Annotated in this window: 64 protein-coding genes, 1 tRNA gene and 1 pseudogene (1 of these 66 only partly in view); 28 read left to right on the plus strand and 38 right to left on the minus strand. The window is 58.0% G+C overall.

Annotation, left to right across the window (positions count from 1 at the left end):
- Positions 1-189, plus strand: a 189-nt coding sequence (locus AC2FEE_RS16185; RefSeq protein ID WP_496866363.1) for a hypothetical protein, incomplete at its 5' end; no start/stop codon positions are given.
- Between the two features lie 75 nt (positions 190-264).
- Here the strand turns inward: AC2FEE_RS16185 and AC2FEE_RS16190 are convergent.
- Entirely contained in the window at positions 265-498 is a 234-nt protein-coding gene (locus AC2FEE_RS16190; protein WP_496866364.1) for a hypothetical protein, read from the minus strand.
- 546 nt (positions 499-1,044) lie between these two features.
- Between AC2FEE_RS16190 and AC2FEE_RS16195 the strand changes: the two genes are divergently transcribed.
- From AC2FEE_RS16195 to AC2FEE_RS16210, 4 genes and pseudogenes are all read left to right on the plus strand, one after another.
- Positions 1,045-1,551, plus strand: a complete 507-nt coding sequence (locus tag AC2FEE_RS16195) for a hypothetical protein (protein ID WP_496866365.1) — start codon at positions 1,045-1,047, stop codon at positions 1,549-1,551.
- Between the two features lie 117 nt (positions 1,552-1,668).
- A complete protein-coding gene (locus AC2FEE_RS16200; RefSeq protein WP_496866366.1) occupies positions 1,669-3,300 on the plus strand; it encodes a bifunctional aspartate transaminase/aspartate 4-decarboxylase in 1,632 nt (543 codons plus the stop codon).
- 26 nt (positions 3,301-3,326) lie between these two features.
- A complete protein-coding gene (locus AC2FEE_RS16205) occupies positions 3,327-4,598 on the plus strand; it encodes an aspartate-alanine antiporter-like transporter (RefSeq protein WP_496866367.1) in 1,272 nt (423 codons plus the stop codon).
- Positions 4,599-4,613: 15 nt separating this feature from the next.
- Positions 4,614-5,000 (plus strand): annotated as a pseudogene (locus AC2FEE_RS16210) (aspartate-alanine antiporter-like transporter); the annotation flags it as partial.
- Between the two features lies 1 nt (position 5,001).
- Here the strand turns inward: AC2FEE_RS16210 and aspT are convergent.
- A complete protein-coding gene (gene aspT / locus AC2FEE_RS16215; protein WP_496866368.1) occupies positions 5,002-6,702 on the minus strand; it encodes an aspartate-alanine antiporter in 1,701 nt (566 codons plus the stop codon).
- A gap of 307 nt (positions 6,703-7,009) precedes the next feature.
- On the opposite strand from aspT, the gene AC2FEE_RS16220 reads away from it, so the two are divergent.
- The gene (locus tag AC2FEE_RS16220; RefSeq protein ID WP_496866369.1) at positions 7,010-7,558 is read left to right on the plus strand and encodes a hypothetical protein; all 549 of its coding nucleotides are present in this window, start codon (positions 7,010-7,012) and stop codon (positions 7,556-7,558) included.
- Positions 7,559-7,695: 137 nt separating this feature from the next.
- Here AC2FEE_RS16220 and AC2FEE_RS16225 read toward each other — a convergent pair whose 3' ends face one another.
- From AC2FEE_RS16225 to AC2FEE_RS16235, 3 genes are all read right to left on the minus strand, one after another.
- The gene (locus tag AC2FEE_RS16225) at positions 7,696-7,998 is read right to left on the minus strand and encodes an SH3 domain-containing protein (RefSeq protein ID WP_496866483.1); all 303 of its coding nucleotides are present in this window, start codon (positions 7,996-7,998) and stop codon (positions 7,696-7,698) included.
- A gap of 242 nt (positions 7,999-8,240) precedes the next feature.
- Positions 8,241-8,316 (minus strand) — tRNA-Ala (locus AC2FEE_RS16230).
- Between the two features lie 142 nt (positions 8,317-8,458).
- A complete protein-coding gene (locus tag AC2FEE_RS16235) occupies positions 8,459-8,785 on the minus strand; it encodes a TIGR02300 family protein (protein ID WP_496866370.1) in 327 nt (108 codons plus the stop codon).
- Positions 8,786-8,885: 100 nt separating this feature from the next.
- Between AC2FEE_RS16235 and AC2FEE_RS16240 the strand changes: the two genes are divergently transcribed.
- The 3 genes from AC2FEE_RS16240 (at position 8,886) to AC2FEE_RS16250 (ending at position 11,499) form a co-directional block, all read left to right on the plus strand.
- Entirely contained in the window at positions 8,886-9,581 is a 696-nt protein-coding gene (locus tag AC2FEE_RS16240) for a M48 family metallopeptidase (RefSeq protein ID WP_496866371.1), read from the plus strand.
- Between the two features lie 31 nt (positions 9,582-9,612).
- Positions 9,613-10,260, plus strand: a complete 648-nt coding sequence (locus AC2FEE_RS16245; RefSeq protein ID WP_496866372.1) for a GntR family transcriptional regulator — start codon at positions 9,613-9,615, stop codon at positions 10,258-10,260.
- A 111-nt stretch (positions 10,261-10,371) separates the two neighbouring features.
- A complete protein-coding gene (locus AC2FEE_RS16250) occupies positions 10,372-11,499 on the plus strand; it encodes a lytic murein transglycosylase (RefSeq protein ID WP_496866373.1) in 1,128 nt (375 codons plus the stop codon).
- Here the strand turns inward: AC2FEE_RS16250 and AC2FEE_RS16255 are convergent.
- On the minus strand, positions 11,496-12,458 hold the full coding sequence (locus AC2FEE_RS16255; protein ID WP_496866374.1) for an acetyl-CoA carboxylase carboxyltransferase subunit alpha: 963 nt from the start codon (positions 12,456-12,458) through the stop codon (positions 11,496-11,498). The two genes, AC2FEE_RS16250 and AC2FEE_RS16255, sit on opposite strands and share 4 nt — an antisense overlap.
- Before the next feature lie 121 nt (positions 12,459-12,579).
- On the opposite strand from AC2FEE_RS16255, the gene AC2FEE_RS16260 reads away from it, so the two are divergent.
- Entirely contained in the window at positions 12,580-13,413 is an 834-nt protein-coding gene (locus AC2FEE_RS16260) for an AraC family transcriptional regulator (protein ID WP_496866375.1), read from the plus strand.
- A 1-nt stretch (position 13,414) separates the two neighbouring features.
- Here the strand turns inward: AC2FEE_RS16260 and AC2FEE_RS16265 are convergent, their stop codons facing one another.
- Positions 13,415-14,011: a LysE family translocator gene (locus AC2FEE_RS16265; protein ID WP_496866376.1), complete on the minus strand. Its 597-nt coding sequence runs from the start codon at positions 14,009-14,011 to the stop codon at positions 13,415-13,417.
- 73 nt (positions 14,012-14,084) lie between these two features.
- Between AC2FEE_RS16265 and AC2FEE_RS16270 the strand changes: the two genes are divergently transcribed.
- Both AC2FEE_RS16270 and AC2FEE_RS16275 read left to right on the plus strand, forming a co-directional pair.
- Positions 14,085-14,537 (plus strand): Lrp/AsnC family transcriptional regulator, encoded by a 453-nt coding sequence (locus AC2FEE_RS16270; protein WP_496866377.1) that lies wholly within the window; start codon positions 14,085-14,087, stop codon positions 14,535-14,537.
- A gap of 56 nt (positions 14,538-14,593) precedes the next feature.
- A complete protein-coding gene (locus tag AC2FEE_RS16275) occupies positions 14,594-15,211 on the plus strand; it encodes a PA14 domain-containing protein (protein WP_496866378.1) in 618 nt (205 codons plus the stop codon).
- A 39-nt stretch (positions 15,212-15,250) separates the two neighbouring features.
- Here the strand turns inward: AC2FEE_RS16275 and AC2FEE_RS16280 are convergent, their stop codons facing one another.
- Positions 15,251-16,213: an L-malyl-CoA/beta-methylmalyl-CoA lyase gene (locus AC2FEE_RS16280; protein WP_496866379.1), complete on the minus strand. Its 963-nt coding sequence runs from the start codon at positions 16,211-16,213 to the stop codon at positions 15,251-15,253.
- Positions 16,214-16,507: 294 nt separating this feature from the next.
- On the opposite strand from AC2FEE_RS16280, the gene dgcN reads away from it, so the two are divergent.
- The 3 genes from dgcN (at position 16,508) to AC2FEE_RS16295 (ending at position 19,416) form a co-directional block, all read left to right on the plus strand.
- A complete protein-coding gene (gene dgcN / locus AC2FEE_RS16285) occupies positions 16,508-17,509 on the plus strand; it encodes an N-acetyltransferase DgcN (RefSeq protein WP_496866380.1) in 1,002 nt (333 codons plus the stop codon).
- A 69-nt stretch (positions 17,510-17,578) separates the two neighbouring features.
- On the plus strand, positions 17,579-18,544 hold the full coding sequence (dgcA, locus tag AC2FEE_RS16290; protein ID WP_496866381.1) for an N-acetyl-D-Glu racemase DgcA: 966 nt from the start codon (positions 17,579-17,581) through the stop codon (positions 18,542-18,544).
- A gap of 11 nt (positions 18,545-18,555) precedes the next feature.
- Complete coding sequence (locus tag AC2FEE_RS16295) at positions 18,556-19,416, plus strand: D-amino-acid transaminase (RefSeq protein ID WP_496866382.1); 861 nt, start codon at positions 18,556-18,558, stop codon at positions 19,414-19,416.
- 43 nt (positions 19,417-19,459) lie between these two features.
- Here AC2FEE_RS16295 and AC2FEE_RS16300 read toward each other — a convergent pair whose 3' ends face one another.
- The 3 genes from AC2FEE_RS16300 to AC2FEE_RS16310 form a co-directional block, all read right to left on the minus strand.
- The gene (locus tag AC2FEE_RS16300) at positions 19,460-19,774 is read right to left on the minus strand and encodes a DUF1244 domain-containing protein (protein ID WP_496866383.1); all 315 of its coding nucleotides are present in this window, start codon (positions 19,772-19,774) and stop codon (positions 19,460-19,462) included.
- A gap of 73 nt (positions 19,775-19,847) precedes the next feature.
- Positions 19,848-20,087 (minus strand): DUF6868 family protein, encoded by a 240-nt coding sequence (locus AC2FEE_RS16305; RefSeq protein WP_496866384.1) that lies wholly within the window; start codon positions 20,085-20,087, stop codon positions 19,848-19,850.
- Positions 20,088-20,147: 60 nt separating this feature from the next.
- Positions 20,148-20,885 (minus strand): N-formylglutamate amidohydrolase, encoded by a 738-nt coding sequence (locus tag AC2FEE_RS16310; protein ID WP_496866385.1) that lies wholly within the window; start codon positions 20,883-20,885, stop codon positions 20,148-20,150.
- A 133-nt stretch (positions 20,886-21,018) separates the two neighbouring features.
- Here AC2FEE_RS16310 and pyk point away from each other — a divergent pair, with 133 nt between their 5' ends.
- A complete protein-coding gene (pyk, locus tag AC2FEE_RS16315) occupies positions 21,019-22,464 on the plus strand; it encodes a pyruvate kinase (protein WP_496866386.1) in 1,446 nt (481 codons plus the stop codon).
- A gap of 48 nt (positions 22,465-22,512) precedes the next feature.
- On the opposite strand, the gene AC2FEE_RS16320 is transcribed toward pyk, so the two are convergent.
- The gene (locus tag AC2FEE_RS16320; RefSeq protein ID WP_480642816.1) at positions 22,513-22,956 is read right to left on the minus strand and encodes an Lrp/AsnC ligand binding domain-containing protein; all 444 of its coding nucleotides are present in this window, start codon (positions 22,954-22,956) and stop codon (positions 22,513-22,515) included.
- Between the two features lie 190 nt (positions 22,957-23,146).
- Here AC2FEE_RS16320 and AC2FEE_RS16325 point away from each other — a divergent pair, with 190 nt between their 5' ends.
- The 4 genes from AC2FEE_RS16325 to rplT all read left to right on the plus strand — a co-directional run bounded on the left by AC2FEE_RS16325 (position 23,147) and on the right by rplT (position 25,910).
- The gene (locus tag AC2FEE_RS16325) at positions 23,147-23,584 is read left to right on the plus strand and encodes a universal stress protein (RefSeq protein WP_496866387.1); all 438 of its coding nucleotides are present in this window, start codon (positions 23,147-23,149) and stop codon (positions 23,582-23,584) included.
- A gap of 13 nt (positions 23,585-23,597) precedes the next feature.
- Complete coding sequence (locus tag AC2FEE_RS16330) at positions 23,598-25,148, plus strand: alanine/glycine:cation symporter family protein (protein WP_496866388.1); 1,551 nt, start codon at positions 23,598-23,600, stop codon at positions 25,146-25,148.
- A gap of 181 nt (positions 25,149-25,329) precedes the next feature.
- Positions 25,330-25,530 (plus strand): 50S ribosomal protein L35, encoded by a 201-nt coding sequence (gene rpmI / locus AC2FEE_RS16335; RefSeq protein WP_010443552.1) that lies wholly within the window; start codon positions 25,330-25,332, stop codon positions 25,528-25,530.
- Between the two features lie 14 nt (positions 25,531-25,544).
- The gene (gene rplT / locus AC2FEE_RS16340) at positions 25,545-25,910 is read left to right on the plus strand and encodes a 50S ribosomal protein L20 (RefSeq protein WP_298849411.1); all 366 of its coding nucleotides are present in this window, start codon (positions 25,545-25,547) and stop codon (positions 25,908-25,910) included.
- Positions 25,911-26,030: 120 nt separating this feature from the next.
- Here the strand turns inward: rplT and AC2FEE_RS16345 are convergent, their stop codons facing one another.
- From AC2FEE_RS16345 to AC2FEE_RS16355, 3 genes are all read right to left on the minus strand, one after another.
- The gene (locus tag AC2FEE_RS16345) at positions 26,031-26,666 is read right to left on the minus strand and encodes a C39 family peptidase (RefSeq protein ID WP_496866389.1); all 636 of its coding nucleotides are present in this window, start codon (positions 26,664-26,666) and stop codon (positions 26,031-26,033) included.
- Positions 26,667-26,895: 229 nt separating this feature from the next.
- Positions 26,896-27,357, minus strand: a complete 462-nt coding sequence (locus AC2FEE_RS16350; RefSeq protein ID WP_496866390.1) for a hypothetical protein — start codon at positions 27,355-27,357, stop codon at positions 26,896-26,898.
- 122 nt (positions 27,358-27,479) lie between these two features.
- A complete protein-coding gene (locus AC2FEE_RS16355) occupies positions 27,480-28,871 on the minus strand; it encodes an aminotransferase family protein (RefSeq protein ID WP_496866391.1) in 1,392 nt (463 codons plus the stop codon).
- A gap of 223 nt (positions 28,872-29,094) precedes the next feature.
- On the opposite strand from AC2FEE_RS16355, the gene AC2FEE_RS16360 reads away from it, so the two are divergent.
- Positions 29,095-30,723 (plus strand): acyl-CoA synthetase, encoded by a 1,629-nt coding sequence (locus AC2FEE_RS16360; RefSeq protein ID WP_496866392.1) that lies wholly within the window; start codon positions 29,095-29,097, stop codon positions 30,721-30,723.
- On the opposite strand, the gene AC2FEE_RS16365 is transcribed toward AC2FEE_RS16360, so the two are convergent.
- The 8 genes from AC2FEE_RS16365 to hmgA all read right to left on the minus strand — a co-directional run bounded on the left by AC2FEE_RS16365 (position 30,702) and on the right by hmgA (position 37,238).
- Entirely contained in the window at positions 30,702-31,061 is a 360-nt protein-coding gene (locus AC2FEE_RS16365; RefSeq protein ID WP_496866393.1) for a DOPA 4,5-dioxygenase family protein, read from the minus strand. The two genes, AC2FEE_RS16360 and AC2FEE_RS16365, sit on opposite strands and share 22 nt — an antisense overlap.
- 87 nt (positions 31,062-31,148) lie before the next feature.
- Positions 31,149-31,781: a maleylacetoacetate isomerase gene (maiA, locus tag AC2FEE_RS16370; RefSeq protein ID WP_496866394.1), complete on the minus strand. Its 633-nt coding sequence runs from the start codon at positions 31,779-31,781 to the stop codon at positions 31,149-31,151.
- Positions 31,782-31,785: 4 nt separating this feature from the next.
- Positions 31,786-31,983 (minus strand): DUF2783 domain-containing protein, encoded by a 198-nt coding sequence (locus AC2FEE_RS16375; protein WP_496866395.1) that lies wholly within the window; start codon positions 31,981-31,983, stop codon positions 31,786-31,788.
- A gap of 5 nt (positions 31,984-31,988) precedes the next feature.
- Complete coding sequence (locus tag AC2FEE_RS16380) at positions 31,989-33,599, minus strand: FAD-dependent oxidoreductase (protein WP_496866396.1); 1,611 nt, start codon at positions 33,597-33,599, stop codon at positions 31,989-31,991.
- A 276-nt stretch (positions 33,600-33,875) separates the two neighbouring features.
- Positions 33,876-34,256 (minus strand): DUF2059 domain-containing protein, encoded by a 381-nt coding sequence (locus tag AC2FEE_RS16385; protein ID WP_496866397.1) that lies wholly within the window; start codon positions 34,254-34,256, stop codon positions 33,876-33,878.
- A 124-nt stretch (positions 34,257-34,380) separates the two neighbouring features.
- The gene (gene fahA / locus AC2FEE_RS16390; RefSeq protein ID WP_496866398.1) at positions 34,381-35,637 is read right to left on the minus strand and encodes a fumarylacetoacetase; all 1,257 of its coding nucleotides are present in this window, start codon (positions 35,635-35,637) and stop codon (positions 34,381-34,383) included.
- Between the two features lie 78 nt (positions 35,638-35,715).
- A complete protein-coding gene (locus AC2FEE_RS16395) occupies positions 35,716-35,883 on the minus strand; it encodes a hypothetical protein (RefSeq protein WP_496866399.1) in 168 nt (55 codons plus the stop codon).
- Positions 35,883-37,238: a homogentisate 1,2-dioxygenase gene (gene hmgA, locus AC2FEE_RS16400; protein WP_496866400.1), complete on the minus strand. Its 1,356-nt coding sequence runs from the start codon at positions 37,236-37,238 to the stop codon at positions 35,883-35,885. The genes AC2FEE_RS16395 and hmgA overlap by 1 nt, the downstream gene beginning before the upstream one ends.
- A 57-nt stretch (positions 37,239-37,295) precedes the next feature.
- On the opposite strand from hmgA, the gene AC2FEE_RS16405 reads away from it, so the two are divergent.
- From AC2FEE_RS16405 to AC2FEE_RS16415, 3 genes are all read left to right on the plus strand, one after another.
- Positions 37,296-37,748 carry a MarR family winged helix-turn-helix transcriptional regulator gene (locus AC2FEE_RS16405; protein ID WP_496866401.1) on the plus strand — a complete coding sequence of 151 codons (453 nt, stop codon included), beginning with the start codon at positions 37,296-37,298 and terminating at the stop codon, positions 37,746-37,748.
- Positions 37,749-37,813: 65 nt separating this feature from the next.
- Positions 37,814-39,052 carry an adenylate/guanylate cyclase domain-containing protein gene (locus AC2FEE_RS16410; protein ID WP_496866402.1) on the plus strand — a complete coding sequence of 413 codons (1,239 nt, stop codon included), beginning with the start codon at positions 37,814-37,816 and terminating at the stop codon, positions 39,050-39,052.
- A gap of 91 nt (positions 39,053-39,143) precedes the next feature.
- A complete protein-coding gene (locus AC2FEE_RS16415) occupies positions 39,144-39,659 on the plus strand; it encodes a hypothetical protein (protein WP_496866403.1) in 516 nt (171 codons plus the stop codon).
- Positions 39,660-39,738: 79 nt separating this feature from the next.
- Here AC2FEE_RS16415 and AC2FEE_RS16420 read toward each other — a convergent pair whose 3' ends face one another.
- Positions 39,739-40,557: a DUF2189 domain-containing protein gene (locus AC2FEE_RS16420; protein ID WP_496866404.1), complete on the minus strand. Its 819-nt coding sequence runs from the start codon at positions 40,555-40,557 to the stop codon at positions 39,739-39,741.
- Between the two features lie 166 nt (positions 40,558-40,723).
- Positions 40,724-41,533 carry a division plane positioning ATPase MipZ gene (locus tag AC2FEE_RS16425; RefSeq protein ID WP_170328373.1) on the minus strand — a complete coding sequence of 270 codons (810 nt, stop codon included), beginning with the start codon at positions 41,531-41,533 and terminating at the stop codon, positions 40,724-40,726.
- Positions 41,534-41,740: 207 nt separating this feature from the next.
- Between AC2FEE_RS16425 and AC2FEE_RS16430 the strand changes: the two genes are divergently transcribed.
- Both AC2FEE_RS16430 and AC2FEE_RS16435 read left to right on the plus strand, forming a co-directional pair.
- Entirely contained in the window at positions 41,741-42,628 is an 888-nt protein-coding gene (locus AC2FEE_RS16430; RefSeq protein WP_496866405.1) for an AEC family transporter, read from the plus strand.
- A gap of 80 nt (positions 42,629-42,708) precedes the next feature.
- Positions 42,709-44,304, plus strand: coding sequence for an MFS transporter (locus tag AC2FEE_RS16435; RefSeq protein ID WP_496866406.1), 1,596 nt, complete (start codon positions 42,709-42,711; stop codon positions 44,302-44,304).
- A 10-nt stretch (positions 44,305-44,314) separates the two neighbouring features.
- Here the strand turns inward: AC2FEE_RS16435 and AC2FEE_RS16440 are convergent, their stop codons facing one another.
- The gene (locus AC2FEE_RS16440) at positions 44,315-44,542 is read right to left on the minus strand and encodes a hypothetical protein (RefSeq protein ID WP_496866407.1); all 228 of its coding nucleotides are present in this window, start codon (positions 44,540-44,542) and stop codon (positions 44,315-44,317) included.
- Between the two features lie 301 nt (positions 44,543-44,843).
- On the opposite strand from AC2FEE_RS16440, the gene AC2FEE_RS16445 reads away from it, so the two are divergent.
- Positions 44,844-45,404, plus strand: coding sequence for a hypothetical protein (locus AC2FEE_RS16445; RefSeq protein WP_496866408.1), 561 nt, complete (start codon positions 44,844-44,846; stop codon positions 45,402-45,404).
- A gap of 93 nt (positions 45,405-45,497) precedes the next feature.
- Here AC2FEE_RS16445 and rpmE read toward each other — a convergent pair whose 3' ends face one another.
- Positions 45,498-45,719 (minus strand): 50S ribosomal protein L31, encoded by a 222-nt coding sequence (gene rpmE, locus AC2FEE_RS16450; protein WP_496866409.1) that lies wholly within the window; start codon positions 45,717-45,719, stop codon positions 45,498-45,500.
- A gap of 11 nt (positions 45,720-45,730) precedes the next feature.
- Positions 45,731-46,114, minus strand: coding sequence for a 50S ribosomal protein L19 (gene rplS, locus AC2FEE_RS16455; RefSeq protein ID WP_170328369.1), 384 nt, complete (start codon positions 46,112-46,114; stop codon positions 45,731-45,733).
- A 382-nt stretch (positions 46,115-46,496) separates the two neighbouring features.
- On the opposite strand from rplS, the gene AC2FEE_RS16460 reads away from it, so the two are divergent.
- A complete protein-coding gene (locus AC2FEE_RS16460; RefSeq protein ID WP_496866410.1) occupies positions 46,497-47,297 on the plus strand; it encodes a glycoside hydrolase family 25 protein in 801 nt (266 codons plus the stop codon).
- On the opposite strand, the gene trmD is transcribed toward AC2FEE_RS16460, so the two are convergent.
- The 10 genes from trmD to AC2FEE_RS16510 form a co-directional block, all read right to left on the minus strand.
- Positions 47,294-48,091, minus strand: coding sequence for a tRNA (guanosine(37)-N1)-methyltransferase TrmD (gene trmD / locus AC2FEE_RS16465; protein WP_496866411.1), 798 nt, complete (start codon positions 48,089-48,091; stop codon positions 47,294-47,296). The two genes, AC2FEE_RS16460 and trmD, sit on opposite strands and share 4 nt — an antisense overlap.
- Entirely contained in the window at positions 48,088-48,903 is an 816-nt protein-coding gene (locus AC2FEE_RS16470) for a hypothetical protein (RefSeq protein ID WP_496866412.1), read from the minus strand. Before AC2FEE_RS16470 ends, trmD begins: the two co-directional genes overlap by 4 nt.
- On the minus strand, positions 48,903-49,406 hold the full coding sequence (gene rimM / locus AC2FEE_RS16475) for a ribosome maturation factor RimM (RefSeq protein WP_496866413.1): 504 nt from the start codon (positions 49,404-49,406) through the stop codon (positions 48,903-48,905). Before rimM ends, AC2FEE_RS16470 begins: the two co-directional genes overlap by 1 nt.
- Positions 49,399-49,548, minus strand: coding sequence for a hypothetical protein (locus AC2FEE_RS16480; RefSeq protein ID WP_496866414.1), 150 nt, complete (start codon positions 49,546-49,548; stop codon positions 49,399-49,401). The genes rimM and AC2FEE_RS16480 overlap by 8 nt, the downstream gene beginning before the upstream one ends.
- A 4-nt stretch (positions 49,549-49,552) precedes the next feature.
- Positions 49,553-50,188, minus strand: coding sequence for a 5,6-dimethylbenzimidazole synthase (gene bluB / locus AC2FEE_RS16485; protein ID WP_496866415.1), 636 nt, complete (start codon positions 50,186-50,188; stop codon positions 49,553-49,555).
- 12 nt (positions 50,189-50,200) lie between these two features.
- Positions 50,201-50,581 carry a 30S ribosomal protein S16 gene (gene rpsP, locus AC2FEE_RS16490; protein WP_496866416.1) on the minus strand — a complete coding sequence of 127 codons (381 nt, stop codon included), beginning with the start codon at positions 50,579-50,581 and terminating at the stop codon, positions 50,201-50,203.
- 42 nt (positions 50,582-50,623) lie between these two features.
- Positions 50,624-50,920, minus strand: a complete 297-nt coding sequence (locus AC2FEE_RS16495) for a chorismate mutase (protein ID WP_480594517.1) — start codon at positions 50,918-50,920, stop codon at positions 50,624-50,626.
- 34 nt (positions 50,921-50,954) lie between these two features.
- The gene (locus AC2FEE_RS16500) at positions 50,955-51,509 is read right to left on the minus strand and encodes a GNAT family N-acetyltransferase (protein WP_496866417.1); all 555 of its coding nucleotides are present in this window, start codon (positions 51,507-51,509) and stop codon (positions 50,955-50,957) included.
- 2 nt (positions 51,510-51,511) lie between these two features.
- Positions 51,512-53,020, minus strand: coding sequence for a signal recognition particle protein (gene ffh / locus AC2FEE_RS16505; protein ID WP_496866418.1), 1,509 nt, complete (start codon positions 53,018-53,020; stop codon positions 51,512-51,514).
- Between the two features lie 162 nt (positions 53,021-53,182).
- Positions 53,183-53,364: the final stretch of a hypothetical protein gene (locus AC2FEE_RS16510; RefSeq protein ID WP_496866419.1), read on the minus strand. It continues 337 nt past the right edge of the window; only the last 182 of its 519 coding nucleotides appear in the window; its start codon lies off the right edge, out of view; its stop codon occupies positions 53,183-53,185.

Genomic DNA, 53,364 nt, shown 5'->3' on the forward strand with positions numbered 1-53,364 from the left:
CTTGAGCGCTCCAACCTGAACACACGTCGCATTCTTCGCCGCCAACTGCAAAACAGCACCATAAATCATCGGGGCCGGTTCAGGATCGAGATCAACAGTTGCCGGGTCAGTTCGGTTTTGCGGGATTTGGCATCGTCTCTCATCAGTCCCCTCCTCGGACGTGCGGCGCGAATCGCGGCGTGGCTGTGATGAGTTGCTTGTATTCCAATAAAATACAATATGTATACAAAAATATCATGCGTCATGCCCTTCGATTGCGCCAATCTAATCGGGGGATTCGATGAGCCAGTCGGACACATCACTTTCATTCTGGTCGAAGTTGGCTTCTGAAAAGCAGGCATCGACCACTGCGCAAGCCGCGACGCGTTTCTGAAGGCAGTCCGCTAAGTAAACTCTGTGTTCAGCAACTTTGTGGCCGACGTGACGCCGAATCTGATCGGTAGAGCCCAGCGTTAAGGACGAACCATCGGTGTCGCTCAGCTGGCTGGGGCGATCCACATTATGCAGAATTGGTTCAATGCTCCGGTGTTGCCGCTTCGGATCGCCATGGGCTGGGCGTCCGAAAGCCCCAGCATCTTTCGTAGATGTCCCGGTTTTAGCGCTACGCCACGTGCTCAGAAAGGCAAAATGGATTGAGTATCAGCGGCGGGGGGAGCTGCTCTGTCCGTTGGCGAGCCCAGTTGGTCAGGCGCTCACCCCCTGATCCCGCTCGTACCCCCTCGTTAAATTCAAACTCGTAAACTGATCAGCAGGATTGAGTTTTGATATGTGTGAAAATGGGCATAACTATTACGAGATCGTGTCAGATCTATGTGTTTTGCAGCCCAAATCACAGCGCGTGCCCCAATTCGCACTACGCGAAAAAACCGCAAAGGGGCAAATGTTGGCCACCTGCGATCACTTATGTTTGCGTTAGAACTGGCTTTATGTCATTTTTATTTAGCCAAGAATGGGACAATTTCTGTAAATAATGGCGTTAAATCGCAACCGAATTTGTTCGAGAGTTTCCAAGTCCTCATCAGGAGTTAACTTTGGAGGACTGATATGAATTTGGAATCCCACCACGCCGCAGTGGAACTTGCGCCGCGTATCATTTCTATTGCCAAGCGCGAGCAGCAGATTTGTCAGGCGTCCAAAGCAGCCGAGGCCGCGTTCCAACGTATTACAAACGCGGCCAATGATGGTGTTGCAGTGCAAAGTGAATTGCAGAACCGGGTGTTTTCCATCTTCCGCTGGTATTTCCTGTCCGCTTTTTGCACGCGCCTGCTGACGGATGCTGCGCATCGGTTGGAGCATCAGACCCTGCAGGTGTCTGTGGATATATTTAGCGCGGTTAAAATGGTCCTGACGGAAAGTGAGATTGAACGCTCGATGGCGCTGGTAAGTGTCGAGCGCACGTCTCCAACGGTGGTCCGCGCCAATGACATCGGCAGTCGCGGGCACACGGTGGGTTGGGTCGCCGCAGGGCTTCATGAAGAAGGTCAGAAGTTTCCGGCCGAGATTCAGAACGCCCTGGCTGGAGCGTTAGCGGCGTCGGCCAGGATCAACTGATCCCCGGCAGTGGTTGCCCCTACGTCAGAGCCTGACTGCGTAGTTTACACATGCACAAATCCTTGCGTACGATCCGGTTAAATTCTTCCGATTGTTTTAACGCAAAGGATTGAAGCCGTGTCAGAAACACTAGACCTTCATAAGTTCGAAAACCTAAGTCCTTTTCAAATCAAAGACGAACTCATCAAGTTGGCCGAGAAAGAATCGCGCCAGATGGCCTTGCCTTATCTGAACGCAGGACGCGGCAATCCCAACTGGATCGCCACCAAGGCGCGCGAGGCGTTTTTCCTGCTGGGCCAGTTTGCAATGACCGAGGCTCAACGCCACCGCGATGAACCGCAGGTCGGGCTGGCCGGGATGCCGCAGGGGCCGGGCTGCTATGACCGGCTCAAGGCGTATTGCGCGGACTCAGTTGACAAGAACGGCCCTCAGGGCGCGGACACACTGGCCGCCGTGGTGGATTTTGCGATTGAGAAATTCGGCTTCATTCCGGACGATTTCGTGCTGGAACTGACCGACGGTATCGTCGGCGACCACTATCCGATGCCGGATCGCTGCATGAAGCACAATGAGGCGATCGTCCATGAGTACGTGATGTGGGCGATGTGTGCAGGGCATCGGCCCGACGCAAAGTTCGACATCTACGCAGTTGAAGGTGGCACTGCGGCGATGTGCTATATTTTCAAAGCGCTCAAGAACCAGCGACTGCTGAACGCAGGTGACACCATCGCCTTAGGCACGCCGATCTTCACGCCCTATCTGGAAATGCCGGTACTGGAGGACTATGGGCTGAACGTGGTGGATGTGTCCTCGGAAGAGGAAGACCATTTCCAGCTGACCGATGACGATCTTGAGCAACTGGCCGACCCTAAGGTCAAAGCGCTGTTCCTGGTCAACCCGGGTAACCCGTCCTCGGTTGCTATCAGCCCTGAAGTCATGATCCGGCTGGTCGAGTTCGTCAAAACCCGGCGCCCGGACCTGATTATCCTAACCGACGACGTCTATGGCACCTTCATTCCGAACTTCCAGTCGGTGATGGGGCACCTGCCCGAGAACACGATCGGGGTTTATTCCTACTCCAAGTATTTCGGCTGCACCGGCTGGCGTCTGGGCGCGATACTGGTGGCCGAGAACAACATCTTCGACAAGATGATCGCCGAAGCACCGGACGAGACCAAAGCCGTGGTCAACGCACGATACGAGACGCTGACCCCGGACCCGTCCTCGTTCAAGTTCATCGACCGGATCGTCGCGGATAGCCGCGATGTGGCGCTGAACCACACCGCAGGCCTGTCGCTGCCGCAGCAAGTGATGATGACGCTGTTTTCTCTGGTCGAACTGATGGACGAGAACAAAGCCTACCAGAAATTCTGCTGGGGTATCCTGAAACACCGCTTTGATGAACTGGTCAAAGGCATGGGCATCGAAGTGCCCGACAACCCACTGTTCGACCGGTATTATGGCATCATCGATTTTGAGTTCTGGCTGCGCAAATATGTAGGCGAAGAGGTGGTCGAGTGGATCAAGGAAAACGTTCATCCGCTGGATATCTCGTTCAAACTGGCGCAGGACCACGGGATCGTTCTGCTGAACGGGTCGGGCTTTGACGCCCCGAACTGGTCCGCACGGGTATCCTTCGCCAATCTCGATGACAGCGCCTATCGTCAGATTGGCCGCGCGGTACGGGCGGTGGCCGTGGGCTATGTGCAGGCCTATCGCGCCTCGAAAGGGTTGCCGTTGCACGGCTGAATAAAGGCGCAGGGGGAGGGGCCGAAATGGAATTGATCGGGTCAATCTTTGGTCACCATCCTGCCCTTGCTTTGTTCTGTAGCCTCGCCCTTGGCTATGCGTTGGGCAAGATTTCCATCGGCTCGTTTACCGTGGGGTCGGTGGCGGGCTGTCTGCTGGCCGGTGTGCTGGTTGGCCAGACCGGAGTGGTGGTATCGGATGACTTGAAACAGGCGTTTTTTCTGCTGTTCCTGTTCTCGATCGGGTACCGGACCGGGCCGCAGTTCTTCCGATCCCTGAACCTGCACGCCTTGCCGCAGATCGCCGTCACAGTGCTGCTGTGTGTCGTGGCGTTGGTTGTTGCCGCGGTGTTGGCCCCGCTGATGGGGCTTTCGGTGGGGATTGCCGCGGGTCTTTTGGCGGGCGGTGTGACCGAAAGCGCAACGCTGGGCGTGGCTATCGATACCTTTGCCAAAACCGGGGCAGACGAAGCCGCGCAACAGATTTTCGATGGTGAGATCGCCACTGGTTTCGCCGTGGCCTATTTTGTTGGCGTGATCGCCACGATCTTTTTCCACACGCAACTGGCCCCGCGGTTTTATGGCCGGTCATTGAAAGAAGCCTGCGCGGAACATGAGGCCGAGCTGGACGATAACGGTGCCCCAATGGTGTCTGAACACCGCGATTTCGAGGCCCGAGCCTATCGCATCAATCCCGAATTCGCGGGCCGTCGAATATCAGAGCTTGAGGCCCGCGTTCCTGACCATGTCCGCGCCTTTTTCGACCGGGTGCGGCGTGGGGACAAGATTCTGCCAACTACGCGCGATATGATCCTGCAAGAGGGCGACATCGCCGCTATCGCCGGCGTGCGGTCTTATCTGATCGACCACACTGCCATGTTGGGGGAAGAAGTCGAAGACCCCGAACTTCTTGATCTTCCAGTGCAAACCAACGATATCGTCGTGACCAATAAAGAGGTTGTCAATCAAACCCTGGCCGAACTGTCAGCCCGCCCCGAGGCTCGTACCATTTACCTGCGCGGTATCATGCGCAGCGGCGATCCGCTGCCGATCTTTCGCGGCGTGATCCTGCATAAGGGCGACGTGCTGACCGTATCCGGCACCCGAAACCATATCGAAGATGCCGCCGCCAGACTGGGCTATCTGGACCGCGAGACCAACAAGACGGATATGATCTTTGTCGCATTTTTCATCCTGCTGGGCGGGCTGATCGGCATCCCGGCGTTGAAATATGGCGCGATTGAGCTGGGTCTGGGCACTTCGGTTGGAGTGTTGCTGGGCGGATTGGTGGCGGGGTGATTACGCTCGGTTCACCGGACGTTCGGTTTTGTGCCCGAGGCAACGCTGTGGATATTCGACTCTTTGGGGTTGTGTGTATTCGTGGCCTGCGTGGGCATCACCTCGGGTTCCAGTTTTGTAACCGGAGTAATGGAAAGCGGCCCGTCACTGATCTTTGGGTCGGTGGCCATTGTGCTGCTGGCCCACGGGTCTGCGGTCTTTGTCGGCCGCAAAGTCTTTGGCATAAACGAGGGTGTACTGGCGGGCACCTGTTGCGGGGCAGGGACGTCGGCGCCCGGCCTGGCCGCCGTGCAGGAAGCTGCACAGAGCCAGGTTCCGACGCTGGGCTATGGCCTCGGCTATGCCGTGGGCAATGTGCTGCTGGCCCTGTGGGGCTCTGTCATCGTGATCCTGCTGATGTAGCTTACGGCACGAAGGCCACGACCAGCGGACCCCACAGGGTTAAGAAGATATTCGCCACCGCATAGGTCATGGTGAAGGCAGGCGTCGGGGTTGCGTTCCCGGTCTTTTCCAACAGCGTCGCAAAGCCTGGATTGCCGGACCGTGACCCGGTCACCACCGCGCAGGCCTCGACCGGGTTTTTGATGCGCAGGACAAAATAATTGATAGGGAACTGAACGATCATCGGCATCAGCGTGACGACGACCCCCAGAAGCAATAGGATTATGCCGTACTCCTGAATTGCCTCCAGCGCGGGCTTGCCCGCGTTCAGGCCGACGACCCCGACAAATACAGCAAGCCCGAAGCTCTGCAGGAAATTCGCGGCACCCCGGTTAATGCCGCCAATCTTGGGTCGACGGATACGCAAGTATCCGATGATCAACCCGGTCACGAGGCATCCAAGACCGGACCCCAGCGCCACCTTGGTGCCCGCGATGACAAAGCTGATTTCACCGATCAAATAGCCGACGGCCACGCCGATCCCTAGCGCGATAAAATTCGTGACCGAGGCTGATGGCGGCACATAGCCCGCCACCTTGGATACCCGGTTCAGATCGTCCTTGTGGCCGACGATTGATACCTCGTCACCCGCGTGAATTTCGGTATTGTGCAGGACAGGCACATCGTGGCCCATGCGGGTGATCTTGGAGATATGAACCCCGCGCCGCTGATCCGCCGTCAGTGCTTCGCGGAGTTCCGACAGGGTCTTGCCTGCCAGTTTGCGGTTGGTGATGACGACGTTGCGGCGCTCTTCTACAACGGTCAACTCGGGCGGGTATTCACCGATCTCACCACTTGCGGTACCCTCGAACTGAGTCAGGGTCGCAACCAGCGCCGACACGACGATGATATCCCCCGCGCCGATGACAGTATCAGGCGTCGGGTCCACTGGGGCACCTTCGTGCAGCAACTTCTCGACGATCAGGTCTCCGGCATAGGCGCCCTCGATGGTTTTCACAGTTTGGCCCACAATTGTGGCGTCGGCATTTACCTGATAGGCGCGGGCGTCGAAGCGGTTCATAGGAAAGAACTCACCTTCCTCTAGCTTGCGCCCGCCACCGCTGAGTTTCTGAGCCAGCTTGATTGCCTCTTGCCGCAGGTCGACGCGCATTATGATCGGGATGACGCTGACGGCCAGGATCGGGCCGATCGAGCCAAAGATGTAAGTGACTGAATACCCCACAGCGATGTTGGTCTTGAGCTTTTCAGCCTCATCCGCAGCCAGCCCCAGCAGGTCGATGGCATTGCCAGCGGTGCCGATGATGGCGGATTGTGTCAGCCCTCCGGCGGCCAGCCCGGCCGCCAACCCCTTGTCCAGCCCGGCCAGTCTGGCAACGACGATGACAAAGAACAGCCCCCAGAGGGTCATCATGAACGCGGCCAGCAGCTTGGTCAGGGCGGTTCGGTTCAAGGCCGCAAAGAACTGTGGTCCGCCATTGTAGCCGACCATGAAGATGAACAGCGAGAAAAAGACGTTCTGAACATCAGTGCTCAGGTTGATGCCGCCGATCTGGCCCACGAAGACCGCCACCAGCAGGGTTCCGGCGATACCGCCCAGTTCGAACTTGCCGACCCGGAACTTGCCGGCGCCGTAGCCGAGGCCCAGACAAAGAAACAGCGCCATGATCGGATAGGCGCGAAGCTGTTCTGTGATCAATTCCATCTCAAACTCTCCAAGTTTCAAATCCGGTCGTAACAACGCCGTGAAAGACGCCTCAGAGCGCTGATAAATCTTGGAAATTCAGATTACCCGTGTCGCGCTGCGCTCAGGTAAGCATCGACTTTGTGTTCTGTCAAATTGTCCCCCAAGACCCGGTGTCGCGAAGACGGTCGAGACATATGTGTTGCATCCCGGCCTTCGCATCGATGTCTGCTTGTAAACTCTGTGGATATGCGGTTGGGTCGGCTGATCCTGCGAATGAGCTTTTGTCTGTGGCAGTCAATTTGGTGCAGGCGTGATGGCATAAGATTTGCCGATTTTGATTTCGGGTACGCGCCCGCAGCTTGTGCTGCATCTGGCGGAACTGCTAACACGGGCCGGCCACCTGGTGACCTTGGGCGATCACCTGAAACACCCTGTTGCTGCGGCCAGCCGATTGGACGTCGGGTATCAGCGCATCCCTAATTTCACGATCAAGCCCCAAACAGCGCGTGCGTTGCTGCCTGAGACCATTTCGTCCAAGGGCATTAAACTTGTTGTACCCACCTGTGAGGAAGCGCTGCATGTGGGCGCAGAACCACATGGGTGCCGAGTTGTTACGCTTGCGGACTATCGGGGATTGGTGCGTGCCGGGCCGGGGCGTGAACCTGCCGAAGCGGAGATCGTCCGGCCGTCTGTGGAGTGCTTAGTCCGCGTGACCGGATGGACGGGTCAGGTATCATTCGACCTGATGCAGACTGAGGATGGTCGGATATTCGTGTGTGACGCAAAGACGGTCCGCTTTCCACCCGACCGGCGGATTAGATTTGTTCGCTTTGGATGCAAGCGGTCCAATGCACTCGAAGCACCAAGATTCTAAGTGAACGTCCGGTAAGGGCACTTCGCGGCCCGTTGCCCGATTACGTCTCCAAATGAAGAGTGCGTTAGAACTTAAAGGAAGTTTCCAATGGGTATTTTTTTGGTGCCGTCAATACAACGGTGCTACACACTTTATAATCAAATTTTTCGCAAATATGCCCAGGAGACATATCCCTTTAGCCCACGCGCGCGCTGCAAGGACACGCTGCACCAACGGGTTCCGCCGGTCTGCTCACACCTGTGAACTCTTAAAGCGGTTCCATTTGGAAGACCCACGATCACATTGAAACCTATTCCAGGCCCTGCACGCAATTTCAGCATATCTCCGTCTTCAACGCCAAAAACCTCGTATTGTCCAAGCGAAGCCGCCGCTGCAGATTTCGCTTCGACAATAGCGCCCAGGAAAAACGCTGCCAGAGGTAAGAAGATTACACTACGCATCACTTTAGCCTGCCTGTTGCCCCAACCACAATCGTAACGGCTTAGATCATCAAGTGGAACTACCTGACAGCAGAATGCACAATTCTTTATCTGCCATTGAAGCAAAATTATCAGCTGCGCTGGAGGTCTGGGGTGAACTCATTTTCGTCTTCTACGATCTGCAAAAAGAACCGATGCGGACCTAAAGGAAGTCTCTTCTGCCAAAAAGTAAGAACTTTAGAGGCCGTATCAACAATGGATACTGGTGGAGCCTAGGGGAGTCGAACCCCTGACCTCTTGCATGCCATGCAAGCGCTCTCCCAACTGAGCTAAGGCCCCTGCCAAGTACTGCCGAAGCAGTGGACGGACGTTTATGAGACGGCGACGACGAGTGCAAGTCCAAAAAATGGAATTTTCCAAAAAGTTCCGACCCGCGCCCGGGGGTGGGCATGAGGCGGCAGGGGGCCGCCTCTGACCGGTTTTAGTTTTCGTCTTCCGACGACATGTCGGTGATATCGTCCAGCGAGACGTTATCACTGTCGTCGTCATCATCGTCCAGCAGATCATCTTCCAGATCGACATCGACATTGTCGTCGTCATCCAGAACAAGATCCTCTTCCGGCGCGTCTTTGCGCGCTTTGGCCGAGGCTGCATCTTCCGCATCCGCAGCGATCATCCGGCTCTTGCCGGTCTCAAGCTCCACGATCTCGCCGGTGTAGGGGCTGATGATCGGGTTCTTGTTCAGGTCGTAAAACCGCTTACCGGTTGTTGGGCAAACGCGCTTTACGCCCCATTCTTCCTTGGGCATGTCAAATCCCCTTGATATCAGGTGAGTCGTATCAACGATTCAGGTCACGTGCCACATGCAGCGGGCACTGTCAAAGCCTTTGCGCAGGAGAAACAGGCATATGGGAGATCACGCACTGCCCGGGACACCTCCGGTCCCGCTGACGTTGCGCAAATCGGCGCGGGCGCGACGGATCAGCCTGCGGATTTCCCAACTGGATGGGCGGGTTACGCTAACCTACCCGCAGGGCGTGCCCGAGACAGAAGCGCTAAGCTTTGCGCGCACCAAGGAAGAGTGGATACGCCAGCATTTGCAGGATCGCCCTGACCCGGCACTTGTTCAGTTCGGCCAGACCATCCCCATCGAGGGCGTTGAGAGGCGAATCGTGCCGACAAGGGGCCGTCGTGTTCTGTTTCAAGGTGATGAGATTGCCGTGCCGGTGGGGGCGGAGGCTCGGCGTTTGGCGCGGTTTCTCAAGGAACTGGCGCGGGATCGCCTGACAGGGGCCTGCGACGATTACGCGGCGATGCTGGGACGGTCATATTCCAGCCTGACCATCCGCGACACGCGTTCGCGGTGGGGGTCGTGCAGCTCTGCCGGAGGTCTGATGTTTTCCTGGCGGTTGATCCTGGCGCCGTCTGAGATTCTGCACTACGTCGCCGCACATGAGGTGGCGCATCTGGTCGAAATGAACCACTCCACAGCATTCTGGGCGCAAGTCGAGCGGATCTTCGGTGACTATCGCGAACAAAGGCGCTGGTTGCGCGACAACGGGGCGCAGCTGCACCAGTACAGATTTGATGTTCCGGTGAGTTGACCTTGCGCCTGTTTGTGATCACAAATTGGGAATGTTGACCACACGCTCCTCTGAATCCCATAGCGCGACACATGACCGGGTGTATCGCACATTGCGCTCACGTATCATGCATGGCGAGATGGCGCCGGGACAGGCGCTGACCCTGCGCGGGATTGGTAAGGAATTCGGTGTATCGATGACCCCGGCGCGGGAAGCCGTGCGGCGGCTGGCGGCAGAAGGTGCGCTGTTTCTATCAACCTCGGGCCGTGTTTCGACGCCCGAGTTAACCAATGACCGGATCGAGGAACTGGCCGCCCTGCGCGCGCTGCTTGAGGTCGAGTTGGCCAGCCGCGCCCTGCCGCGCGCGCATATGGCGCTGATCGACAGGCTGCAAAGCATCAACATGAACGTGGCAGAGATGGTGACCAAGCGTGACGCCGTTGGGTATATCCGCACCAATCTGGAGTTTCACCGCACGCTCTATCTTCGGGCGCAGGCTCCGGCGATGCTGGCGATTGCTGAAACCGTGTGGTTGCAGCTTGGCCCAACCATGCGTGCGCTTTACGGTAGGTTGCGGCGGACCGACCCACCGCATAACCACAAGCTGATCATCGCGGCGCTGCAAGCCGGAGACGAGCCCGGGTTGCGACTGGCGGTCCGGACGGATGTGACACAGGGTCTGAGGTTGCTGGTCAGCTAAGCGACTTGTTGCCGAAGGCCTGAAATTGCCCCTGAGGGGCTTCGTCGTTGTGGCTTGAAGATTGGGTCTGGGTTACTCTGGCCCAAATCACAACAAGAGCAGATTTTAGTCATGATCAATCGACGGATATTTTCACTGGGTCTCGGGGCGGCCCTGCTGACCGCTTGTTCCACCGGCGCTCCGACCAACACGCCCGCGTCGCGGATGCGACCGGTGCCAAATTCAGGATGGGATGCCTGGGTCGCGAGCTTCAAGGGTCGGGCAGCGGCGCAGGGGATTTCGCAATCGACCCTTAACAGTGCCTTTCGGGGGGCAGGTTATTTGCCCGATGTGATCGAGCGCGACCGCAATCAGGTTGAATTCAAGCGCTCGCTTGAGGACTACTTGGCGATTGCAGCCTCGGACGAGCGGATCGCCACCGGAAAGCAGATGCTGGTGCGGCATGCCGGAACCCTGTCGCAGATCGAAGCAAAATACGGCGTCGACAAAGAGGTTGTCGTGGCTGTTTGGGGGTTGGAGAGCCGATATGGCGCGCGGCGCGGGGATGTGCCGGTGATTTCGGCAGTGTCCACGCTGGCCTATGACGGTCGGCGCGGCGCGTTTTTTGAAAAGCAACTGGTGGCGGCCCTGAAGATCATTCAGGAAGGCGACACAAGCCCTGCCAACATGACCGGCAGCTGGGCCGGGGCGATGGGGCATACGCAGTTCATCCCAACGTCCTACCTGGCCTATGCGGTGGATTTCACCGGTGACGGGCGGCGGGATATCTGGTCCGAGGATCCGGCGGATTCACTGGCTTCTACCGCCGCCTATCTGGCGCGCGCCGGTTGGGTTCGCGGACAGCCTTGGGGTGGTGAGGCTGGCACGGTTTCGGGTACGCCTGTTGCGGTGCTGCAGCCGCAAAAACCGGGGCCGCGCATTGCAGTGTTCCGCAATTTTCAGGTGATCAAACGCTATAACAACTCGGACAGCTATGCGATCGGTGTTGGCCATCTGTCAGACCGGATCGCGGGTGGCGCGCCGTTTAAGGCCTCGTTCGGGCCCGACGCGATGGGACTGACGCTGGAAAACCGCAAGGAGCTTCAACGCCGGTTGACGTCGGCTGGGTATGACACACAGGGCGCGGACGGGGTGATTGGCAAGAATACCGAAGCCGCGATCAGCGCGTACCAACGTGCCAATGGGCTGGCCGCTACCGGCAAACCCTCTGTCGAGTTGCTGCGGCGGTTGGGCGGTTAGGCTGCCAACCCTTTCGAGCCGATATCCAGGAACTTCTGACGGCGATCCTTGATCAGGGCCGTCGCATCCTTGCCGTCCAGCTCTTGTAGCATGGCGGCAATTGCAGCGCGAACTGATTCAACAGTAGCGTTGCGGTCCCGGTGGGCACCGCCCTTGGGCTCGGTGATGATCCGGTCGCAGACGCCCAGCTTATGCAGGTCCTGCGCGGTCAAGCGCAGCGCCTCGGCGGCTTCGCGCATCTTCTCGGCATCCTTCCACAGGATCGAGGCGCAACCCTCGGGCGAGATCACCGAATAAACCGAGTGCTCCAGCATCGCGACGCGGTTCGCCGTGGCAAAGGCCACAGCCCCGCCGGAGCCGCCCTCGCCGATGATTACCGACACCAGCGGCACACCGATCTTCAGGCACATCTCGGTCGAGCGTGCGATGGCTTCGGATTGCCCACGTTCCTCGGCGCCCTTGCCAGGGTAGGCGCCCGCCGTGTCGATCAGAGTGATCACGGGCAGGCCAAACCGGCCGGCCATCTCCATCAGGCGCACAGCCTTGCGATATCCTTCGGGGCGCGCCATGCCAAAGTTGCGTTCGATCCGCGATTTGGTGTCCGAACCTTTTTCGTGGCCGATCACCATCACCGGTTGATCGTTGAACCGCGCCAGACCGCCGATTACCGCCAGATCGTCAGCAAAGTTCCGGTCGCCGGCCAGTGGAGTGAATTCGGTGAACAGGGCATCGACATAATCATTGCAGTGCGGGCGTTCCGGGTGACGCGCCACCTGGCATTTCCGCCAAGGGGTCAGATCATCATAAAGCTCTTCCAGCAGCTTGGCCGCCTTGGCGTCCAGCGCAGCGGCCTCTTCGGCCACGTCCATCTCTTCGTTGGCGCGCGCCAGCGCGCGTAACTCCTCGGCCTTGCCTTCGATCTCGGCCAGGGGTTTTTCGAAATCCAGATACTGGGTCATGACGCCTCTCAACGCGGAATTTCCCTGCTATATGACCTGTGGTTGCGCGGGATGCAACTCAGCAAGATTTGTGGATGCAGGATATGCGACCACGGTTGGGCAAAGAGAAGGAAGGACGCAAATGCCAACCAGCTATGAAAACCGCATTTTGCGTGTACTGGCTTACATTCACGATCACCCCGCCGGGGACCTGTCGCTGGATGAGCTGGCCGATGTAGCGGCGATGTCCCGGTTTCACTGGCACAGAGTGTTCCGCGCTCTGACCGGCGAGACCTGCGCGCAGGCGGTGCGTCGTATCCGGCTGCACCGTGCGGCGGTTGGGCTGGTTCGGTCTGACAAGCCGGTGACGCAGATCGCATCAGAGGTGGGCTATCCCAACCTGAACTCCTTTGCGCGGGCCTTTTCCGAGGCCTACGGCAGCAGCCCTGCCGCATTTCGCAAGGCCGGGCAGTTCTTGCCCGCCCATCCACATTTCAGAACCGGAGAATATCCAATGTATCCTGTCACTACCCGAACCGAATCCGCCCGCCGCGTTGTCGGCCTGCCGCACAGAGGCGCCTATGCCGAGATCGGCAAGAGCTTTGCGGCCTTCGGCGCCTTGTGCGAATCCCGCCAGTTGTGGCCGCAGGTCGGGCCGGTGATCGGCATCTATCTCGATAGCCCTGACGCTGTGCCCGTTGACGATCTGCGCAGTTATGCTGGAGCCGAATTCTGCGGCGATGACACGCCCGAAGGCATGGAGGCTGTGCAAATCCCTGGCGGCAAGACGGCTGTTCTGACGTTCAAGGGTCCTTATTCCGGGCTTGAGGCCGCCTATCACAGCCTGTTCGGCAACTGGCTGCCGGAATCGGGCGAGGAACCTGCGGACCAACCTTGTTATGAAATCTATCTGAACGATCCGCGCGATACAGCGCCCGAAGAACTGCTGACGGAAATCTGTCTGCCGTTGAAGTGATTCAGTTCGGCCACAGGACCGGGTAAAGCGATGCGACCAGCAGCGCAGCCATGGTCCAGTTGAATGCCACCAAACGGCGCGGGTTGGTTAGGATCCGCGCCATTTGCTGTCCCAGCACGGTCCATGTGCTGACCGAAGGCAGGTTTACCGCGCCAAAGATCAGCGCCACGATCACGATAGCCTGCAGCGTATGATCCGGCGTGTAGGCGGTAGTCGCCGTCAGAGCCATGGCCCAGGCCTTGGGATTGACCCATTGAAAGGCGGCGGCCTGTAGGAAGGTCATAGGATCGCCTTTCGTGACCCCGGCCTTGGTCGGTGCTGCATGCGCAATCTTCCACGCCAGATATAGCAGGTAGACCACTGAGACGAGCTTCAAGATCGTGTAGCTGACCGGGTACCGGTCAAAAACCTGCACCAGCCCGGCACCCACCAGCAGGACCATAAGGGTGAACCCCAGCCCGATTCCCAACATGTGGGGAATAGTGCGGCGAAAGCCGAAATTAGCACCAGACGCCATAAGCATCAGGTTGTTCGGTCCCGGCGTGATCGACGAGACGAAAGCAAAGGCGATCAGGGCCAGAAGAACGTCATAGGGCATCGCGCACATAATCACTGATCAGCGGGCAAATGAAATTGCGTTATAGTGTGTGACTACTGTAGTTTTGCAATCAATGACGAAGTTTGATCACATAAACCAACAAATATTGCGCGAACTGTCCCGCGATGGTCGCGTTAGCAACCTTGAACTGGCGGATCGCGTTGGCCTGTCGCCCTCGGCCTGTCTGCGCCGGGTGCAGGAGCTTGAGCGCGCGGGCGTGATCTCGGGCTATCGCGCGGTGTTGAGCCCCGCGGCGCTGGGCGTGGGGTTTGTGGCCTATATTGGTGTCGGTCTGGGAGAGCATACCAAGGCCGCGCAGGAAGGGTTCGAACGTGCCCTCCAACGCGCGCCGGAGGTGGTGGAATGCCATAACATCACGGGCACCATCGAATACCTGCTGCGCGTGGAATGCGCCGATCTTGCGACGTACAAGACCTTCCACACCGAAGTATTGGGAACCCTGCCACATGTCACGTCGATCACCTCCTATGTGGTAATGGATTCCCCTAAAGATATGCGAGCGTGAACCGCGAAGCTCAATGGCGCATCATTCCGTCCAGCCACGATAGTTGACTTCAATACATGCCCATGTTTCGCTGCCGAGAACAACATATTCGTCAGGGGGTACTCATGTTGAAAACACACGCGTTGACGTTTGCGGTCGCAGCTATTGCAAGTTCGATAGGAATTTCTGCAAAAGCAACCGAGCTGACCTCTCCGCTGCCAATTGTAAAGCCAGGCTTAAATGTCACCTATGCCGAAGCCCCCAAAAAAATTAAGAGCCTCGAACAGGCGCGCGAACTGATTGATACCATCGGTGTACCAGCTGATCCGGTTCCGGCATTCGACTTTCGTGACACAGAAGATGGTGATCCCGTAATGACCGCGTCGCAACCCCATAATGTAGCGGCCGAGATTACCGGGTTTATTCGGATAGACGAACCGGGCTCTTACCAGTTCGAAGTGTATTCGAATGATGGTGTCGAAACAAAGTTGGGTGGACAGACAATCGGCTTTTTCGACGGTGTGCAGGGCTGTGAAGGCAATGGCGTGACTGAGATCGAAATACCCGAGGCGGGCTGGTACGAACTCACCACCTTGTATTTTCAGAAAGGCGGCAGTTCCTGTTTGATGATGAAATGGGGCAAGGATGGTCAGGATCTGGAATGGGTCCCAAACGATATTTTTGGCCACCAGTAAGGGAAATCAAGGCCCCTTTGGGGGCCGTGAAATCCTGTCTCATACGCCAGCTGAAATCAGCTCCGCCTGTGCCACAATAACTTCGGCCTGTTTGATCGAAGCGATGTCGACCAGACGCCCTTTGTAGACAGTGGCACCTTCGCCATTGGCCTTGGCTTGCTCCATTGCGGCCAGAATCTCGCGTGCTTCGGATACGGCCTCGTCCGACGGGGTGAAGACCTGATTGGCCAGCGCGATCTGTTTCGGGTGGATCGCCCATTTGCCGACCATACCCAGCGTGGACGAGCGTTTGGCCTGTGCAATATAACCCTCATCATCCGAGAAATCACCAAACGGCCCGTCCACCGGCAGCACGCCGTGGGTGCGGCAGGCAGCGACGATGGCGGCCTGTGCCCAGTGCCACGGATCGGACCAGTGTTTTTCGCTCTCACGCAGCATGTAGTAGTTTTCCTGCGTGCCGCCGATGCCGGTGGTCTGCATCCCCATCGAGGCCGCAAAGTCCGCAGCGCCCAGGCTCATCGCCTGCATACGGGGCGATGAGGCCGCGATCTCTTCGACATGGGCAATACCTGCGGCGGACTCGATGATGACCTCAAAGCTGACCGGCTTGGTGCGGCCCTTGGCGCGCTCGATAGCGGTGACCAGCGCGTCAACAGCATAGACATCCGCTGCGCAGCCGACCTTGGGAATCATGATCTGGTCCAGACGGTCACCTGCCTGTTCCATCAGATCGACCACATCGCGATACCAATAGGGCGTGTCCAGCCCGTTGATCCGCACGGACATGTACTTGTTGCCCCAATCGACCGTGTTCAGCGCCTCGATCACATTGGCGCGCGCGACGTCCTTGTCAGAAGGAGCGACCGAGTCCTCGAGGTCGAGGTTGATCACATCCGCTGCAGACGCCGCCATTTTCGGGAACAGCTTAGTGTTCGATCCCGGCCCGAACAGTTGACAACGGTTGGGGCGCGCGGGGGCGGCGGGTTGAATGCGAAAGCTCATCTGGACCTCGTGCAAGAAAGGAAATTACGATTTTCTTGCTGTATGGGGTATTAAATTGCGCGAGGCTTCGCAAGCGTCTTTGTGCAGCTGCGGCAATGCAATCGCAGCATCTGCCGCCGGTTGGAGGCTGCGTAGTGATTAAAGATTAATCAATGTGAAAACTTGGGAGATCTTTGCGCATTTTACTCTCAATGCGCAAGAATTTCCCTCTCTGGTAATCGAACCCGAATGAAAACGCGAAACACTCGTAAGGCACGTCCCTTAGCCTGCGTCGGAATCAAAGGAGTGACCGCAATGATCGAGACACCGTACCTGCTGTTTTTGGGCGATGCGCCCGACCAATTGGCGGCCAAAGTGGCAGTTGGAATTAAGGACTGGCGTCCCGAAAACGCCGTGGGCCAGTACCGGATGGAGGGCTGCAAGGCCGATCTGGGCCTGACAGACATGACCCTGACCGAGGCGAAAGAAGCCGGGGCCAAGACCCTCGTCATCGGTGTTGCCAACCGTGGTGGCGTGATCAGTCAGGAGTGGAAAAAGGTTCTGGTGATGGCGCTGGAGGAAGGCTTTGATCTCGCCTCGGGCCTGCACAACCTGCTGAGCGACGAACCTGACCTGGTTGCCGTTGCCGAGGCGACCGGCCAGAAACTGCACGACGTGCGTGTGCCCGAAGTCGACTATCCGATCGCCAATGGCATCAAGCGCAAGGGCAAGCGGTGTCTGGCCGTGGGCACCGATTGCTCGGTCGGCAAGATGTACACGGCGCTGGCAATGGACGCAGAGATGCGCGAGCGTGGTATGAAATCCACCTTCCGCGCCACTGGTCAGACCGGCATTCTGATTACCGGTGACGGTGTGCCGCTGGACGCGGTGATTGCCGACTTCATGGCCGGATCGGTTGAATGGTTGACGCCCGACAATGACGACGACCACTGGGACCTGATCGAAGGGCAGGGGTCGCTGTTCCACGTGTCCTATTCGGGTGTGACCATGGCGCTGATCCATGGCGGTCAACCGGATGCGCTGATCCTGTCCCATGAGCCGACCCGCGAGCACATGCGCGGCCTGCCTACTTATCAGCTACCGACGCTGGAGACCCTGCGCGACACCGCGCTGGCACTGGCCAAGGTGGCCAACCCGGATTGTCAGGTCGTTGGCGTTTCGGTCAACACGCAGCACATGTCCGAGGAAGACGCATCGGCCTACCTGGCCAAGATCGAAGCCGATATGGGCCTGCCCGCGACGGACCCGTTCCGCTTTGGCTCGGGCAAGCTGGTGGACGCGCTGGCCGCTGTGTGATCTGAACGACGCGCCGGTGGTGGGGATTTCCGCCCCCGGCGAAATTGGAAAAGATGAAGGAATGTTTGCGTGCAGATAGAGGTCTCTCGTGACGTGTTTCGACTGGCGCAGGTGTTCACCATCTCGCGCGGGTCGCGGACCGAGGCAAAGGTGCTGACCGTCCGGATTTCAGACGGAACCCATCAGGGCTGGGGCGAGTGCGTTCCTTATGCGCGCTATGATGAAACGCTCGAGTCGGTTGAGGCTGAAATCGCGGGCCTGCCTGCCGAGTTCACCCGTCAGTCGCTGATGGATTTGTTGCCTGCGGGTGCTGCCCGGAACGCCGTGGATTGTGCGTTGTGGGATCTGGAATGCAAACGCGCGGGCAAGCGGGCTTGGGAATTGGCCGGTCTGCCGGTTCCGGGTCCGGAGATCACTGCATACACATTGTCGTTGGCGACACCCGAAGCGATGCAGGCGCAAGCCGCTGAAAATGCGCATCGGCCGCTGTTGAAGATCAAACTGGGCACCCCGGATGACATGCCTCGGCTGGAGGCTGTGCGTGCCGGTGCGCCAAAATCAAAAATCATTGTGGATGCAAACGAGGGTTGGTCGGCTGAAGTTTATGCCGATCTGGCTCCACACCTGGTGCGCCTTGGTGTCGAACTGGTCGAGCAGCCTCTGCCCGCCGCAGATGACGAGGCCCTGATCGGGATGGAGCGCCCGGTGCCGGTCTGCGCAGACGAATCCTGTCACGACCGTACAAGCCTGTCCGCTTTGAAGGGCAAATATGATGTTGTGAACATCAAGCTTGATAAAACCGGCGGCCTGACCGAGGCGTTGGCATTGCGTGAAACTGCGTTGGCAGAAGGCTACAAAGTCATGGTCGGTTGCATGGTCGGAAGTTCTCTGGCTATGGCCCCCGCGACACTGTTGGCGCAGGGTGCGATGGTTACAGACCTTGACGGCCCGCTTCTGTTGGCCGAAGACCGCGACAACCCGCTGATTTTTGATGATGCCGGAGTGCACCCGCCTGTGGCGGAACTTTGGGGCTGAGGAGACAAGACATGACCCGCACCGTTTATGTGAATGGCGAATACCTGCCCGAGACCGAGGCCAAGGTGTCCATCTTTGACCGCGGTTTCCTGTTCGCAGACGCCGTTTACGAAGTCACCAGTGTTCTGGACGGCAAGCTGATCGATTTCGAAGGCCACGCGGTGCGCCTCAAACGGTCGCTGGACGAACTGGAGATGGCCGAGCCTTGCACCAAGGAAGAGCTACTGGAGATTCACCGCAAGCTAGTGGATCTGAACGGCATCGAAGAGGGCCTGATCTATCTGCAGGTGAGCCGGGGTTCGGATGGCGACCGGGATTTCGTGTTCCCGTCCGACGATACCAAACCCAGCCTCGTGCTGTTCACTCAGAACAAACCGGGTCTGGCCGACAGCCCTGCGGCCAAAAAAGGCGCCAAGATCATCTCGATCGAAGATATCCGCTGGGGCCGCCGCGACATCAAGACCGTGCAGTTGCTCTATCCGTCGATGGGCAAGATGATGGCCAAAAAAGCGGGCTGCGACGATGCGTGGCTGGTCGAGGATGGCTTTGTCACCGAGGGCACCAGCAACAACGCATACTTCGTGAAGAACGGCAAAATCGTCACGCGTCCGCTGTCCAAAGACATTCTGCACGGTATCACCCGTAAGGCCGTGCTGCGTATGGCGGCGGAGGCGCAGATGGAAGTCGAAGAGCGTCTGTTCACCATTGATGAGGCGAAAGAGGCGGATGAGGCCTTCACCACCTCGGCCAGCGCATTTGTCATGCCAGTGGTTGAGATTGACGGCGTGGCGCTGGGCGACGGTTCGCCGGGCCCGATTTCGAAACGCCTGCGCGAGATTTATCTGGACGAAAGCCGCAAGGCGGCAGTTTAAAGCAAAGGCCCGCCAAATCGGCGGGCCTTTCTCGTATTCGGCGTCAGCCCTTTTTCGTCACGTTTTCCTCGAAGGCGATTTTGAAGGTAGCCTGTTTTTCGGGGCTGGCTTCGGTCTGGTAGTTGGCCTTCCACTCATCCATGGTCATGCCATAGAAAACCTCGCGGGCTTCGTCCTTGCCCATCTCGATGCCTTTTTCATTGGCGGCCTCCTGATACCAGCGCGACAGGCAGTTGCGGCAGAACCCGGCCAGATTCATCATGTCGATGTTCTGAACGTCAGTGCGATCTTCCATTAGGTGTTTTTGCAACCGACGGAACGCGGCGGCCTGAAGTTCGATTTCGGTTTGTTTGTCCATGGTCCGGCTCCGGATGACAGTATCGTTGTCTCTGACCTAGCGGTGCGGAGGCGATGTTTCAATAAACAGCGTCTCAGGCCAGTTTCAAAGCCAGCCAGGGGACGATGGAGAAGATCAGGGTCAGGATTTTGTAATTTGCCAGATACCGGAAATACGCCCGCTTCACGTCCGGGCGCTCCATCTGGAACATCCGGCCATGAACGCCCGCGATCCAATCCTGCAACAGCACGATCATCAGCGTTGTAAAAAGCAGAACCGCGATGTTGAGTGCCGCCATCCAGCCAAAGACAGAGGTCAGAAACTCCTGAGTCATGGTCGCCTCCTTTTCCCGTGATATATGGGGATCAGCGGCTGGCCTCACAATGAGGTGTGATCAAAGGCCGCTGTTCGCCAGGGCATCCTGCAGCACCACGGCCATTCGCTCGGCCCAGGCGCGTTGTCCGGCGTGATCGGCGATCAGGTCGTTGCGCAGCTCGATCAGGACGTTCGGGCGACCATGTGCAGTGCAGTGGCGGTCAATCGCATCACCGGGTAGGACGCCGGTATAGGGTTCGTTGACGCCGACACACAGATCGCCCTCGGCCTCAAGCCGGTTGATCAGGGGGCGTGAGAACCGTTCGTCCGGCGTGTGCAGAACCCCCACATGCCACGGGCGCGGCGCACGACCGCGCAATTGCCGGGTGAAGGAATGCATCGACACGATGACCGCGTGCGGCAGGCCCGCCATGCGCTCCAGCGCCTCGTGATACGGGCGGTAGCACATGTTCAGGCGCCGTTCGCGTTCGGCCGCGTCAGCTTGACGATTGCCGGGGATGATGGAGCCGTCATAAAGTTTCATCAGAAGGGTCGGGTCATCTTCACCCCGGTTTGGGTCGATCACAAGACGCGAGAAATTGGCGGCGATCACCGGCGCGTTCAGGACGTCGCCCAGATGTTTTGATACCTCATAGGCACCGACGTCATAAGCGATGTGACGCTCCATATCTTCCCGCGGCAAGCCAAGGTCGCCGTAGTTGATTTCGGGCGGCACCGTGTTGGTTGCGTGGTCACATGTGATCAGCCAGCGCGATGGGCGATCAGCGCCGTGGATAAAGAACGGAGAATACGTCATAAGCCTGTCATCTAGTTTGTCGCAGGTGTAGGGCAGTTGCTTTGAAAAGGGAATTGCGCAATAAGCAGCGTGAGGCAATGTTTGCGGTAACATTTGTGCGGAACCAAGAGATGACGTTAGGAGAACACCACCAATGCGACGCCTGAGAAAAGTGAAAATCGTGGCGACGCTGGGGCCGGCGTCCAATGACTATGACATGATCCGCGCGCTGCACGAGGCCGGTGCAGATGTGTTCCGCCTGAACATGAGCCACGGCAGCCATGACGAGATCCGCGAACGGCACCGGATCATTCGACAGGTGGAAAAGGACCTGGACAGCCCGATTGCCATTCTGGCTGATCTTCAGGGGCCAAAATTGCGTGTTGGTGTTTTCGCCAATGAAGCCGAGGAACTGGAGGAGGGTGCAGCCTTCCGGCTGGATCTTGACCCGGCACCGGGCGATGCGGGCCGCGTGTGCCTGCCGCATCCCGAGATTTTCGCCGCGCTTGAGCCAGGCGCGCGTCTGCTGGTCAATGACGGTAAAATCCGCCTGATCGTTCAGAAGTGCGGTCAGGATTTCGCCAATTGCACGGTCGAGGTCGGCGGAACCATCTCGAACCGAAAGGGTGTCAACGTGCCCGACGTCGTGCTGCCACTGGCGGCGCTGTCGGCCAAGGACCGGGATGATCTGGAGTTCGTTTGCCAGCTGGGTGTCGACTGGCTGGCACTGAGCTTTGTTCAGCGCGCCAAGGACGTGTTCGAAGCCCGCGCGCTGGCCGATGGCCGTGCCTCGATCCTGTCCAAGATCGAAAAGCCTGCGGCAGTTGAAGCGTTTGACGACATTCTTGATGCTTCGGACGGGATAATGGTCGCCCGCGGTGACCTGGGGGTTGAACTACCGGTTTCTGCAGTGCCACCGATCCAGAAACGCTTGGTAAGACGATGCCGCGCGGCAGCCAAGCCGGTTATCGTGGCCACCCAGATGCTGGAAAGCATGATCGAAAGCCCCATGCCCACGCGGGCCGAAGTCTCGGACGTGGCCACCGCCATTTATGAGGGCACCGACGCCATTATGCTCAGCGCAGAATCTGCGGCGGGCTCATACCCGATCGAAGCCGTGCAAACCATGAACAAGGTCGCCATCGAGGTCGAGGCCGATCCGACCTATACGCAAATCATCTCGGCGTCGCGCACTGCAAAGGGCACGACAATTGCCGACGGAATCGTGGCCGCCGCGCGCGAGATTGCCGAAAAGACCGACATCAAGGCCATCTGCTGCTTTACCCAAAGCGGCACAACGGCACTTTTGACCGCGCGGGAACGTCCCGGTGTACCGATCATCGCCATGACCCCCGCCACCGGAACCGCGCGGCGCCTGTGCCTGAGTTGGGGTTGCCATTGCGTGATGACGCCCGAGCTTGAGCGTTTCAAGGGGGCCGTTGTCAATGCTGCCCGCGCTGCTCGTGCCGGCGGGTTTGCGACCGAGTCCGATCAGATTGTGGTAACGGCCGGTGTGCCGTTCAACGTGCCCGGAACCACTAATATCCTGCGTATCGCGCCCTGTGACGAACGTCTGATTTACAACACAGATCCCGGTTGACGTACTTGTCGCAAGGTTCAATCCCTCGCGTGGCCGAAAAACAACCTGTCAGGAGACAGGGATTTTCACGATCTCCATTACTGTAAATGAGCTGGTCTGGTGAATTCCAGGCAGCTTGTTTATTTTCTCGCCGAGGATGTCGCGGAAGTGTGAGATATCTCGAGTGCGAACGGTTAGGAGATAATCAAAAGAACCTGCAACCATTAGGCAGCTTTCAATCTCTGGAATGTTGCGGACAGCATCATTGAATCTGCTGAGAGATTGCTCAGCTGTAGCGGCGAGTGAAACCTGCACCACCGTCAGTAAGGCCAGCCCCATTCGTTCTTTATCGACAATGGCGCAATAGCCTTTGATGTACCCGTTTTTTTCCAACCGCTTGACCCGCTCGGAACAGGGAGTATTGGTCAGATTAACGCGTGCCGCAAGATCGACAATCGACAACCTTCCGTTGATTTCCAACTCTTGCAGGATGCGTTGGTCAATTTTATCCAATTCTCTATCGATCAGTAAAAATCCCTGAATTCTTAGCGTAAGACGACATTTTTCACTGAATATAGACTAAAATAATCCCCATTTCCTAGTGATTTTTCCTAATACTTGTCTGAAGGCAGCTGTGTTCCAAGTTTGGCTGTCTTGTCGAGGGCACGGGCCTCGACTCAATGAAAAAAATTGGAGGAACGTCATGACAACAAAAATTGTCATTGGACTGGACGGGACAGAAACCGGGGAGCGCGCGATCGCCTTTGCCAAGGATTTGGCTGGGCGCATCAACTCATGTGAGTTGCTTGTGGTTTATGTGATCGAATGGTCCCCATTCACTTTTCAGACACCGGAAGAAAATGCGCTGCGACACAAGCGGCGTGAAGAAGAGGTCGAATTGGCCTCGACTCGGGTCGTCACCCCTGCGGTGGACGCGTTGAACGCCGCCGGTTTCACGGCGCACGGCATTGTGCGCCACGGTGACGTGGCCGAAACGCTGAACGCGATCACGGTCGAAAACGGCGGCACTCAGATCGTCGTCGGGCGGGCCTCGGCGGACGGATTCAAGAAACGGCTCTTTGGCAGCTCGACCCAGAATCTGGTCATGCATGCCGATGTACCGGTCACCGTTGTGAACTGAGGGGAGGGACAAAATGAATATGTTTAAACAACTAGGCTTAGCAACTGCGTCCGCCCTGTTTGCCAGCCCCGCACTCGCGCAAGAGGCGGTCAGCCTGGACCAAAAGATCAATCAGTCTTTTGCCGAGTTGACGGGCCCTTTCGTCAGCTTCATATTTGCGCCGCTCCCCGGAACCAGCTTCCCGTGGATCGTGCTATGGCTTGTGGTCGCGGCATCGGTTTTCACACTGTACTTCGCGTTTGTGCAGGCGCGTTTTTTTGGTCACGCAATCAGCTTGGTCAAAGGCGACTACTCCGATCCCAACGACGCGGGTGAGGTCAGCCACTTTCAGGCACTGGCCACAGCGCTTTCCGGGACAGTGGGTCTGGGCAACATCGCCGGTGTGGCGGTGGCTGTCGGCATTGGCGGCCCTGGCGCGACCTTCTGGATGATTTTGGCCGGCCTGCTGGGTATGGCGTCGAAATTCACCGAATGCACGTTGGGCGTGAAATACCGCAATGAATACGAGGACGGCACCGTTTCGGGTGGTCCAATGTATTACATGTCCAAGGGCTTTGACGAGCTTGGATTGCCGGGCGGCAAGATCCTAGCGGTTGTGTTCTCGATCTTCTGTATTCTGGGCGCGCTGGGCGGTGGAAACATGTTCCAGGCCAATCAGGCCCATCAACAGATCGCGGGGATAGTCGGTGATTATCCGGGCTGGATGACCGGTGTAGTCTTTGCAATCGTGGTGTTCCTGGTGATCGTGGGCGGTTTGAAATCCATTGCGCGTGTGACAGAAAAGGTCGTGCCGTTCATGGGTGTCATGTACGTCCTGACCGCGTTGGTGATCATCCTGATGAACGCGGATATGATCGGCTGGGCCTTTGGCCAGATCTTTGCCGGGGCCTTTACCGGTCTGGGTGTTGCTGGCGGTATGGTCGGTGCGCTTATCCAGGGCTTCAAACGCGCGGCGTTTTCGAACGAGGCGGGCGTTGGTTCCGCTGCCATCGCCCACTCGGCGGTTCGGACGAAAGAACCGATCACCGAGGGCTTTGTTTCTCTACTAGAGCCGTTCATCGACACCGTGGTGATCTGTACCATGACAGCGCTGGTGATCATCATCACCCAGCAGCTGATCATCGATCCGGATACCGGCAACTACATGCTAAACGAAGCAGGCAGCGCCATTGCCACGGTTGATGGCAACTCGGGCGTCAGCCTGACCTCGGCCGCCTTTGGCAGCGCGTTTAGCTGGTTCCCCTATATCCTCGCGATTGCGGTGATCCTGTTTGCCTTCTCAACAATGATCAGCTGGTCCTACTATGGTCTTAAGGCCTGGACCTATCTGTTCGGCGAGGGCCACACCAAGGAACTGGTGTTCAAGGTGATCTTCTGCATCTTCGTTGTCATCGGTGCTGCGGCCAACCTTGGCCCGGTCATTGACTTCTCTGACGCGGCGATCTTTGCGATGGCGGTCGTGAACGTCTTTGCGCTCTACTTCCTGATGAAGGTGGTGCGCGAGGAACTGGCGTCCTACGCAGCACGATTGAAGACCGGCGAAATCCGCAAGTTCGAACATTAAGCCAAACCACCGGGGCGGCGATGTCGCCCCGGTGCCTGATCAGCCTGCGAAAAGCGCAGATTTTGATCGAATCCCCCTTGCCAGTATGACCGAACTTGCGTAAACGGCGCTTCTGATCGCGTGACCGGCCGAGATGGCATGCCGAGTCGCGTCTGAAACCGAACCCCGAAAGGAGACGGAAATGCCTAAGATGAAGACAAAGTCGAGCGCCAAAAAGCGCTTCAAGGTGACTGCGACCGGTAAGGTCCTTGCTGGCCAGGCCGGCAAACGGCACGGCATGATCAAGCGGACCAAGAAGTTCATCCGCGACGCCCGTGGCAACACCACCCTGTCCGCCCCCGACGCAAAGATCGTCAAGGGCTACATGCCCTACGATCGCTAAGAGGAGATTAAGAGATGTCCCGCGTTAAAGGTGGAACCGTAACTCACGCCCGTCACAAGAAGGTTATCAAGGCCGCCAAAGGTTACTATGGCCGCCGCAAGAGCACCTTCAAGGTTGCCCGTCAGGCCGTCGACAAGGCCAACCAGTATGCAACCCGCGACCGCAAGAACCGCAAGCGCAACTTCCGCGCGCTGTGGATCCAGCGTATCAACGCTGCTGTCCGTTCGCATGACGAGGCTCTGACATATTCCCGCTTCATCAACGGCCTGAACCTGGCCGGTATCGAAGTGGACCGCAAAGTTCTGGCCGATCTGGCCGTGCACGAACCGGAAGCGTTCGGCGCGATCGTCGCCCAAGCTCAGGCAGCTCTGGCCGCCTGATACTCTTTCGAGAGAGACAGTGAATGAAGGGCCGCCCCGAAGGGGCGGCCTTTTTTGCAAGCCCACACAAGTGCAATACTTACTTGGAACACAAAACGCGCAGCTTTGAAATTCTCCTCGCTATTTCTTCGGATAGGCAAAAAATGCACTGCGTGAATGTCCAAATCGGTGATTGTGCCAGTTTTCGCGCAACGAAGCGTAGCTTATAATGCGAGATTGGTTTCGCGGCAGATTGGGGTCGCGAACAAAGACGACCTGTTTCGCGTCGTCAAAGCCTATCAAAACAAAGGTATGGCCCGCGTCTTGATGAACATCTATCAATACTGGCAATCCCTTCTTCAAGTTTCTTTTAATCTGCTTGAGCCCAGACGCAAAACCCGAGTTAGTTTTGGGATAATCGCGTATTTTCCAATTATACCCTAATCTTTGAAGTGCATGGTTCATGTCACGCCAATAGGTAAAGTCCGCATTTCTTCGACTTTCTGGCTTGTAACCCTCAGCTAAAGCTTTGAGTTCTCTTGGGTCAGCGGCGTTGCCAAAGTAACTCATAACCATAGCGGCAGAAGTCGGTACACAAAGATTGTGCCCCTGACGGATATGGGGAACATCCAAACGGACAAGGGACTTCGAAATCTGTGGCGGAGGAAGTTTATTGTGAGAAACCGCCCCATACTTCCAACTTATTTCCGCGCTGAGGCACGTGGCCCAAAATAGATAAGCAAAAGCAATTAACAACGACGTTCTTTTCATAGCCATCTCGATTAACCATTTGTCAAAATACAACGAAGGCTAATCTAAAAGCCGTCAATTTGGCAAATTCAGCAATGAAAGAGTCGAAGCTGTCGGGTATCGCGCAAGTGGCCGCTTTGTCTCGTATGGCACGCAATTTGGGTTTTGAACCCCAGAAGGCCCAAGGCGTTCAACGATGGTCTCAGATTTTTGGTGCTACATGGCGATATGCGGGGCCATCGCAAATAAGCATCACCTAATTGTTGCTATCCTTCTTCACCAATTGCGCTGCAAAGGCCACTCCGGTTCCCGGCCCCGCATAGATGACCATGATCACATCATCCAGATAGACACCGTTGAATATCCCTGCGGATACGTCGTCGCCGGATATCCCGGCCTCGGCCAGAACAAAGCGGGTGGGGTCATCCAGGCTGAAGGTGCCCATCGCCTCCTCCACGATCCATTCGGTGTCACCGATGCGCCGCCAGCGGTTGGTGGCGGTGATCAGGTTGCCGTCCAGCTTGGTGATCTCCAACTCCATCTCGGTTTTCAGCAGGCCCTTTTCGTGGTTTGGGTTCGATTTGGCGAAACCCACCAAGTAGGTTCCGTGCCACGTGCCGACGATCTGAGGAAAGCCGCTGCCGTCTTCGGCGCTGGATGGTACGGCGATGGATAGTGCAAGAACCGTGACCAAGCTGCGAAGCAAATTGAATGTCATGGGTGTATCTCCTGAATAGAATGGTCACAGGCTACCCGAGTTCAGGAGTTTGGCAAAACATAGCCCGACAACAAAAAAAACCGGCGCCGTGAGCGCCGGTTTTGCATGGTCGATAATGTGCCTTAGCCGAATACGCGGCCTAGCGCGCCATCGACCGCATCGGTGATCTGGTCGATATCGTCCGCCGTGGCAATCAGCGCGGGTGAGAAGCACAGGGTGTTGTTGCGACCGGGGACCGAGCGGTTGGTGACGCCGATGATCACGCCTTGTGCCATACAATCCGCCACAACCGCCTGCGCCAGCTTTTCGTCCGCGGGCTCTTTGCTGCTGCGATCTGCAACCAGTTCAGCACCCAGGAACAGTCCCTTGCCGCGCACATCGCCGATGACCTTGTGCTTTTCCATCAGCGCCTGCAGGTTGCCCATCATGCGATCACCCATGGTTACGCAATTGCCCAGCAGGTCCTCGTCTTCGATAATGCGCATGTTTTCGATCGCTGCCGCCGGACCGGCGGTGCAGCCGCCAAAGGTCGAGATATCGCGGAAATAGTTCAGCGGGTCGGCCGCGTCGTCCTTGAACATCTCAAAGACTTCCTCGGTGGTAACCATGCAGGCAATCGCCGCATAGCCCGAGGCAACGCCTTTGGCCATCGTCACGAAATCCGGCTTGATGCCGTATTGCTGGTAGCCGAACCACGTGCCGGTGCGGCCAACGCCACAGACGACCTCGTCAATATGCAGCAGCACGTCGTATTTCTTGCAGATCTCCTGCACACGCTGCCAGTAGCCCTCGGGCGCTTCGATCACGCCGCCACCTGCGGTTACAGGCTCGAGGCACAGCGCGCCAACGGTGTCTGGACCTTCACGCAGGATAACCTCTTCGATCTGATCCGCCGCCCATTCGCCGAAGTTCTCGACCGGTGCGCCGTCCAGCTCGTGCTTGCGGTACTCCATGCAATGCGGCACACGCACGAAATCGGGCGCGAAGGGGCCGTATTGCGCGTTGCGCTCATCCTGACCACCTGCCGACATGGTCGCCAGGGTCGAGCCGTGATAGTCTCGCTCGCGGTACAGGATCTTGGTTTTCTTGCCGCCATATTTCTTGTGCGCGATCTGGCGGATCATTTTGAACGCCTTCTCGTTCGCCTCAGAGCCCGAGTTGGTGTAGTAGACGCGGCTCATGCCCGGCATCTTCTCGATCAGCTTTTCGGCGAAGATTGCCCCGGGGATCGAGCCTGCCGAGTTGGCGAAGTAGCACAGCTTCATCAGCTGGTCGTATACGGCCTTACAGATCGATTCGCGGCCATAGCCCACGTTGACGGTCCATACGCCGCCCGAAACTGCATCCAGATGCTCTTTGCCGTTCTGGTCCCAGACGCGCATGCCCTTACCTTCGACGATGATGCGGGGATCATTGGTTTCAAAGGGTTTATGCTGGATTAGATGGTGCCAGATATGGGCGCGGTCGGCCTCGACCACGCGGGAAAGATCGTTTTCGTTGAACGTGCCGTCCATGACATGTCCTTTCAAAAGTATTGGCTGTGCATGTTGCGGGAACGATGCCGCCCCGGCTCGGAATTCTTGATGGCCCAGATCACCGCGAAAGACCCTCTGTAAGTAGGGCCAGATTGCACCATCCCTTATTGCCAGTCCATGGCTTCGGCGTATTTCTACGGGTTTACCTAGCGCGGTATTTTGTGATCAAGTCGCGCAATATCTGAACTGGGAGGATCAGCAAATGGCAGCGGCCAATATTTACGAGCGTCATTTGGACAAGAGCCGCGCGAACTATACGCCCTTGTCGCCGCTGAGTTTCATCGAACGCACCGCAAAGATTTACCCGGACTACCCGTCGGTGGTGTACGGCGAGCGGCGTTTTAGTTGGGTGGAAACTTATGCCCGCTGCCGCCGTCTGGCGGGGGCGTTATCGGCGCGGGGGATCGGCAAGGGCGACACGGTCTCGATCATCGCCGCCAACATTCCCGAGATGTATGAGGCCCATTTTGGCGTGCCAATGGCGGGCGGAGTGCTTAACACGATCAACACGAGGCTGGATGCGCCGATCATCGCTTTCATCCTGAACCACGCCGAAGCCAAGGTGCTGCTGGTAGATCCCGAGTTCTCGGGCGTCGTGAAAGAAGCTATGACACAGGTCGATCACGACATTCTGGTCATCGACATCGAAGACCCCAGCTTTGATGGCGGTGAAAAGCTGGGCAGTCTGACCTACGACGCGCTCTTGGCCGAGGGCGACCCGGAATTTGCGTGGTCTCTACCCGAGGACGAATGGGATGCGATCACGCTGAACTATACCTCGGGCACCACGGGCAACCCGAAAGGGGTTGTGTATCACCACCGGGGCGCGACGCTGAACGCCCAGTCGGACCTGCTTGACTGGGATATGCCGAAACACTCGGTCTATCTGTGGACTCTGCCGATGTTCCACTGCAACGGTTGGTGTTTCCCTTGGGCGATGGCGGCAAATGCGGGTGTTTCCGTCTGTTTGCGGTCGGTGCGGGACGAGCCGATCTATGCTGCCTTCCGCGATGAGAAGGTCACTCATTTTTGCGGTGCGCCGATTGTTTTGAACATGTTGGCCAACGCGCCGGATCACCTCAAGGATTTCGATCATGAGATCAAGGTGATGACCGCAGGTGCCCCGCCGCCGGCCGCCGTGATCGAAAAGATGGAGGGCATGGGCATCGAAGTAACCCATGTGTACGGCTTGACCGAAACCTATGGCCCCTCGGTGGTGTGCGCCTGGAAAGACGAGTGGAACAGCAAAGGGGCCGAGGAGCGCGCCGCGCTCAAGGTTCGGCAGGGGGTTCCCTATACGGCCCTGTCGGGGCTGATGGTGGCTGACCCGGAAACGCTTGAGCCTGTACCCGCAGATGGCGAGACGATGGGTGAGATATTCATGCAGGGCAATGTCGTCATGAAAGGCTACCTGAAAAACGCCGAGGCCACGGACAAGGCCTTCCGCGGCGGCTGGTTTGCGTCGGGCGATCTGGGGGTCATGCACCCGGACGGCTATATCGCGTTGAAGGATCGGTCGAAGGACATCATCATCTCGGGCGGTGAGAATATCTCGTCGGTTGAGGTCGAAGATATCCTGTACAAACACCCCGCCGTGATGGAGGCCGCCGTTGTCGCCCGTCCGGATGAGAAATGGGGTGAAACGCCCTGCGCCTTTGTCGAGCTTAAGCCGGAAACGCAGGCGAGTGAGGCGGATATCATTGCCTTCTGCCGTGACAACATGGCCCATTTCAAAGCCCCCAAGACGGTGGTGTTCGGGGCGTTGCCGAAGACCTCGACCGGCAAGATACAGAAGTTCAAACTGCGGGATCAGGCGCGCGCTTTGACCTGAGTGCCCATCTTGTCAAAGATCGACAGGTCAAGCGCCAGTATTTCACCCATCCACGCCGCTCGGTCCCGGTGATCTGTCAGATGGTCACCGGTTTCCGGATGGGTGAAGACGGTCAGGCCCTGTTGGTTCAGCATCAGCCATGGAACCACCTGGTCGAACGCGTCCGGCGCAAATCCCAGTTGGCAGCTCCAACGCGGATGCGGGCCAACATTCTTGGCATGCACCCGGCCCATCTTAACCGGGAACAGGCGCGCGGCCTCTTGGCAAACCTGTTGCGCAACGTCCTGCGTATCGGCGTCGAAATAGACATGGGCGTGGTAACCGGTGATCTCGGGCATTGGGGCCTCCTCCATCCGTTTGTATCAGGATGCATAAGGCAGGCCGTACTTCCACCCTATGCCAGCACACAGGGCCTGTGCGCCAGATCAGGCCATGGCCTCGGGGTGGGCGGCCATGAATGCAGGGTGGTCGGCGCAGGCGGTCTCGACCGCCAGGCTGCGTGGCAGGCGGGATAGGTCCACTTTCCATCGGCGCGCGTTGTACAATTGCGGGATCAGGCACAGATCGGCCAGACCGGGCTGAGCCCCCACGCAATAGGGGGCCTGTTCAAACTCGGCCAACAGGTCCTCGAATGCCAACAGGCCGGGACGGATAAAGTGGTGCATCCAGTCGCTCGGCATCCCATCGGCCCCGCCGCCCAGCGCGGCGGCGTGCTGCGCAACCGACAGGTTGCAAACTGGATGGACATCCACGGCAATGGACTGCGCAAGAGCTGCCACTTTCGCCCGGTGCGCAGGCTCGGCGGGTAACAACGCCAGACCCCGGGTCTGATCCAGATAGTCGATGATCGCCAGCGACTGCGTCAGCCGCAGCCCGTCAATCTCAAGCACCGGAACCAGCCCCTGCGGGTTGCGCGCCAGATGGGTCTGCGACTTCTGCACCCCCTCCCTTAGATCAACGGAAACAGCGCGATAAGCGATCCCGGCCAGGTTAAGAGCGATGCGTACCCGATAACTGGCCGATGACTGCCCATAGTCATAGAGGACCGCCCGGCTCATCCCGTCAGCCGTTTTTCAGCGCGGCGGCTTCCAAGGCTTGCGCCAGCACATCCGCGTTTCCAATGTGGTTGGCCAGCACCAGAACAAGCCGCGCGTTCAGCGCATCGCTTTCGGACTTTCTCAACTCGTCATGGGCGGCCAGAAGACTGGCATAGAAATCGTCGCCATTGTCGAGGTTCGGTGTGAGGATCAGATCGGCCATCTTACTTACTCCTTGCCGGTGGCCCGGCGGATCGCTTGCCGGAATGCGTTTTCTTCGAACGTATCACGCCGCGCGGCGACGTGCTGATCCGGGCGGATCAGGTAGACTGCGCTGTTGGCATCGCCCAAGTAACGGCGCTTGAGCTCCAGTGTCAGGTCATCCTTGACCGAAAGCGCCAGCCGGGTGGCTTCGATACCGTCTTCCTCGATACGGTCAGGGGCATCGGCGTCGATGGTCAGCAGGGTGAACTTGCCGGCCAGCTTTGGCAACAGAAAGCCGTCACCCAAGGGCGCATCCGGGCAGGCTGCGCCCGGGCGCGTGATGTCTGGTCCGTTCAAGGCATCCGCCGAACTCAGAGAAGACCCCTTATAGGTGCAGGGGGTGCTCAGTCGGCCGGAATTGACCAGTGGCCGGGCAAACTCGAAATGCTCGCTAAGGTCCAGAACTGCATCCCTCAGCAGGCGCGACATGTCGGACTTCGGCGTGATGAAATCGGTCGAGCGCGTGGACATGCGGATATTTTCATCCGCGGCCTGCACCCGCTCACGATTGTAGCTGTCCAGCAGAATCTCGGGCGCTTTGCCGTCGATGACCAGTTTCAGCTTCCAGCACAGGTTATCTGCATCCTGCATGCCAGAGTTCGCGCCGCGCGCCCCAAACGGGCTGACCTGGTGCGCACTGTCCCCGGCAAACAAGACACGGCCATAACGGAACCGCTCCATCCGTCGACATTGGAAGGTGTAGATCGATACCCAGTCCAGTTCGAACTTCACATCCGCACCCAGCATCGCCTTGAGCCTTGGAATGACATTCTCGGGGCGTTGTTCGTGTTCCTTGTCGATGTCCCACCCCAGTTGCAGGTCGATGCGCCAGACATTGTCGGGCTGTTTGTGCAACAAAGCGGACTGCCCGCGATTGAAGGGTGGATCGAACCAGAACCAGCGCTCGGTCGGGAAATCGGCTTCCATCACCACATCGGCGATCAGGAAGTTGTCTTCGAAAACACGGCCTTCGAAATCCAGTCCCAGCATTCGTCGCGTCGGTGAATGCGCCCCGTCACAAGCGATCAGCCACTCGGCCTCAATGTTATAGGGGCCTTCGGGGGTTTCGACCTCTAGCGTAACGTGGGTTTCATGAGTACCGATAGCCTCGACCTTGTTGCGGCCGCGGATTTCGATAGGAGCACTCTCGGCCTGCAATTCGCGCACCCGGTCGACAAGGGCGTTTTCAAAGTAATACTGCTGCAGGTTGATGAAGGCGGGATTTGCATAGCCTGCGTCGGGCTGCAGGTTGAATTCATAAACCTGGCGATTGTCGAAATAGACCTTGCCCGCGTTCCACAGTACCCCTTTTTCCGCCATTGGACGCCCCGCGCCCAGGCGGTCGGCAATATCAAGCGTGCGCTGCGAAAAGCAGATGGCGCGGCTGCCGAAACTGACCTTGTCATTGTCGTCCAGCACCACGACCTCAACCCCTTGCTGGGCCAGATCGATGGCTGTGGCCAGCCCGATTGGTCCCGCGCCGATCACGATCACCTTGTGCCGGGCAGGCGTGGCTGCATCCTGGTCCGGGCTGCGTTCATAGGCGTAAAGCGGGACTTCGAAAATCTTGTTCATGGGCTCTCCCCCGATGTCTGGCGCTGCTTTCGCGCAAGATTTCGCTCTCCGGACCTGCGGTGCCGAAGACTTGAGCCAATGGTTTCACCGAAAACTCTGCCGTAAAACGATCTGGATCAAATGGGGCGGGAATTCCTTAACCCTGCGGCGCCTCCAATATCTCAAGGTTGCGTTGGGCCATTAAGGTTTGGTTCGCCATCGGCGGTAAGGGCAAACAGACCCTCGGCGAACGGAGATTCTCTTTTCCGAGATACACTTACGCGGAGGCTTTTAGCGCTAGTTTCCTTCGCGTAGAATTTTGGTTAGCTCAGGCGTGAACCGCTGCGTGGCTTGTTGCATGTCACCGGCAACACCGGACATGGTGCTTTGCATAAATGGCTGCATTTTTGCCATGATCGCACCGCCATGTTCCGAGCCGCAAAACTCAATCAATGCGCTTAGTTCCTCGGCTGAGAAGACTTCGGCACTGCTGTTGATCATTTGCTGTTCCAACTTCGGACGCAGGTCTTGCATAGCCCCGGACATCAGAACACCGATACGTTGCAAATGGTCTTCTGTCAGGGTTGTGTCAGGCGGAAGAGAGGTTGCGATCTGGGCCGCCATACTTTCTGGTGAGAACATGTTGTCCATCATCAATTGCACATCCGGGAGGCCCACATATTGTTCGGCCAGGGCCTGGGTATCTGCGGCAAATGCTGAATGGTTGAATCAAATGGTCAGTACCAGAGAGGCAGCGAGAGTTTTAAGTGTCACGTTTGGTCCAATCAAAATCGAGCCCGCTTTATTGCGCGAAAGGGGTGCCTAACGCGGGTAAAACGGTGCCGATACAACTGCCGAAGCCAATCGTGTAGCCGTCGCCCTTGGCCGCGCCTTGCAGCTCTAGCGTGTCGCCATCTTCGATGAAACTGCGCGTCTCGCCGCTATCCAGCGTCAACGGTTCCTTCCCGCCCCAGCTGAGTTCCAACAGCGAGCCGCGTTCAGGTTTCGTCGGGCCTGATATGGTGCCGGACCCCAGCAGGTCACCGGTATTCATCGGGCAGCCCGAGGTCGAATGGTGCGCCAGTTGCTGCGCGGCAGAGTAATACATTTCCTTGTAATTCGTCCGGGCAATCGTGGTGGGTTCTTGGCCTGCGGGTGCCATCGTCACAGACAGGTCGACGTCATACAGCATCGGGCCGCAGTCCTTCAGGTGGTCCAGCAATGGAACCTCGCGCGCAGGTGTGTCACAGCGGAACGGCTCCAATGCGGCCTTGGTCACGATCCACGGGCTGATCGAGGTTGCAGTGGCCTTGGCCTGAAACGGGCCAAGCGGCTGGTATTCCCACGCCTGAATGTCCCGTGCTGACCAGTCGTTCAGCAGGACGTATCCGAAGATGTGGTCATCCGCTTCCTGAACTGTGATCGGCCCCTCCGAGGGTGTGCCGACGATGGCCCCCATCTCGAGCTCAATGTCAAAGCGGCGGCTGGGCAGGAAAGCGGGTTTCTCTTGGTCCGGTGATTTCAACTGTCCCCAGGGACGGCGGATATCGGTGCCCGAGACGACAACCGAGGATGCCCGGCCATTATACCCGATAGGAATATGCAGCCAGTTTGGCGGCAAGGCATTTTCCGGCCCGCGGAACATGGTGCCGACGTTTTGAGCGTGATGACGGCCCGCATAAAAGTCGGTGTATTCGCTAACGGCAAAGGGCATGTGCAGTTCGGCGTCGTTCTGCGAAACCAACAAAGGTTCGACTTTCTCCTGCTCTTCCGATCCTTCGGCCAGCAGAGCCGTCAGCCGCGCGCGCAACGCGGCCCAGACTGCAGGCCCTTGCTCCATTAGCGGATTCCAGAAGGGCAGGTCAAACAACGGCTCGTCATCCAGATTGATCAACCCTTCGGCTTCGGCTGCGCTGACGTCCAGGATCATGTCGCCGATTGCGACGCCGCAGTTCGGATCGGACCCGTCTACAGAAAAGACGCCATAAGGAAGGTTGTTCAGCGGAAACGGGTGGTCGGCGTCATTGGCCGAGGTCACCCAGGATTTAGAAAGGGTCATAGGTGTTCCTTGTTGTCTTTGTCATTGTTGCGAAAGTGGCACCGGAAAGGGAGTGCCGCATGTTCCTGTTTCCGCCTTTCAGTCGCCGCCGGGATAGGCCCCACCGGAAGAACCCTCCTGGCGATGGCCGGGCATTGGATTGTGCCTGTAGTGGTTGCGCTTGCCGTTCCAACGCCCGCGCAGTGACCATATCGACATGCCGATGATGCCTAAGAACACGGCGATGACTATGTAGCCGGTATCCATCACTTCTTGCCCGGCGTTCCGTCGAATTTTTTCTCAAGCGAGGTCCAGCAGTCAATGTAATCGTCCTGCAAAGGGGCCTCGTTGGCGGCAAATGGCGTCAGATGCTGCGGGAACCGGGTTTCGAACATGAAGGACATGGTGTTGTCCAGCTTGTCCGGCCCGAGGTTGGCATTTGATGCCTTTTCGAACGCCTCGCGGTCTGGGCCGTGCGGCAGCATCATGTTGTGCAGGCTCATCCCACCCGGAACAAAGCCCTGCGGTTTGGCGTCATACTGGCCGTAGATGTTGCCCATCAGCTCGGACATGATGTTCTTGTGGTACCAGGGTGGGCGGAACGTATCCTCGGCCACCATCCAGCGCTCGCGGAACAGGACAAAGTCGATATTGGCGGTGCCCGGCTGCCCCGACGGCGCGGTCAGCACAGTAAAGATCGACGGGTCGGGATGGTCGAACAGGATTGCACCGACCGGGCAGTAGGTGCGCAGGTCGTATTTGTAGGGCGCATAGTTGCCATGCCATGCCACCACATCCAGCGGGCTTTGACCGATCTTGGTGGTGTGAAACTGCCCGCACCATTTGACGGTCACGCTCGAGGGCACTTCACGATCCTCGAACGCTGCGACAGGGGCTTTGAAGTCCCGCGGGTTTGCCATGCAGTTAGCGCCGATCGGGCCGCGGCCCGGCAGTTCGAATTTCTGGCCATAGTTTTCACAGACGAAGCCGCGTGCCGGACCTTCCAGAACTTCAACCCTGTACACCAGCCCACGCGGGAGTATTGCGATCTCCTTGGGTTCCAGGTCGATGATCCCCAGTTCGGTCGCAAAGCGTAGGCGGCCTTCCTGCGGCACCACCAACAGCTCGGAATCAGCCGAGTAGAAATAGGTATCCACCATCGACTCGGTGGCCAGATAGATGTGGCTGGCCATGCCGACCTGCGTGTTCACATCCCCTGCCGTGGTCATCGTGCGCATCCCAGTCAGCCAGGTCAGACCCTCATCCGAATGCGGCGGCGCATACCAGCGGTACTGACCCAGGCTGATCACGTCCGGATCAACAAAAGGTGCTGATTTCCAATAGGGCAGGTCGATTTTTTCATAGCGATGCGAGTGCTTTACCGAAGGCCGGATGCGATAGCACCATGTCCGTTCCGGTGGGTTGGCGGTGAACGCGGTGCCGCTTAGTTGCTCACCATAGAGGCCATAGTTGCAGCGCTGTGGGCTGTTCATCCCCTGCGGCAAGGCGCCGGGCAGAGCCTCGGTTTCAAAGTCGTTGCCAAAGCCGGGCATATAGCCGAAATGGGTGCCGACCGGCGTGCTGGCCTGTGTCATTTCATGTGGATCGGTCGGATGGTTCATCCTGAGTTCCTCCGCTTATTGCTTGAGGGATAGTAGTTGATTTTGTAACTAACAAGCATGACTCAGGACGATTCCCCTAAAAATGATGACTTTTATTTGCAGGATTTCCTGCCCTACCTCTTGTACCGGGCAGCCGAAGAAAGCTCTTTGGAGTTTCAGAGGGTCTACAAGGACAGATTTGGGATGCTGCGCAATGAATGGCGGGTCTTGTTCCATCTGGGCAATTATGGAGAAATGACCGCGAAAGAGATCGGCGAACGCGCCCGGCTTCACAAAACCAAGATCAGCCGGGCCGTGCACAGGCTGGAGGAAAGCCGGTATCTGGTGCGCTGCCGCAGTGAAACGGATCGCAGGGTGGAACACCTGACGCTGACGGCTATGGGTCAATCTGTCTATCGCGAGCTTTGTGGTATCGCCGGGCAGTATGACGCAAAGCTGGCTGCAGAGTTCAATGCGGACGAGGTGGCCCTGTTGCGCAAAATGCTGCGCCAGTTGGCGCATATGGGTTGAACACTGGTAATTCCAACCTCAGGCCCCCAGATGACATCCAGAGCGGACACTGGAATAAAAACAAAATGACGACCCTGAACGCCGATGCGGCGAAATCAACTGATCTCATTCAATGGATTGTGACCCGCGGCCTCGAAGGGGCCGCGAAAGAAGAGCTGTTAGACGGCTACTGCAAAAAGTTGTTAGAACTGGGCGTGCCCCTGATGCGCTTTCATGCGGCGCAGTCGGCGCTGCATCCTGTCTATGGCGGAACCGGGTTCAGCTGGTATGAGGGGCAGGGCGGTGAGTCCGAGACCTTTGGATACACCGAAGAGCCCAGCGAACAGTGGAGGCAAAGTCCTCTCTACGCCATTCTGAATAATGAGATGGATGAAATTCGTGAGCGTCTGGTCGATCAGAATGAGGTGAGCCGCTTTCCCCTGCTGAATGATCTGCGCCAGATCGGAGCCACCGATTATTATGCCACCGGAGTCAGCTTTGACGTGCCGACCCAGAGCGTGACAGGAGACACCAAAAAGGCCGTGGACGGAGTTCTGTTGTCCTGGACCTCGAACGCGCCGGAAGGATTCCGGGACTGTGATCTGGACCTGATCAACACGGCGTTGCCGCATCTGGGGCTGGCATTGAAATCCGCGTCGAGCGCCCGGATTTCAAAGGACCTGATGCGGGTGTATCTGGGACGCGATGCGGGGCGCCGCGTGTTGTCGGGAGAAATCCGGCGCGGCTCGTTGCAGCAGATCGATGCGGTGATCTGGAACTTTGACCTTGAGGGCTTCACCAGTCTGTCCGAAGAGCTGCCGGGCAACGAGATCATTGACATGCTGAACGATTATCTGGCCGTGGCCGTAGGAGTGGTGCACGACAACCGCGGCAATATCCTGAAATTCATGGGGGACGGCCTGATGGCGATGTTCGACGTCGGTGAAATCGACGAAGACGCGCGTGCGGCGCTGAAAGCCGTACCGATGCTGCAGCAACGGATGGAGACCCTGAACGCCCGCCGCAAGGCCGATGGCTTGCCGGTCGCCAGCTTCACCCTTGCTCTGCACGCAGGTGAGATTCTGTATGGAAACATCGGGTCCGAGACGCGTCTGGACTTTACCGTGATTGGCCCGGCCGTGAACCAGACCGCGCGGATCGCCGGAATGCACCGGTCGCTGGGGCAGCGTATTCTGATCTCGGATGACGTTGCACGCGCGGCGCAGCCTTGCGGTCAGAACCTTGTGTCTGTCGGGCGATACATGCTGCGCGGGGTATCCGAACCAAAAGAGCTGTTTACGGTTTATGATGAGACTGCGCCGTAACGAGATGCTTTTAATTGCGGGTTTGAACCCTTCTGGGTTGCTAGTGCGCTGTAGATCAGCGACGCCTAGGTGAACTTGCAACCATGAAAGGTTGCAGAAGAACGTCAGTCGCCGCAACGTCGTTTCCAAAATCTTTATCTTGGGTGTTTGCGCGATGCTAAAAACAACAAAGCCGTTTGTGCTATCCTTGAGTTTTATGGCATCTGCCGTATCAGCGCAGGCTGATCCTGCTATCAATACCTTCTTTGGCTTCGATTTCATGTTGCATCCGATTGCTGTCAAGTGGGCTTGCGGAGGTCAGCAAAGTGAGGATTTGGCTGCCATTGAGGCGCTTGTCGCTGCGTTTCCCGAAGATGCAGAACGCGCCGATTTGCGGGGTATCGTTGATAGTATGTTACAGGTTTCGGAGCGCAGAGCGGGCTTGACTGAAATACTTGGCGCTGAATTGACCAGCAAACAGACGGAGCAATTGTGCGCAGCTGCGCGACCTCTTAGCCTTGTTTGGGCAACGCCAGAGCAACTGACCAACGGCGGTGAAGACACAATTGCCCCTGAATACAGTGCGGCATGGGCAGAATTCTATCGGGTCGTTGAGCACCTTCAGTAACTGCTTTTGTGCTGTCATGCTAACCGCGCGACTCCGCAAGCCCGGAGGGGCGGCCCAAGCGCTAACAGCTCGCAGAAAATCACCCCTGCACTGGGGGCACGGCCCGCTGATAGAGATGCCATGTGGCGTGGCCAAGGATCGGCAGGGTGAAGATCAGGCCCAGAAACGCCGGAACCATTGACAGCAGCATGGTGACCGAGATTATCGCCGCCCACGTCAGCATGACCACCGGGTTTTCCGAGACGACCCGGATGGACGTCAACATGGCGGAAACGAAGTTGGTTTCCCGGTCGAGCAGCATGGGCATGGCAATGACGGTCACCGTGAACAGGACTGCCGACAGAAATGCGCCGACGCAGGTGCCAATAGCAAGGAAAGTCCAGCCCTGCGGTGTGAAGATAACGGTGTTCAGAAAACCGTCAAAATCCGAGAAGGATGCGTTCTGCAGGGTGATCGCCAGCCAAAGCCGAATCTGGTAAATCCAAACCCAGAAAATGAACAGGGTGACAAAGGCCATCCAGCCCATTTCACGCTTACGCTGATTGGCCATGACGCCAAGGATTTCAGACCAGCCGAAACTCTTTCCCTTCTGCAAACGTCGGGACATCTCATAAAGCCCGGCAGCGGCGAAAGGCGCGACCAGCGGAAAACCCACAATCGCGGGAATGATCATCCAGATTTTGCCAAGCCAGACCAGGCTCCAAACAAACAGGATGCCGAACACCGCATAGAACAGCCCGAAAAAGCCGCTCATGAAGGGACGCGCGAGAAAATCGGAAAACCCGGCCTTCAGCGACGCGGTGATGTCACTCGAAGTCACCGTGTTGACTTCGGGCACGGTTTGCTGCTGCGGTGTCAGATTTTCCGGTGGTGTGGAATCTTCGGTTTTGGATGCCATGACACACTCCTCCCAAAGCACAGCGCTTCGCTGGTCCGCTTGCCGGCGGACGCAGCTGTGAAACAGGCGCATTTCCTCCGCAAACAAGTCTGCATCACGTGAGGCGCAAGGGCAAGGCGGTGGTGATTGGTCGCTGAATTGCGTGCGGCAGACTTACCGGGACTTTCTAGAAATCAATCTCTACGCCCGGAAGGTTCAGTTCTTTCATCATGTCACGCAGCTCTTGCCGCGCGGCGATGTTCGAGATGTTCAGCTGTTTGACCCCGATATCCTTGAGATCCAGCAGGGTCAGGCCGCGGGGGAACAGTTCGCGGAAGATCACTCGCTCGGAAAAGCCCGACGCGACGCGGAAGCCGATGCGCTGAGACAGCATTTCAATCGCGCGCTGCATCTTTTCCTTGTTGACCATGCGCTGCGTACCGACACGGTTGCGCACGACGACCCAGTCGATGGGTTTCAGCCCGGCCTGTGCCCGCAGCTGCCGGGCATTCCAGACCATCTCGGAATAGACCGACGGCCCGAGGATTTTCTCACCCTTAGAATCGATCCGCGCGAGCAGGTCGAAATCAATGAAACTGTCGTTCAATGGCGTGATCAGTGTGTCGGCCAGCGAATGCGCCACTTGGCTGAGGCGGGTATGCGAGCCGGGGCAGTCGATCAGGATAAAATCGCTGTCGCTTTCCAACTCGGCCACTGCGGCGGACAGGCGGTGGTCATAGATATTCTCACCGGGTTTCAGCTTGCTCGCATCGATCTCGGGCAGGTCATGGTGGCGCGGGCTGGGCAGACGTGCTTCTGAGCCGTTCATGAAGTTGCCGCGGTTTTCGAAATAGCGCCCAAGGCTGCGCTGCCTCAGGTCCAGATCCAGCGTGCTGACCTTGTGCCCCAGCCGCGCCAGTGCGGTGGCCACATGCATCGACACGGTCGATTTGCCTGCGCCGCCCTTCTCGTTCCCCACTACGATGATATGTGCCATGCTTGTATTCCCATGTCCCGCCGTGCTTGCCCACACGTTGTTGTGGGCCACTATATGTTGTGGAAAGCGGGAAGGGAAGAACCTCAGTCGGTGATAACAGGCTCTAATTTGGAAAACCAAGGCGTGGGCACGGGTTAGGCTGCGCGCTTGTCAAACAAGCTGCCCTGTTTCACAGTTCAGAGCAGTGAATTAAGATAGGGACCGGGCTTGGACCATCTGTTTCTGAACGTTTTGAATGTGGTCCTGCCCGTGCTGATTTGTGCCGGGATCGGCTATAGCTTGGCCCTGATCAAGGCGCCCTTTGACAACAAAGTGATTGGCGGGCTTGTCTCGCGCGTGGGGTATCCGACGCTGATCATTTCGCACCTGTCCACCACCAATATAGCCGTGGATACGTTTCTGGACGTGATGGCTGCTGCCGCGCTGGCGATTGCCGGGTTTGGAGTGTTGGGATTTGCCGCGTTGAAGGCGATGCGTCTGCCGGTGCGGGCGTTTTTGACGCCGCTGATGCATGGCAACGTCGGCAATATCGGTTTGCCGATTACCCTGTTGGCGCTGGGTGATGCGGGGATGGCCTATACGATGGGTTTCGTGGTTGTCGTGCTGGTCAGCATCTTCACTATCGGCATGTGGATACCGGCCGGAGAGTTTTCGCCGAAGAAAATCGCGACATCGCCGATCATCTATGCGGTGGTGATCTCTCTGATCCTGATGGTGATGGGATATTCCCTGCCTCAGCCGGTAGCCAAGTCCTTTGATATCCTCGGAGGGCTGTCGATCCCGTTGATGCTGCTGACACTGGGCCACACACTGGCAACGTTGCAGATCAATAGCCTTGGCCGGGCGTTGATACTGACTGTAATGCATCTTGCGATGGCGGTTGTGATCGCCAACGGTCTGGTCTGGGCGTTCGGCTTTACCGGGGCTGAGCGCGGCGCGGTAATCCTGTGTTGCCTGATGCCGTCTTCGGTGGCCACCTATCTGTTCATCGACCAACATGTGCCGGAATACGGGTCGGATGTGGCCGGCTTTATTCTGGTGTCGACGCTGAGTACGATTGTCGTGCTGCCGGTTGCGCTGTCCTATTGGATCTGACGCGCACCCTATGCGCAGAGTTAAAAATCGCTAAACTGCTGAATAATTGCATTAATCAACAATAGTTTGAGGGCAATTTGATGCGTGACAAGACCTCGGAAGACGTGACCCCTCAGGCCCGTGCCCGTGTGGTGTTGGCGATGACGGCAATCTGTATGATGGTCGTGGGGTTTAACACCACCGCTGTCGCCACTGTCCTGCCCAACCTCAAGGCCGAGTTTGATCTGACCCCGTCCGGGCTGCAATGGGTAATGGCGATCTATACGGTGGCCAGTGCCACGCTTGTCACCATCGTCAGCCGGCTGGGTGATATCACCGGCAAGATGGGCGTGTTTTTCTTTGGCATGATCGTTTTTGCCATCGGGTCGGCTTCGGTTCTGTTTGCGCAGGATGGGGCGATGCTGCTGTTTGGGCGCGGTGCGCAGGGAGCAGGGGCGGCGGCGCTGTTCGGGACATCTCTGTCACTGCTGACCGCCGCCACGCCGGAAGAGCAGCGCGCCAGCGTCACCGGGGCTTGGGGTGCAATCGTTGGTCTGGCCATCGGTGTCGGGCCAATCGTCGGCGGGGCCTTTGGCCACTATGTAAGTTGGCGGGCGGTTTTTGCGACCGATCTACTGTTGTTGGCCGTGGCCTTTGCTATTGGGCTGCACGTCAGCAAAAGAAAATATGTACCCGACACGCGCCTTTCGGGGGCAAAATTCGACTATCCGGGCGCAGTTGCCATCCTGTTGTTCCTCGGGCCGCTGTCCTTTGCGCTCAGCAACGGGGAAAGCGGCGGATGGGCGACTCCGCTCACGCTGGTGCCGCTGGCCGTAGCAGCAGTGGCGACCGTTGTGCTGGTGATCGTCTCACGCCGCGCCGAAGACCCGCTGATCGAACTGCGATACTTCCGCCATCCGCGTTACTTCATGGCCGCGGCGGGGATGTTCTTTACCGGTTTCACGCTGTTCTGCTTCTTTGTCTATTTCAACACTTTCGTGCAGTCACCGGATGCCTTTGGGTATTCGTCAATCGGCGCTGGGCTGGCGATCATGCCGCTAAGCCTAAGTATGTTTGTCATCTCGGTCACCGCGCCGCGGTTTCTGGCGCCCTACAGCTTTCAATGGCCGGTTGCGATTGGCCTTGGGGCAATGGGGATTGGGTTCCTGCTGCTGATGACGACCACGAACGCCACGCAATACGCAGAGATCTGGTGGAAACTGCTGATTGTAGGTATCGGCATGGGCATCTGCTTTTCGCTGCTGCCCCGCCTTGGTCTGCGCCTGCTGCCGGAAGAGCATGTGGGGCAGGGCTCGGGCGTGATTAATGCTTGCCTCTATTTCGGAGCCACCCTGGGTGCCGTGGTCGGAGGCCTTGCAGAATCCATCACCAAACGCCGTGGCCTGTCCGAGGTGATTGACGCGCTGCCCGCCGGATCAACCCAGCGCGAGGATCTGGCCCACGCGCTGACCCACGGCACGCCCAGCCAGATTCAGCAGCTGATCGCGGGGATGGACCCAACGACCGGAACGGCCCTCGCCAAAGCTCTGCGGGACTTGCAGGACAACGCATTCAACAGCGCAATGCTGGTTGCCGCGATTGCAGCACTTGTCGGAATGGCCTTGGCGTTGATGCTGCTGCGGGGACCAGTTCCGCCGGTGCACAGCGCGGCAGAATTGACGCGCAAACCGCGCTAGCCGTGTCTGCCTAACCCCCCAAATATACCCCGCCTTTTGGGCGAAAAAACACCTTCTGGTCGTGCAGCTTGCCCAGAAGATCGTGAATGCGGCGCAAGGTGTCTTCGCGGTCCGTCTGGCCGTCTTCTTCCCCATCCAATGCAGCCTGCGACAACGAGGCGACCGAGCCGCGCAACGCCGTTTCGATCAGGTCCATATCCTCGACCGACAGCTCGATCATATCATTGTACTGGGGCATTGGCGGTGTCTCCGTGGTGTCTGAATATCCGTTGTGTCAATTGTAGCATTTATTGAACCTGGGCAAAATGGCACCAGTTTTGGGGCGGTGCCAACGAGGCTTGTCTATGTGCGACCGCAGTGGATGGATGATAGATTTGTATCTGTTCGAAACAGGCCGAAGTCTCGAAAGACTAATCATTTTGAAAGAAGAGACGGCTGGGAGAGCCTTTTCCTGTCAATCGCGAGAGACTTGCAACCAAGAGTTGACGTGAGTGACGTGCGAATTAGCATCGCGAGTTAGGTTTGTTTTGGGAGTCAAAATGCGACACGCTTTGTTTTGGTTGTTTTCCTTTTTGAGCATGGGTGTGATGCCCGTCGTGGCACAGTATCACTCGAACCACAGCTATGATGACCTCCAAATCGGAACAGTCCGTGTGTTCGAGCGATCACCCGGAGGCAACTTTGAATCCCGTTTTGTCGGAAAGCGCAGCGGTCTGTATGTATTTGAGATCCATTCTGGAAATGGGAGCAGCAAGACGTACGACCGTACGATTTTCCGCAACTCCAAGGGGCAAACCGTTCGGATGGAAAGGTCCGATGGGGCGACGATAAAATACGAGCCACATAACTGCTGGTTGGTCGTCGGCGAGTGTATATACGTAGTATTTGATCGGAATGGGATACCAGGGACGTACCGCGCAATTGGCAAGGCAACGAAACGTGGATTTACTCAGAAAACGGATTATTTGAACGGATCAAAATACGACAGTTTTTCTAATATCCGGATAAAGTTTGGCGACGATGGACGAGAAACCTCGCGCCAAATTCAGCAGAACGGAAAGCGTACTCGAATTGAATTGAAGCAGGTTGTGTTGCCCTGAGAATCTTCTGGCCGCTTTGGGATTAAGCAATACCAGCTAGCACAAAAAAGGCCGCCCAAAAGGACGGCCTTTCGCATCTCAAACAAGTCAGGCTTAGAAGCCCAGACCTTCGTATTTCTTCTTGAACTTCGACACGCGGCCGCCGGCGTCCATCAGGCGCGACGAGCCACCGGTCCACGCAGGGTGCGAGGAGGGGTCGATTTCCAGGGCCAGCTGGTCGCCTTCGGCGCCCCAGGTGGATTTCATCTGAACCACGGTGCCATCGGTCATTTTGACGTCGATGAAGTGGTAGTCGGGATGGATGTCTTTTTTCATCTTTCCGCTCCTTACGCCTCGGCGCCAGCCTTGGGCTTGTAGTTGGTGACTTCGGCGATACGCGCGGATTTACCACGACGCGAGCGCAGGTAGTACAGCTTGGCGCGACGGACGCGGCCACGGCGGACTACGGTGATGCTGTCGATGTTGGTCGAATGCAGCGGGAACACACGCTCCACGCCTTCGCCAAAAGAAATCTTGCGGACGGTGAACGATCCGGCAATCCCACTGCCGCCTTTGCGGGCGATGCAGACGCCTTCATAGTTCTGCACACGGGTGCGCGACCCTTCGGTCACCTTAAAGCCGACACGGATGGTGTCACCGGCTTTGAAGTCGGGGATATCTTTCCCCAGGGCGGCAATCTGTTCCGCCTCAAGCTGTGCGATCAGGTCCATCGCATTTACTCCTATCTGCTCGTGGTTGGTCCACGAAGTTTGGGCACGGCCTGAGAGCTCTTGGTCTTCACCGGGTCCTGCGTACAGCCCGCCAGAGGTCAGATCGAATGTTCCTTTTGTCTGGTCCGCCTTGCCGCGCCGTGGCCGAAGAAAGCCGGGCGTCACGACATGTTGCAAACCAAAACACCGGAGTCGCGTCTCGCGGCACCGGATTGCGCTGCTTTACGGGGTTTGCGTTCAGGGATCAAGATAAAAACACCATGTTTTCATTGGCAGGATGGTGGGTTTTCGCCTTTTGCAAACTGCACCGTTGCCTTATCAGGCCGATCAGGCATTCTGGAGGCAATTAAAAGAGCAGAAATTTAAGAAACAGGAACCGATCATGCGTATAGCATTGATGCTGGCCGTAATGGCTTTTGCGACCTTGTCCTGCGGCCGCAGTACTCCTCCGCCCCAACAGGTCGAGGCCAAATCTTTTCTGAGTACCACATCCCCTTCGGTCATCTACCCGGCTTTTGGCGACGCCGATCCACATGACTGGGACGGGCGGCATCCCGGCCACTATCCGGTACACGGGCTGGATGTGTCGCGTTGGCAGGGGTCGATAGACTGGCGAAGGGCCAAGGCATCGGGCGTCAGTTTCGTGTTCATCAAAGCGACCGAGGGCGGTGACGTAGCCGATCCCATGTTCGACGACCATCGTCGCGGCGCACAGGCGGCGGGGGTGCCGTGGGGGGCGTATCACTATTACTATTTCTGCCGCCCGGCGCATGAACAGGCCCGATGGTTCATCAAGAATGTGCCAAAAGGGGCTGACCTGCCGCATGTGCTGGACATGGAATGGACCCCGCATTCCAGAACCTGCAGACTGCGCCCCGATGGTGCCACTGTGCGGGCCGAGGCCAAGCGGTTCCTCGACATTCTGGAGCGCCACTACGGACGCCGCCCGATTGTTTACACGACCGTGGATTTCCATGCCGACACGGACATCGACCGACTGCGCGGAACCGAGTTCTGGCTGAGGTCCGTGGCTGGGCATCCCCATCACGTCTATTCCAAATCATCCTGGCGGTTCTGGCAATATACCGGCACCGGATTGGTTCCGGGTGTGCAGGGTCGAGTGGATATCAACACGTTCAACGGCCACCCTGAGACCTGGGCGCGGTGGAAAGCTGGGGGTTAGTCCCGCGCTTTGCGGTAGAACTCCCACAGATCCGGGCGTCGTTCGCGGGTGATCTGTTCGGACATCTCGTGCCGCCAGTTGGCAATGCGCCCGTGATGACCGGACATCAGGATATCGGGGATAGGGCGGCCTTTCCACTCGGCGGGGCGGGTGTATTGCGGATGCTCCAGCAGGCCCGACGAAAAGCTCTCGTCTTCCGCCGAGGCCTGATTGCCCAGCACGCCCGGGATCAGACGAACCGTTGCGTCGATCAGCGCCTGAGCGGCGATCTCGCCGCCGGTCATGACGAAATCGCCCAAGCTGACCTCTTGAACGCCGTAGTGCTCCAGCACCCGCTCATCGACGCCTTCGAAACGGCCGCACAGCAAGGTCATACCATCACAGCGCGCCAGGTTCTGCATCATACGCTGGTCCATCCGGCGACCGCGGGGGCTCAGATAGATCAACGGCCAATTGCCCTGCACACCCGCCATCGTATGTTCGATCGCTTCCCCCAGCACATCGGCACGCAGCACCATGCCCGCGCCACCGCCTGCGGGCGTGTCATCCACATTTCGGTGCTTGCCGACGCCGAATTGGCGCAGGTCTACGGTTTCCAACTGCCAAAGACCTTCCTGCAAGGCCTTACCAGTCAGGCTTTCCCCCAGCACGCCCGGAAAGGCCGAGGGAAACAGCGTGATGATCTTGGCCTTCCACACGCCATGCAGGTCCGGCGTGGGGGTCAGAAGCTCACTCGGTTTCAGGGTTGGGCGGATCGCCTTGCGACCATGGGATTTACTGGGCTTGTCTGTCATGTCGTGTCGATCAGCGCGCCTTTGGCGCGTTCAATTGTCGCTTTCTTCTGTTTGATCAGAGCAGCCTCGTCCAGGCGCGAGCGGTTCAGATCCAACAGCTCCGCCAGAACGTCCTCGGGCAGACGACTGTTGGCCTTGGTGGGCGGCACAAGCAGTTCGGCCTTGTCGCGGGGCAAGCCCAGATACTCGGCAAACGGGGTGCCGGGGCCATAGCGGCGCAGATGCAGTTCTTCAAGCCATTCGTCAACAACAGTAACCGACGGCAGCCGTTCCCGGATCTGATCTACCGTGTCCTGCAAGGGCGGCAGATGATCCAGATTCGATCGAAAGGTATCAAAGTCGTGAACCTGGCGTATACGCTCCAGATCATGTGCCCAAAGGCTGCGCAGCCAGCCGCCGCGTTGGCGTAGGGACAGGTAGATCGTGATCTCTACCTCTTGACCGAAAAAGCGATGGCGGATTGCATCCACCAGACAGGCTGCAAGCTCAGGTGCGGCTGCGTAACCGTTTTCGGTATTGCGGCTGGGGCGCCGACCGGCGAAGTTTTCTTCGCTGAGGATCAGCCCGCGCTTGTCGCCGAAATCCAGCGTCTCCAGAAATTCACGCACTTGGGTTCCGAACTCGGACAAGGTGCCGACGGTGCCGTAAATCGAGTGATTGGTTGCCGCCCGCGACAGACCGGACTTGCGGGTGCGATAGGGTAGCACCAGCGCAAAGTGCGGCCAGATCAACTCGCGATTGCCATAAAGAAAAGACTGTGCCGCCGTGGTTCCGGTTTTGTGAAGGCCTAGATGCAGCAGGACGCGGCGCATCAGATCAGGCCTTCAGGCGGATCGGCGATGATGCGCCCCTTGTCCAGATCGACGGTTGGAACCGCCTCAAGTGTGAAAGGCAGCAGTACGGTGGCATTCAGGCCCGGCCCATGCAGCTCCAACAGGTCGGCCGCACCGTGGTTCTGAACCGATTTGACCCGGCCCAGCAGCGTGCCGCCGGTATCATAAACCTCAAGCCCGATCAGATCGGTGTGGTAGAACTCGTCATCCGGAAGTGAAGGCAGTTGATCGCGCCGGGCAAACAGACGCAGCCCCTTCAGCGCGTCTGCCTCTTCCTTGGTCTCAACTCCGCCAAGACGCGCGGCAAATCCGTTCTTGATCGTGCGCGTCAGAACCAGCGGATAGCGGTCCACGCCGGTTTCATCCGTCAGAGGCGAGTAAGCCTCGATATCTTCCGGGATCGCGCAATAGCTTTTCAGGCGCACTTCGCCGCGCACACCGTACGAGCCCGCAATGCTGCCCACGCAGATCAGATCACTCATTTGGGTTGTCCACTGTCACACATAGCCCATCCTGCCAGTCCCCCCGCGCGGCGCAGGCCTCGCGTTGGTTACTGCGTTCAAAGAACACGCCCACAATAAATGCGATCAACAACAGGATGGGAAGCCGTATCAACCCGAACATCTGCCTATCGCACCTCGATGGGCAGGGTGTCGTAACGGGATTCCCAGCCTATAGTTTCCAGCTCGGGCGTATCAGACAGCTCTTCCGGCCAACCGACGCAGAAATAGCCGATCAGGCGCCAGCCATCCGGAACATTCAGGTCACGGGTCATCTTGTTGGGGTCCAGAATGGATACCCAACCCAGGCCCAGCCCTTGGGTTCGCAGGGCCAACCAGAACAGCGTGATAGCAGAAACGACGGAATAGCGCCGCGCCTCGGGCATCGTACCCGCGCCGAGACCTTGCCCCTTGTCGGTGGTATCGTCGCAAAACACCGCCAATTGCACCGGGGCTTCCTGCATCCCCGACAGCTTCAGACCGCTGTAGATTTGCGCTTTCTCGCCGGAATACCCGGCCAGGGACTCAGCATTTGCAGCTTGGAAATTCTTCAGCGCCGCTGCCCGCGCGACCTCGCTTTCGACGCGGATCACGCGCCAGGGTTCACTCAGCCCCACCGAAGGAGCCAAGCGAAATGCGTCGAGGCAGCGCGTCAGCACTGCCTCGTCCACGGGATCGGTGCGAAACCGGCGCACATCACGCCGGAGCCGCATCAGCAGATCGAACTGCGTGCGAAAATCGTCGCTGAAAGTTTGATCCTGCACGCGCTCGCCTGCTTACTCTTCTGCGGTTGCTTCTTCTGCCGGTGCAGCGGCAGCTTCAGCGGCTTTTGCAGCTTTTTCTTCCGCGCGTTCCTGAGCTTTCTTGCCTGGGGCGCCCTTGTTGGGGTTGTTGCGATCGGCTTTTTCACGGGTGCCGGCAGCTTCCAGCATACGTGCGATACGGTCGGTGGGCTGAGCGCCCTGGTCCAGCCAGTACTGAACGCGTTCCATGTTCATTTTCACGCGCTCTTCGCTGTCTTTCGGCAGCAGCGGGTTGTAGGTGCCCAGTTTCTCGATGAAACGGCCGTCGCGGGGCATGCGGCTGTCAGCAGCCACGATGCGGTAGAAGGGACGTTTTTTCGAGCCGCCGCGGGCGAGACGAATTTTCATTGCCATGGTGGTATCTCCTTTGGATGGCGTTTACCGGGAATTGCCCGGTTAGTTCTGGTGTTTCTTATGGTGTCGGATGACTTCCTGAATGATGAAATTCAGGAAAGCCTTGGCAAAGTCAGGGTCCAGATTGGCCTGTTTCGCCAGGTCTTCTAACCGTGCGATCTGCGCAGCCTCGCGCGAGGGATCGGACGGGGGAAGGTCGTGTTCGGCTTTGAGCTTGCCAACGGCCTGCGTGTGCTTGAACCGCTCGCCCAACGTGTAGACAAGGATCGCGTCCAGTCGATCGATGCTTTCGCGGTGCTCTTTCAACAGCGCGGCGGCCCGCGTCACGGGGTTGGTCATTGGCCGGTCCTCTCAGCGGTCAAAGCGGTGTGGGTCATGCGTAGGCCTCCATGCCGCCATTCACCAGATCGGCGGGGGCAGGGTGACGCCAGATTTCAGTGGTGCCGAATTTGGGGTGTTCGTAATGATAATCGAGCTTGGCGCCCAACCGCTCGGCAACGGCTTTGCTTGCGTCGTTGTCAGGGTCGATCAGCGAGATTGCGGTTTCCCAACCCAGCACGTCATAGGCATGCGCGCGTGCGGCTAACGCGGCCTCAGTCGCGTAACCTTTGCCCGTGGCATAATTCATCAGCGTCCAGCCAACCTCGGACTCGGGCCAGCCCTCAGGGAACCACAGGCCGACACGGCCAACATAGGTGCCGGTGTCTTTTTCCTCGACGCCCCAAAAGCCAAAACCCCGAATGGCCCAATGGCCAAGCAGCATGGCAATGGATCGCCATGTCTCGTCCCGACGCAGCGGACCGCCAACATATTTGGCAGCGTCCGAGGCAAAAAATTCTGCCTCAGCGTCAAGATCAGCCACAGACGGTGCACGCATGATCAGACGCTCGGTCTCAAGCCGGGGGATATGAGGTTCAAGGGCTGACATGATTACTTCTTCTTGCCAAACCCGCTGAGTCCCGGGGGCAGACCCATGCCACCACCCATACCGGGCATGCCGCCGGGCATCTTTCCACCCATGGCTTTGGCTGCCTGTTCCAGTGCCTTGGGGTCCATGCCAGCGGCCATTTCTTCGGGGCTGGGGCCACCTTTGCCGAACATGCCCTTCATGGCCTGTTTCAGCATCTTGCCTTTACCCATCTTACCCATCTTTTTCATCATGTCCGACATCTGCCGGTGCATTTTGATCAGTTTGTTGAGGTCGCTGACCTCCATTCCAGAACCGGCTGCGATACGTTTCTTGCGGCTCGCCTGCAGCAGTTGCGGGTTGGCGCGTTCGCGTTTGGTCATGGACTGGATCATGGCGATCTGCTGGCGCAAGATCTTGTCGTCCAAACCCGCCTGATCCATCTGCTTGGCCATCTTGTTCATGCCCGGCATCATGCCCATCATGCCCTGCATGCCGCCCATCTGGATCATCTGCTCCAGCTGCATCTTCAGGTCGTTCATGTTGAACTGACCTTTGACCATGCGCTTCATCATGCGCTCGGTCTGTTCCATCTCCATCGTTTCCTGGGCTTTTTCGACCAGGGCAACGATGTCACCCATGCCCAGAATTCGTCCTGCAATCCGGTCCGGCTCGAAGGTCTCAAGCGCGTCCATCTTTTCGCCCAGACCGACAAAGCGGATCGGCTTGCCGGTGACCGCACGCATCGACAGCGCCGCACCACCACGCCCGTCGCCGTCCATCCGGGTCAGGACCACGCCCGAGATGCCAACCTTGGCGTCGAACTCTTCAGCCACCTCGACCGCGACCTGACCGGTCAGGCCATCGACGACCAGAAGGGTCTCGCGCGGGTCTACCGCGTTGCGGACCTGCTCGACCTCGTCCATCAACACTTCGTCGATATGCAAACGGCCTGCGGTATCCAGCATGTAGACGTCATAGCCACCCAAGGTGGCCTGCTGCTTGGCGCGCTTGGCGATATCAACGGGCTTCTGGCCCGGTACGATCGGCAGGGTGTCCACGCCAACCTGAGTGCCCAAGACTGCCAGCTGGTCCATCGCCGCCGGGCGATAGACGTCAAGTGAGGCCATCAGGACCTTCTTGCCCTCTTTCTCTTTCAGGCGCTTTGCCAGCTTACCGGTGGTTGTCGTTTTACCCGAGCCCTGCAGACCGACCATCAGGATCGGCGCCGGCGGGTTATCGATTTTCAGCGCGCCGGGGTCTTCCTCGCCGCGTAGCGTGTCGACCAGAGCGTCATGGACGATCTTGACGACCTGCTGGCCGGGTGTGATGGACTTGGTGACAGCCTGACCGGTCGCCTGTTCCTGCACCTTTTTGACGAATTCACGCGCCACCGGCAGCGAGACGTCGGCCTCAAGCAGTGCAACCCGTACTTCACGCAGGGCGGTCTTGACGTCTTCCTCGGACAGCGCGCCCTGTTTGGTCAACCGGTCAAAGACGCCAGAGAGGCGTTCGGATAGATTTTCAAACATGCCTTCGGCCTCCTTAGCCGGTTATCCTGTGGCCCTTCCTAGTTAGGAAACGCCGGTTAAATGCACAATTGCCCCCACGGGCGAAACTCGCTGGTGGGGGGCGATCCCTGAACGACTCAAGGGACCGGAAGATCAGACGCTTCCGGATGTTTGGAGGGGGATTTAGGCGGATTGGCTGTCAGTGTCAACCTTGCGCGCCGGAAGCCAGTCATTGACGGCATCGACCATCCGGTGCGACCCGTGCCCGCTGACATAGGCTTCGACAATCGGGTGGCGACCGGCGCTCATGCCTTTGTCCAGAACCAATACGGGGCGGTGGACGCTGGCAGAGCCTTTGCCGTTGG

This window comes from Ruegeria sp. YTSC199, from assembly GCF_059609725.1.

Coding starts and splice junctions, on each gene's coding strand:
- AC2FEE_RS16440 (WP_496866407.1), bottom strand. CDS start 44,542: ATGCCCCAGTACAATGATATGATCGAGCTGTCGGTCGAGGATATGGAC.
- AC2FEE_RS16345 (WP_496866389.1), bottom strand. CDS start 26,666: ATGGCTATGAAAAGAACGTCGTTGTTAATTGCTTTTGCTTATCTATTT.
- AC2FEE_RS16495 (WP_480594517.1), bottom strand. CDS start 50,920: ATGACCAACCCCGTGACGCGGGCCGCCGCGCTGTTGAAAGAGCACCGC.
- AC2FEE_RS16195 (WP_496866365.1), top strand. CDS start 1,045: ATGAATTTGGAATCCCACCACGCCGCAGTGGAACTTGCGCCGCGTATC.
- rplS (WP_170328369.1), bottom strand. CDS start 46,114: ATGGACCTGATCGCACAGCTTGAGGCGGAACAGATTGCCGCCCTGGGG.
- AC2FEE_RS16330 (WP_496866388.1), top strand. CDS start 23,598: ATGAATATGTTTAAACAACTAGGCTTAGCAACTGCGTCCGCCCTGTTT.
- AC2FEE_RS16280 (WP_496866379.1), bottom strand. CDS start 16,213: ATGAGCTTTCGCATTCAACCCGCCGCCCCCGCGCGCCCCAACCGTTGT.
- AC2FEE_RS16300 (WP_496866383.1), bottom strand. CDS start 19,774: ATGGACAAACAAACCGAAATCGAACTTCAGGCCGCCGCGTTCCGTCGG.
- AC2FEE_RS16270 (WP_496866377.1), top strand. CDS start 14,085: ATGACGAAGTTTGATCACATAAACCAACAAATATTGCGCGAACTGTCC.
- AC2FEE_RS16355 (WP_496866391.1), bottom strand. CDS start 28,871: ATGGACGGCACGTTCAACGAAAACGATCTTTCCCGCGTGGTCGAGGCC.
- maiA (WP_496866394.1), bottom strand. CDS start 31,781: ATGAGCCGGGCGGTCCTCTATGACTATGGGCAGTCATCGGCCAGTTAT.
- AC2FEE_RS16275 (WP_496866378.1), top strand. CDS start 14,594: ATGCCCATGTTTCGCTGCCGAGAACAACATATTCGTCAGGGGGTACTC.
- AC2FEE_RS16240 (WP_496866371.1), top strand. CDS start 8,886: ATGGGAGATCACGCACTGCCCGGGACACCTCCGGTCCCGCTGACGTTG.
- AC2FEE_RS16205 (WP_496866367.1), top strand. CDS start 3,327: ATGGAATTGATCGGGTCAATCTTTGGTCACCATCCTGCCCTTGCTTTG.
- ffh (WP_496866418.1), bottom strand. CDS start 53,020: ATGTTTGAAAATCTATCCGAACGCCTCTCTGGCGTCTTTGACCGGTTG.
- AC2FEE_RS16265 (WP_496866376.1), bottom strand. CDS start 14,011: ATGCCCTATGACGTTCTTCTGGCCCTGATCGCCTTTGCTTTCGTCTCG.
- hmgA (WP_496866400.1), bottom strand. CDS start 37,238: ATGAACCATCCGACCGATCCACATGAAATGACACAGGCCAGCACGCCG.
- aspT (WP_496866368.1), bottom strand. CDS start 6,702: ATGGAATTGATCACAGAACAGCTTCGCGCCTATCCGATCATGGCGCTG.
- AC2FEE_RS16480 (WP_496866414.1), bottom strand. CDS start 49,548: ATGTTCGGGTTGATACGGCTTCCCATCCTGTTGTTGATCGCATTTATT.
- AC2FEE_RS16325 (WP_496866387.1), top strand. CDS start 23,147: ATGACAACAAAAATTGTCATTGGACTGGACGGGACAGAAACCGGGGAG.
- AC2FEE_RS16305 (WP_496866384.1), bottom strand. CDS start 20,087: ATGACTCAGGAGTTTCTGACCTCTGTCTTTGGCTGGATGGCGGCACTC.
- AC2FEE_RS16410 (WP_496866402.1), top strand. CDS start 37,814: ATGACGACCCTGAACGCCGATGCGGCGAAATCAACTGATCTCATTCAA.
- AC2FEE_RS16225 (WP_496866483.1), bottom strand. CDS start 7,998: ATGCGTAGTGTAATCTTCTTACCTCTGGCAGCGTTTTTCCTGGGCGCT.
- rpmI (WP_010443552.1), top strand. CDS start 25,330: ATGCCTAAGATGAAGACAAAGTCGAGCGCCAAAAAGCGCTTCAAGGTG.
- rpmE (WP_496866409.1), bottom strand. CDS start 45,719: ATGAAAAAAGACATCCATCCCGACTACCACTTCATCGACGTCAAAATG.
- AC2FEE_RS16365 (WP_496866393.1), bottom strand. CDS start 31,061: ATGCCCGAGATCACCGGTTACCACGCCCATGTCTATTTCGACGCCGAT.
- rpsP (WP_496866416.1), bottom strand. CDS start 50,581: ATGGCAATGAAAATTCGTCTCGCCCGCGGCGGCTCGAAAAAACGTCCC.
- AC2FEE_RS16460 (WP_496866410.1), top strand. CDS start 46,497: ATGCGTATAGCATTGATGCTGGCCGTAATGGCTTTTGCGACCTTGTCC.
- AC2FEE_RS16250 (WP_496866373.1), top strand. CDS start 10,372: ATGATCAATCGACGGATATTTTCACTGGGTCTCGGGGCGGCCCTGCTG.
- AC2FEE_RS16435 (WP_496866406.1), top strand. CDS start 42,709: ATGCGTGACAAGACCTCGGAAGACGTGACCCCTCAGGCCCGTGCCCGT.
- AC2FEE_RS16420 (WP_496866404.1), bottom strand. CDS start 40,557: ATGGCATCCAAAACCGAAGATTCCACACCACCGGAAAATCTGACACCG.
- AC2FEE_RS16500 (WP_496866417.1), bottom strand. CDS start 51,509: ATGTCAGCCCTTGAACCTCATATCCCCCGGCTTGAGACCGAGCGTCTG.
- pyk (WP_496866386.1), top strand. CDS start 21,019: ATGCGACGCCTGAGAAAAGTGAAAATCGTGGCGACGCTGGGGCCGGCG.
- AC2FEE_RS16425 (WP_170328373.1), bottom strand. CDS start 41,533: ATGGCACATATCATCGTAGTGGGGAACGAGAAGGGCGGCGCAGGCAAA.
- fahA (WP_496866398.1), bottom strand. CDS start 35,637: ATGACCCTTTCTAAATCCTGGGTGACCTCGGCCAATGACGCCGACCAC.
- AC2FEE_RS16245 (WP_496866372.1), top strand. CDS start 9,613: ATGTTGACCACACGCTCCTCTGAATCCCATAGCGCGACACATGACCGG.
- AC2FEE_RS16375 (WP_496866395.1), bottom strand. CDS start 31,983: ATGGCCGATCTGATCCTCACACCGAACCTCGACAATGGCGACGATTTC.
- AC2FEE_RS16295 (WP_496866382.1), top strand. CDS start 18,556: ATGACCCGCACCGTTTATGTGAATGGCGAATACCTGCCCGAGACCGAG.
- AC2FEE_RS16235 (WP_496866370.1), bottom strand. CDS start 8,785: ATGCCCAAGGAAGAATGGGGCGTAAAGCGCGTTTGCCCAACAACCGGT.
- dgcN (WP_496866380.1), top strand. CDS start 16,508: ATGATCGAGACACCGTACCTGCTGTTTTTGGGCGATGCGCCCGACCAA.
- rimM (WP_496866413.1), bottom strand. CDS start 49,406: ATGAGTGATCTGATCTGCGTGGGCAGCATTGCGGGCTCGTACGGTGTG.
- AC2FEE_RS16405 (WP_496866401.1), top strand. CDS start 37,296: ATGACTCAGGACGATTCCCCTAAAAATGATGACTTTTATTTGCAGGAT.
- AC2FEE_RS16255 (WP_496866374.1), bottom strand. CDS start 12,458: ATGACCCAGTATCTGGATTTCGAAAAACCCCTGGCCGAGATCGAAGGC.
- AC2FEE_RS16445 (WP_496866408.1), top strand. CDS start 44,844: ATGCGACACGCTTTGTTTTGGTTGTTTTCCTTTTTGAGCATGGGTGTG.
- AC2FEE_RS16360 (WP_496866392.1), top strand. CDS start 29,095: ATGGCAGCGGCCAATATTTACGAGCGTCATTTGGACAAGAGCCGCGCG.
- AC2FEE_RS16310 (WP_496866385.1), bottom strand. CDS start 20,885: ATGACGTATTCTCCGTTCTTTATCCACGGCGCTGATCGCCCATCGCGC.
- rplT (WP_298849411.1), top strand. CDS start 25,545: ATGTCCCGCGTTAAAGGTGGAACCGTAACTCACGCCCGTCACAAGAAG.
- AC2FEE_RS16470 (WP_496866412.1), bottom strand. CDS start 48,903: ATGCGCCGCGTCCTGCTGCATCTAGGCCTTCACAAAACCGGAACCACG.
- AC2FEE_RS16350 (WP_496866390.1), bottom strand. CDS start 27,357: ATGACATTCAATTTGCTTCGCAGCTTGGTCACGGTTCTTGCACTATCC.
- trmD (WP_496866411.1), bottom strand. CDS start 48,091: ATGACAGACAAGCCCAGTAAATCCCATGGTCGCAAGGCGATCCGCCCA.
- AC2FEE_RS16380 (WP_496866396.1), bottom strand. CDS start 33,599: ATGAACAAGATTTTCGAAGTCCCGCTTTACGCCTATGAACGCAGCCCG.
- AC2FEE_RS16260 (WP_496866375.1), top strand. CDS start 12,580: ATGCCAACCAGCTATGAAAACCGCATTTTGCGTGTACTGGCTTACATT.
- AC2FEE_RS16395 (WP_496866399.1), bottom strand. CDS start 35,883: ATGGATACCGGCTACATAGTCATCGCCGTGTTCTTAGGCATCATCGGC.